Source organism: uncultured Treponema sp. (assembly GCF_934725225.1).
Lineage (GTDB): Bacteria > Spirochaetota > Spirochaetia > Treponematales > Treponemataceae > Treponema_D.
The window spans coordinates 57,672-115,342 of sequence record NZ_CAKVAM010000006.1; the positions used below are offsets into that span (position 1 = coordinate 57,672).

Annotated in this window: 55 protein-coding genes and 1 CRISPR repeat array (2 of these 56 cut by a window edge); of the genes, 28 read left to right on the forward strand and 27 right to left on the reverse strand. The window is 40.6% G+C overall.

Features of this window, described 5'->3' with window-relative positions:
* The 5 genes from Q0H92_RS09835 to aroA all read left to right on the forward strand — a co-directional run.
* Positions 1-227, forward strand: the 3' portion of a protein-coding gene (locus Q0H92_RS09835) for an ABC transporter ATP-binding protein (protein WP_296014498.1). The gene continues 964 nt to the left of window position 1, outside the view; 227 of the gene's 1,191 nt are visible here — the last part of the coding sequence; the start codon falls outside the window, past its left edge; the stop codon is at positions 225-227.
* Complete coding sequence (locus tag Q0H92_RS09840; protein WP_296014505.1) at positions 224-1,243, forward strand: ABC transporter permease; 1,020 nt, start codon at positions 224-226, stop codon at positions 1,241-1,243. The genes Q0H92_RS09835 and Q0H92_RS09840 overlap by 4 nt, the downstream gene beginning before the upstream one ends.
* A complete protein-coding gene (locus tag Q0H92_RS09845) occupies positions 1,240-2,112 on the forward strand; it encodes an ABC transporter permease (protein ID WP_296014510.1) in 873 nt (290 codons plus the stop codon). Before Q0H92_RS09840 ends, Q0H92_RS09845 begins: the two co-directional genes overlap by 4 nt.
* A gap of 55 nt (positions 2,113-2,167) precedes the next feature.
* Positions 2,168-3,211 (forward strand): extracellular solute-binding protein, encoded by a 1,044-nt coding sequence (locus Q0H92_RS09850; protein WP_296014515.1) that lies wholly within the window; start codon positions 2,168-2,170, stop codon positions 3,209-3,211.
* 135 nt (positions 3,212-3,346) lie between these two features.
* Positions 3,347-4,738, forward strand: coding sequence for a 3-phosphoshikimate 1-carboxyvinyltransferase (gene aroA, locus Q0H92_RS09855; RefSeq protein WP_296014519.1), 1,392 nt, complete (start codon positions 3,347-3,349; stop codon positions 4,736-4,738).
* A 185-nt stretch (positions 4,739-4,923) separates the two neighbouring features.
* Here the strand turns inward: aroA and Q0H92_RS09860 are convergent, their stop codons facing one another.
* Positions 4,924-6,204, reverse strand: coding sequence for an HD domain-containing phosphohydrolase (locus tag Q0H92_RS09860; protein ID WP_296014525.1), 1,281 nt, complete (start codon positions 6,202-6,204; stop codon positions 4,924-4,926).
* 191 nt (positions 6,205-6,395) lie between these two features.
* Here Q0H92_RS09860 and Q0H92_RS09865 point away from each other — a divergent pair, with 191 nt between their 5' ends.
* The 5 genes from Q0H92_RS09865 (at position 6,396) to Q0H92_RS09885 (ending at position 11,317) form a co-directional block, all read left to right on the forward strand.
* Entirely contained in the window at positions 6,396-7,466 is a 1,071-nt protein-coding gene (locus Q0H92_RS09865; RefSeq protein ID WP_288985144.1) for a phospho-N-acetylmuramoyl-pentapeptide-transferase, read from the forward strand.
* 233 nt (positions 7,467-7,699) lie between these two features.
* Positions 7,700-8,821: a DUF362 domain-containing protein gene (locus Q0H92_RS09870; RefSeq protein ID WP_296014535.1), complete on the forward strand. Its 1,122-nt coding sequence runs from the start codon at positions 7,700-7,702 to the stop codon at positions 8,819-8,821.
* 40 nt (positions 8,822-8,861) lie between these two features.
* The gene (locus Q0H92_RS09875) at positions 8,862-9,269 is read left to right on the forward strand and encodes a hypothetical protein (protein WP_296014537.1); all 408 of its coding nucleotides are present in this window, start codon (positions 8,862-8,864) and stop codon (positions 9,267-9,269) included.
* 241 nt (positions 9,270-9,510) lie between these two features.
* Positions 9,511-10,446 carry an NYN domain-containing protein gene (locus tag Q0H92_RS09880; RefSeq protein ID WP_296014541.1) on the forward strand — a complete coding sequence of 312 codons (936 nt, stop codon included), beginning with the start codon at positions 9,511-9,513 and terminating at the stop codon, positions 10,444-10,446.
* 22 nt (positions 10,447-10,468) lie between these two features.
* Complete coding sequence (locus Q0H92_RS09885; protein WP_296014543.1) at positions 10,469-11,317, forward strand: CAP domain-containing protein; 849 nt, start codon at positions 10,469-10,471, stop codon at positions 11,315-11,317.
* Between the two features lie 5 nt (positions 11,318-11,322).
* Positions 11,323-11,821: direct repeats of the CRISPR family, unit length 36 nt; unit sequence GTTGCAGGTTGACTTGGAAAATTAATCAGTTATAAT.
* 68 nt (positions 11,822-11,889) lie between these two features.
* On the opposite strand, the gene cas2 (Q0H92_RS09890) is transcribed toward Q0H92_RS09885, so the two are convergent.
* The 15 genes from cas2 (Q0H92_RS09890) to cas2 (Q0H92_RS09960) all read right to left on the reverse strand — a co-directional run bounded on the left by cas2 (Q0H92_RS09890) (position 11,890) and on the right by cas2 (Q0H92_RS09960) (position 30,628).
* On the reverse strand, positions 11,890-12,225 hold the full coding sequence (cas2, locus tag Q0H92_RS09890) for a CRISPR-associated endonuclease Cas2 (RefSeq protein ID WP_296014546.1): 336 nt from the start codon (positions 12,223-12,225) through the stop codon (positions 11,890-11,892).
* Positions 12,212-13,120: a type II CRISPR-associated endonuclease Cas1 gene (gene cas1 / locus Q0H92_RS09895; RefSeq protein ID WP_296014547.1), complete on the reverse strand. Its 909-nt coding sequence runs from the start codon at positions 13,118-13,120 to the stop codon at positions 12,212-12,214. Before cas1 ends, cas2 (Q0H92_RS09890) begins: the two co-directional genes overlap by 14 nt.
* 37 nt (positions 13,121-13,157) lie before the next feature.
* Positions 13,158-16,502, reverse strand: coding sequence for a type II CRISPR RNA-guided endonuclease Cas9 (gene cas9, locus Q0H92_RS09900; RefSeq protein WP_296014548.1), 3,345 nt, complete (start codon positions 16,500-16,502; stop codon positions 13,158-13,160).
* Between the two features lie 378 nt (positions 16,503-16,880).
* Positions 16,881-18,158, reverse strand: a complete 1,278-nt coding sequence (locus Q0H92_RS09905; protein ID WP_296014550.1) for a valine--pyruvate transaminase — start codon at positions 18,156-18,158, stop codon at positions 16,881-16,883.
* Between the two features lie 17 nt (positions 18,159-18,175).
* Positions 18,176-20,743: an ATP-dependent Clp protease ATP-binding subunit gene (locus tag Q0H92_RS09910; protein ID WP_296014551.1), complete on the reverse strand. Its 2,568-nt coding sequence runs from the start codon at positions 20,741-20,743 to the stop codon at positions 18,176-18,178.
* A 9-nt stretch (positions 20,744-20,752) separates the two neighbouring features.
* Positions 20,753-21,865, reverse strand: coding sequence for a hypothetical protein (locus tag Q0H92_RS09915; protein WP_296014553.1), 1,113 nt, complete (start codon positions 21,863-21,865; stop codon positions 20,753-20,755).
* Complete coding sequence (locus Q0H92_RS09920) at positions 21,865-22,401, reverse strand: UvrB/UvrC motif-containing protein (protein ID WP_296014555.1); 537 nt, start codon at positions 22,399-22,401, stop codon at positions 21,865-21,867. The genes Q0H92_RS09915 and Q0H92_RS09920 overlap by 1 nt, the downstream gene beginning before the upstream one ends.
* A 38-nt stretch (positions 22,402-22,439) precedes the next feature.
* Positions 22,440-23,783, reverse strand: coding sequence for an FtsX-like permease family protein (locus Q0H92_RS09925; protein WP_296014559.1), 1,344 nt, complete (start codon positions 23,781-23,783; stop codon positions 22,440-22,442).
* Entirely contained in the window at positions 23,780-24,469 is a 690-nt protein-coding gene (locus Q0H92_RS09930) for an ABC transporter ATP-binding protein (RefSeq protein ID WP_296014560.1), read from the reverse strand. Before Q0H92_RS09930 ends, Q0H92_RS09925 begins: the two co-directional genes overlap by 4 nt.
* Positions 24,462-25,742: an ABC transporter permease gene (locus tag Q0H92_RS09935; protein ID WP_296014562.1), complete on the reverse strand. Its 1,281-nt coding sequence runs from the start codon at positions 25,740-25,742 to the stop codon at positions 24,462-24,464. The genes Q0H92_RS09930 and Q0H92_RS09935 overlap by 8 nt, the downstream gene beginning before the upstream one ends.
* Positions 25,743-25,763: 21 nt before the next feature.
* Complete coding sequence (locus tag Q0H92_RS09940) at positions 25,764-26,630, reverse strand: hypothetical protein (protein ID WP_296014563.1); 867 nt, start codon at positions 26,628-26,630, stop codon at positions 25,764-25,766.
* Positions 26,630-27,505, reverse strand: a complete 876-nt coding sequence (ftsY, locus tag Q0H92_RS09945; protein WP_296014565.1) for a signal recognition particle-docking protein FtsY — start codon at positions 27,503-27,505, stop codon at positions 26,630-26,632. The genes Q0H92_RS09940 and ftsY overlap by 1 nt, the downstream gene beginning before the upstream one ends.
* Before the next feature lie 19 nt (positions 27,506-27,524).
* Positions 27,525-29,003, reverse strand: coding sequence for a hypothetical protein (locus Q0H92_RS09950; protein WP_296014566.1), 1,479 nt, complete (start codon positions 29,001-29,003; stop codon positions 27,525-27,527).
* Between the two features lie 182 nt (positions 29,004-29,185).
* Positions 29,186-30,320, reverse strand: a protein-coding gene (gene prfB, locus Q0H92_RS09955; RefSeq protein WP_296014567.1) for a peptide chain release factor 2 whose coding sequence is annotated in 2 segments (ribosomal slippage) — positions 29,186-30,250 and positions 30,252-30,320 — 1,134 coding nt in all. Because the reading frame shifts where the segments join, the coding sequence is not laid out codon by codon here.
* Between the two features lie 17 nt (positions 30,321-30,337).
* Positions 30,338-30,628 (reverse strand): CRISPR-associated endonuclease Cas2, encoded by a 291-nt coding sequence (gene cas2, locus Q0H92_RS09960; RefSeq protein WP_295797163.1) that lies wholly within the window; start codon positions 30,626-30,628, stop codon positions 30,338-30,340.
* Positions 30,629-30,724: 96 nt separating this feature from the next.
* Here cas2 (Q0H92_RS09960) and Q0H92_RS09965 point away from each other — a divergent pair, with 96 nt between their 5' ends.
* Positions 30,725-31,717, forward strand: coding sequence for a hypothetical protein (locus Q0H92_RS09965; RefSeq protein ID WP_296014568.1), 993 nt, complete (start codon positions 30,725-30,727; stop codon positions 31,715-31,717).
* Positions 31,718-32,128: 411 nt separating this feature from the next.
* Here Q0H92_RS09965 and Q0H92_RS09970 read toward each other — a convergent pair whose 3' ends face one another.
* Positions 32,129-32,809, reverse strand: a complete 681-nt coding sequence (locus tag Q0H92_RS09970) for a helix-turn-helix domain-containing protein (RefSeq protein WP_296014569.1) — start codon at positions 32,807-32,809, stop codon at positions 32,129-32,131.
* Positions 32,810-32,984: 175 nt separating this feature from the next.
* Between Q0H92_RS09970 and Q0H92_RS09975 the strand changes: the two genes are divergently transcribed.
* From Q0H92_RS09975 to Q0H92_RS09995, 5 genes are read left to right on the forward strand one after another with little or no spacing between them, the layout of a single operon-like run.
* Entirely contained in the window at positions 32,985-33,554 is a 570-nt protein-coding gene (locus tag Q0H92_RS09975) for a TetR/AcrR family transcriptional regulator (RefSeq protein ID WP_296014571.1), read from the forward strand.
* Between the two features lie 35 nt (positions 33,555-33,589).
* Entirely contained in the window at positions 33,590-33,814 is a 225-nt protein-coding gene (locus Q0H92_RS09980; protein WP_296014573.1) for a hypothetical protein, read from the forward strand.
* Between the two features lie 15 nt (positions 33,815-33,829).
* A complete protein-coding gene (locus Q0H92_RS09985) occupies positions 33,830-34,114 on the forward strand; it encodes a DUF2185 domain-containing protein (RefSeq protein WP_296014575.1) in 285 nt (94 codons plus the stop codon).
* A gap of 57 nt (positions 34,115-34,171) precedes the next feature.
* Positions 34,172-34,819 (forward strand): hypothetical protein, encoded by a 648-nt coding sequence (locus Q0H92_RS09990; RefSeq protein ID WP_296014577.1) that lies wholly within the window; start codon positions 34,172-34,174, stop codon positions 34,817-34,819.
* A gap of 29 nt (positions 34,820-34,848) precedes the next feature.
* Positions 34,849-35,709, forward strand: coding sequence for a LysR family transcriptional regulator (locus Q0H92_RS09995; protein WP_296014578.1), 861 nt, complete (start codon positions 34,849-34,851; stop codon positions 35,707-35,709).
* A gap of 178 nt (positions 35,710-35,887) precedes the next feature.
* On the opposite strand, the gene Q0H92_RS10000 is transcribed toward Q0H92_RS09995, so the two are convergent.
* The gene (locus Q0H92_RS10000; protein WP_296014581.1) at positions 35,888-37,273 is read right to left on the reverse strand and encodes a TrpB-like pyridoxal phosphate-dependent enzyme; all 1,386 of its coding nucleotides are present in this window, start codon (positions 37,271-37,273) and stop codon (positions 35,888-35,890) included.
* 372 nt (positions 37,274-37,645) lie between these two features.
* Between Q0H92_RS10000 and Q0H92_RS10005 the strand changes: the two genes are divergently transcribed.
* From Q0H92_RS10005 to Q0H92_RS10025, 5 genes are all read left to right on the forward strand, one after another.
* Positions 37,646-38,017 (forward strand): hypothetical protein, encoded by a 372-nt coding sequence (locus Q0H92_RS10005; protein WP_296014583.1) that lies wholly within the window; start codon positions 37,646-37,648, stop codon positions 38,015-38,017.
* A gap of 14 nt (positions 38,018-38,031) precedes the next feature.
* Positions 38,032-38,295 (forward strand): hypothetical protein, encoded by a 264-nt coding sequence (locus Q0H92_RS10010; protein WP_296014584.1) that lies wholly within the window; start codon positions 38,032-38,034, stop codon positions 38,293-38,295.
* Between the two features lie 235 nt (positions 38,296-38,530).
* A complete protein-coding gene (locus Q0H92_RS10015; RefSeq protein WP_296014586.1) occupies positions 38,531-39,184 on the forward strand; it encodes a TetR family transcriptional regulator in 654 nt (217 codons plus the stop codon).
* The gene (locus Q0H92_RS10020) at positions 39,184-40,128 is read left to right on the forward strand and encodes a DNA methyltransferase (RefSeq protein WP_296014588.1); all 945 of its coding nucleotides are present in this window, start codon (positions 39,184-39,186) and stop codon (positions 40,126-40,128) included. Before Q0H92_RS10015 ends, Q0H92_RS10020 begins: the two co-directional genes overlap by 1 nt.
* Before the next feature lie 472 nt (positions 40,129-40,600).
* Positions 40,601-41,473, forward strand: coding sequence for a leucine-rich repeat protein (locus tag Q0H92_RS10025; protein WP_296014772.1), 873 nt, complete (start codon positions 40,601-40,603; stop codon positions 41,471-41,473).
* 271 nt (positions 41,474-41,744) lie between these two features.
* Here the strand turns inward: Q0H92_RS10025 and Q0H92_RS10030 are convergent, their stop codons facing one another.
* Complete coding sequence (locus Q0H92_RS10030; RefSeq protein WP_296014589.1) at positions 41,745-43,106, reverse strand: DUF2130 domain-containing protein; 1,362 nt, start codon at positions 43,104-43,106, stop codon at positions 41,745-41,747.
* A gap of 109 nt (positions 43,107-43,215) precedes the next feature.
* On the opposite strand from Q0H92_RS10030, the gene Q0H92_RS10035 reads away from it, so the two are divergent.
* Together Q0H92_RS10035 and Q0H92_RS10040 are read left to right on the forward strand one after the other, a co-directional pair.
* Positions 43,216-43,803 carry a master DNA invertase Mpi family serine-type recombinase gene (locus tag Q0H92_RS10035; RefSeq protein WP_296014590.1) on the forward strand — a complete coding sequence of 196 codons (588 nt, stop codon included), beginning with the start codon at positions 43,216-43,218 and terminating at the stop codon, positions 43,801-43,803.
* Positions 43,804-43,867: 64 nt separating this feature from the next.
* Positions 43,868-44,296, forward strand: coding sequence for a hypothetical protein (locus tag Q0H92_RS10040; RefSeq protein WP_296014593.1), 429 nt, complete (start codon positions 43,868-43,870; stop codon positions 44,294-44,296).
* Positions 44,297-44,299: 3 nt separating this feature from the next.
* On the opposite strand, the gene Q0H92_RS10045 is transcribed toward Q0H92_RS10040, so the two are convergent.
* The gene (locus Q0H92_RS10045) at positions 44,300-44,500 is read right to left on the reverse strand and encodes a transposase (protein ID WP_296014597.1); all 201 of its coding nucleotides are present in this window, start codon (positions 44,498-44,500) and stop codon (positions 44,300-44,302) included.
* Between the two features lie 553 nt (positions 44,501-45,053).
* On the opposite strand from Q0H92_RS10045, the gene Q0H92_RS10050 reads away from it, so the two are divergent.
* Complete coding sequence (locus Q0H92_RS10050) at positions 45,054-46,562, forward strand: IMP dehydrogenase (RefSeq protein WP_296014602.1); 1,509 nt, start codon at positions 45,054-45,056, stop codon at positions 46,560-46,562.
* Between the two features lie 45 nt (positions 46,563-46,607).
* Complete coding sequence (gene purA / locus Q0H92_RS10055; RefSeq protein WP_296014609.1) at positions 46,608-47,834, forward strand: adenylosuccinate synthase; 1,227 nt, start codon at positions 46,608-46,610, stop codon at positions 47,832-47,834.
* Positions 47,835-47,906: 72 nt separating this feature from the next.
* On the opposite strand, the gene Q0H92_RS10060 is transcribed toward purA, so the two are convergent.
* The 5 genes from Q0H92_RS10060 to Q0H92_RS10080 all read right to left on the reverse strand — a co-directional run bounded on the left by Q0H92_RS10060 (position 47,907) and on the right by Q0H92_RS10080 (position 52,799).
* A complete protein-coding gene (locus Q0H92_RS10060; protein ID WP_296014612.1) occupies positions 47,907-49,256 on the reverse strand; it encodes an MATE family efflux transporter in 1,350 nt (449 codons plus the stop codon).
* A 41-nt stretch (positions 49,257-49,297) separates the two neighbouring features.
* Positions 49,298-49,951 (reverse strand): HAD family hydrolase, encoded by a 654-nt coding sequence (locus Q0H92_RS10065; protein ID WP_296014613.1) that lies wholly within the window; start codon positions 49,949-49,951, stop codon positions 49,298-49,300.
* A gap of 14 nt (positions 49,952-49,965) precedes the next feature.
* On the reverse strand, positions 49,966-51,204 hold the full coding sequence (locus Q0H92_RS10070) for an FGGY-family carbohydrate kinase (RefSeq protein ID WP_296014614.1): 1,239 nt from the start codon (positions 51,202-51,204) through the stop codon (positions 49,966-49,968).
* Positions 51,205-51,287: 83 nt separating this feature from the next.
* Entirely contained in the window at positions 51,288-52,541 is a 1,254-nt protein-coding gene (gene prs, locus Q0H92_RS10075; protein ID WP_296014617.1) for a ribose-phosphate diphosphokinase, read from the reverse strand.
* An 87-nt stretch (positions 52,542-52,628) separates the two neighbouring features.
* Positions 52,629-52,799 carry a hypothetical protein gene (locus Q0H92_RS10080; protein ID WP_296014620.1) on the reverse strand — a complete coding sequence of 57 codons (171 nt, stop codon included), beginning with the start codon at positions 52,797-52,799 and terminating at the stop codon, positions 52,629-52,631.
* A 144-nt stretch (positions 52,800-52,943) separates the two neighbouring features.
* Between Q0H92_RS10080 and Q0H92_RS10085 the strand changes: the two genes are divergently transcribed.
* Both Q0H92_RS10085 and Q0H92_RS10090 read left to right on the forward strand, forming a co-directional pair.
* Positions 52,944-54,050: a DNA adenine methylase gene (locus Q0H92_RS10085; RefSeq protein WP_296014621.1), complete on the forward strand. Its 1,107-nt coding sequence runs from the start codon at positions 52,944-52,946 to the stop codon at positions 54,048-54,050.
* Between the two features lies 1 nt (position 54,051).
* Entirely contained in the window at positions 54,052-55,404 is a 1,353-nt protein-coding gene (locus Q0H92_RS10090) for an MATE family efflux transporter (protein WP_296014623.1), read from the forward strand.
* 109 nt (positions 55,405-55,513) lie between these two features.
* On the opposite strand, the gene Q0H92_RS10095 is transcribed toward Q0H92_RS10090, so the two are convergent.
* On the reverse strand, positions 55,514-56,536 hold the full coding sequence (locus Q0H92_RS10095; RefSeq protein ID WP_296014625.1) for a branched-chain amino acid aminotransferase: 1,023 nt from the start codon (positions 56,534-56,536) through the stop codon (positions 55,514-55,516).
* 63 nt (positions 56,537-56,599) lie between these two features.
* Between Q0H92_RS10095 and Q0H92_RS10100 the strand changes: the two genes are divergently transcribed.
* Positions 56,600-57,019, forward strand: a complete 420-nt coding sequence (locus tag Q0H92_RS10100) for a hypothetical protein (protein ID WP_296014627.1) — start codon at positions 56,600-56,602, stop codon at positions 57,017-57,019.
* Between the two features lie 11 nt (positions 57,020-57,030).
* Here Q0H92_RS10100 and Q0H92_RS10105 read toward each other — a convergent pair whose 3' ends face one another.
* Positions 57,031-57,671, reverse strand: the end of a protein-coding gene (locus tag Q0H92_RS10105; protein WP_296014629.1) for a leucine-rich repeat domain-containing protein. Its footprint extends 682 nt past the window's final position; only the last 641 of its 1,323 coding nucleotides appear in the window; its start codon lies off the right edge, out of view; its stop codon occupies positions 57,031-57,033.

A 57,671-nucleotide genomic window follows, 5' to 3' on the forward strand; every position in this document is an offset into this window, starting at 1 on the left:
TAGGCGGAAGAAAAGACATCAATGTTTTCAAAGGAATTGTAGAAGAGCCGGTTTACACAGGATTTCAGTCTAAATTCTATGTGCGCCTTGAAAACGGAGCAATCATAAAAGTATTCAAGCAGCACACAAATTATCTTGACGACGGCCCGGAAATTGCCTGGAAAGATGAAGTTTTTGTTTCCTGGTCGGCAGATGACGGCTACATTGTTGAGGACATAAATACATGAAAAGCAAGCAGGAAAAGAAAGAGCATAAAAGCTTTCAGCTCAAGCTGGCTTCAAAAGCTTACGGCGCAAAATACAAGAAGGCGAATCCCGGTCCAGCTTATGCCTGGCCAATGGGAGCTTGGTTTTCACTTTTCTTTATTGTGCCGCTAGTCATAATTGTATGCTACTCATTTTTGAAGCGCGATGTTTACGGCGGAGTTACAAGGGAATTTTCACTTAAAGCCTACGAGCAGATGCTGAGTCCAGCTTACGGTCTTATATTTTTGCGCACGCTTTGGATTACAATAATTGCCACAGCAGTTACAATTATCATTTCACTTCCTTGCGGATATGCGATGGCAAGAAGCAAGCACCAGACGCTTCTTTTGATTCTTGTTATTGTTCCGTTTTTGACAAACAGCCTCATAAGAATTTTCGCTTGGATTACAATTCTTGGCGACAACGGACTTTTCAACCAGCTGCTTTCAAATTTGCACGGAATTATTTGCAAGATAACCGGCTCTACAAAAGAATTTGTTCCGCATAAATTTATGTTTACGCGCGAGGCAGTTATTCTTGTAAGCATTTATATGTACTTGCCTTATGCGATTCTTCCAGTTTTTACAGCGGTGGACAGATTTGATTTTACACTGCTTGAAGCTGCCCGGGATCTTGGCGCGACAAAAATGCAGTCAATGTTTAAAGTTCTGATTCCGGGAATTAAAAGCGGAATCTTGAGCGCAGTAATTTTTACATTTATTCCGATTTTTGGAACATACACAGTTCCGCAGCTTGTAGGCGGAAAAGACAGCTATATGCTTGGAAACATAATTGTTGACCAAGTTCAGAAAGTGCGCAACTGGCCGCTGGCTTCAGCATTCAGCCTTGTAATTACAGTTATAAGCATGGCGGGCGTTCTGCTCATGCTTTCAACAGGAAAAAAAGAAGCGGACTTGAACAAAAAACTGAATAAAGAAGACACAACATCAAGCATCGCCGAAAGCATTTCCAAAGTAAGCCTCGAAGGAAGCAAATGAAAAATCCGATTTTATTACTGAACAAAAAATACAAGTCGATTCCCAAAAGCGAGTCAAACAGGCACGCAAAACGCCAGTGGAAAAAGCGCAATCCAAAATTCAGCTTGTCGAACACGATATTGTGCCTTTCAATTTTATTTTTGTTTTTGCCGCTGTTTGTAATTGTGTTTTTTTCATTCAACGAATCAAAAGACACAACATTTACAAACTTTTCGTTCATTTGGTACCAGAAACTCATATTCAGCTCAAAACCTTTGTGGCACGCGCTTTTAAACAGTTTTATTGTAGCCATAACATCTGCAATTACAGCAACTGTTCTTGGAACTTTGGCAGCAATTGGAATCAGCTGGTACAAATTCTTCGGAAAATCCTACATCCAGTCAATCAGCTTTTTGCCGATGGTTCTGCCGGAAGTAATCATGGGAATTTCGCTTTTGATTTTTTTCAGCGGAATAAAACTTTCTCTCGGTCTTTTTACAATTTTTATTGCGCATACAACATTCTGCCTTCCATTTGTTTATCTTATGGTAAGCGCAAGAATTGACGAATTTGACTATTCAATTATAGAAGCAAGCCACGACCTGGGCGCAAACGAATTTCAGACGCTTACAAAAGTAATTGTTCCTGCAATCATGCCTGGAATTATTTCCGGCTTTATGATGAGCATAACAATGTCGTTTGAAGATTACGTTATAACGGCTCTTGTTTCAGGACCAGGAAGCACTACACTTCCGCTTTACGTTTATTCGCTTATAAGATTCGGCGTAAGTCCTGTAATCAATTCACTTTCTTTTGTGCTGATTTTGATAATCTGCGCAATTGCAATCCTGCTTAGAAGCCGACTTAAAACATTTGCGGCATCAAGATAATTCATTCTACAAAAAAGCAAAACTGGCTTAATACCGGTCTTGCACAGGAGTTTTTATGAAAAAAAGAGTTTGCTCAATTATTTCAGCTTTTATCGCCTGCGCTTCTGTTTCATTTTTTTCATGCAAGGAAGAAAATGAAGTCTACCTTTACAACTGGACTTACTACACGCCGGATGAAGTTTTGCGCGACTTTGAAAAAGAGTTCAACTGCACAGTAAAAGTAGACAGCTACGCTTCAAATGAAGAAATGTACGCAAAACTAAGAGCCGGAGCAAAAGGCTACGACATAGTTGTTCCGTCCCAAGATTACTGCTCGATTATGATTAAGCAGGGAATGTTCCGCGAGCTTGACCAGAGCAAAATGACAAACAAAAGCCACATAAATCCGCTTGTATTTGAAAAGGCAACTTACGATCCGCAAATGAAATACTGCGTTCCATATTATCTTGGAGCCGCCGGAATCGCCGTAAACAAAACAAAAGTTTCCGCGGATTATGAAAAAACTTGGAACATTTTTGCAGACAAGCAGTTTGCAGGACACGCCACAATGATGGATGATATGCGCGAAGTTATCGGGGACGCTCTTACAACTCTTGGCTACAGCATAAACACAGTTGACCAGAACGAACTAAAAAAAGCTTCGGACTACATAATAAAAAACTGGAAGCCAAACCTTGTAAAATTCGACGCTGAAGGATTCGGAAAGTCATTTGCATCCGGCGACTTCTGGCTTTGCCAAGGATATGCGGAAGTTGTGTTCGGCGAAGTTCCAGAAGACAAATGGGAAGAAACAATCGATTTCTTTATTCCAGCGGAAGGCGGACCTTCTTACCTTGACAGCATGTGCATTCTGAAAGACGCGCCTCACTACGACCTTGCCAATGAATTTGTAAACTATATTCATCGCCCGGAAGTCTACGCTAAATTCCTTGACGCATTCCACTTCCCTTGCTTTGTGAACAAAGATGCCGCCCAGTACATGACAACAAAAGCAATGTACGAGGCAGACCAAATGTCAAACTGTGTTCTAAAAGAAGATCTTGGAGAAGACTTGGACAAATACAATGAGCTTTGGCAGGAAATAAGATTTTCTGAATAGCAAGTTCATAAAGTATTTATGGCGCTGCGCAAATTCGTGCAGTGCCTTTTTTTATGCAAACAAGACAAACTTTCATTCCATTGCGCAAACAAAGCAAATTGCGTACAGATTCTTTTTTTGCTATAATCAGCAGTTATGAAAATCATTGCTAAAAAAACAAGCCTTAACGGGCACATTCAAGTTCCTGGCTCTAAGTCGCATACAATCAGAGCGCTTTTGCTTGCATCCCTTGCAGAAGGAACTTCATATATACGAAATCCGCTTCCAAGCGCAGACTGTCTTAGCGCAAGCCGCGCAGTTCCGCTTATGGGCGCAAAAATCGAACTGGAAGAAGGCTCTGTAAAAATCGGGCAGACTTGGACAGTTGAAGGAGCAGGAAACAAAATTCACTTGCCAAGCAACATTGTTGACGTAGGAAATTCCGGCTCGCTGCTTTATTTTATGTCGCCAATCGCAGCCACATTTGAAGGCTGGAGCGTGTTCACTGGAGACGAAAGCATAAGAAAACGCCCCGTAAGCCACGTTGTAGACGCATTAAGGCAGCTTGGTGCTCAGGCATTCACTGCGGAAGAAAAAAGCGGTACTTGCCCGATGCTCATAAAAGGCCCGATAAATTCAAGCAACACGGTAAAAACAGGCGGTGAGCTTAGCCAGTATGTTTCTGGAATGATGATGGCGGCTTGCAGACTGAACGGAACTCTCAAAATCGAACTTTCAAATCCAAAAGAAACTCCTTATCTTTACATGACCCAAAAATGGCTTGAAAGCTGCGGAGTAAAAGTCAGAATGTCAGAGGACTTTAAGCATATAGAAGTTGACGGTCCTGTAAAAATAAAGGCATTCGACAAAGTAATTCCAAGCGACTGGGAAGCTGTGGCATTTCCGCTGATTGCAGCCTTGATTACAGACAGCGAGCTTGTAATTGACAACGTGGACTTAAGCGGAACTCAAGGCGACGAAGCAATTGTTGAAGTTTTAAAATCCCTTGGAGCAGACATTGAGCTTGACAAGCAAACCTGCTCGCTCAAAGTGCGCGGCGGAACAAAAGCCAGCAACGGAACAGGAAGACTTTCCACGGAACTTTTAAAAGACAAGGAGCTTCACGTAAATCTTTCTGGATTCCCCGATGCTGTTTGCGCTCTTGCCGCAATTTCGTGCTTTGTGGAAGGAACTGTATTTATTGAAGACATTGGAGTTTGCCGCAGAAAGGAAACAGACCGCATAAAAGTTCTAAAGAGCGAACTTGAAAAACTCGGCGCGCAAGTAGAAGAAGGCGAAGATTTTCTGGTTATCCACGGACATTCGCCAGTTCTTGCTGACGGAAAGCCAAACCCGGAATTTGTCCTGCACGGCGCAGAAGTTGAAAGCTACCTTGATCACAGAGTTGCAATGAGCCTTGCATGCCTGGGACTTGGATTAAAAGAAGGTCATGAAGTAAAAGTAAAAGACGCGGAATGCTGCTCTGTAAGCTTCCCGGAATTCTTTGAAGCCATGAACAAAATAGGAGCCGGATTCACACAAGTCTAAAAAAACACGCCGAGTTTTTAAAAATTCTCGGCGTAAAATTTAAAAAGTACGGCGTGTTTTAAAGAAATTCTCGCCGAGAATTTTAGGAAAATCGCAGATACAAATCTGAAATTAAAATGCAAAAATAGATTATCGGGTTACTGCACAATAATGACAGCAAAAACAAAACTTCACAGAAATCTGTTTTACTTGCTCTTTTCACGGCCTTCAACAAGCTGAACTCTCCAGTCGTACTCTTTTTGCTCATCTTCAAGTTCCTGCTTGCGGAACGACTTTGACACTTCTTCTATAACAGGAGCAATGTTTATAACAGCATCTACAATGCAAGGCTCAAAATGGCTTCCGCTTGATTCCTTGAAAATTTCAATTGTGCGCTCAATAGAAAACGGCTGTTTATAAGGTCTCCAGCTTAAAAGAGCGTCAAGAACATCGGCAGCAGCCATTATGCGGGCGCAAAGCGGAATTTCGTTTCCTGAAAGTCCGTTCGGATAGCCGCTTCCGTCGTATTTTTCATGGTGGCAGTAAGCCATCTGTTCCGCAATCATGTTGAACCAGCCTCTGTTTATCATAGGCAAAAGCTGCACAAGCCTCTTTCCTTCAGCAGGATGAGCTTTCATCATTTGAAATTCTTCGTAAGTATATTTTCCGGGCTTGTTAAGAATGCTGTCTGGAATGTGAACTTTGCCAATGTCGTGCAAGTTTGCCGCGGCGGAATAAACTGAAATTGCCTGCTCCGTTAGAATTTCCTTGTAATGCCCTTCCTTTACAAGCTCCCTGGAAATAAGCTCCACATATTTTACAGTATGGCGGACATGGTGGCCTGTAAAAAGCTCGTGGCTTTCAAGCATTCTTGGAATAAATTCCATAATTTTCATCTGAGTATCTTTCAGCTGAAAAGCCTTTGTAAGCGCGCGGCTAAGAGTGGAATGGCTTCTTTTGGAAAGCGCAACTGCTATGATGTAGGAAAAAACAAATTCAATTGTAAATCCTGCGCTCTGTGAAAAAAAGTAAAAACTTTCAGTTGTGTTAAAGCTGACACACATAATTTTTGCGCGGAAATAAATTGAGGCAATCATAAGAACATAGCAAACAAGCGCAATGCATCTTGTAAGCACGGCATTGTAATAAAGACAGCTAAGAAAAACTACAAGCGCATAAGAAATATTTATTCCGATATGTCCGTTTGTTCCCATATATGCCAAAATCGCCGCCATAACGCAAAGTCCGAAAACCATGGGAATTCTATGCCAGCGGAAAATATAGACAAAAATGCTCTGAATAATAGAAAATAAAGCTATGACGATTCCAAGTGTAATTGAATATGAATAGGGAATTTCAAAAATGCCAATCTTGCTGATAACAATAAAAAGAGGCGCAAGAACGTTTCCAAGCAGCAAAATGCCAGTTGTAAGCCTGTTGACATTTTCAATATTTTCAGCGAAAAATTCTTCGTCTTCAACCGGCACAGAAAACTCCCTTCACTCTCCCAGCAAGAAAAAAATCCGACTTATTAAAAATACTTTGTAAATTATAAAAATATTCCGAGTAAAAATCAACATATCAAATCGGCACGTCATAAACCGAACAAAATAATACACATTGAACGCTGAATGCTTTTATGATATTATTACAAAATTACAATAAAAGGGGTCTTACTTTGATTTACTATCTTGGCGGCTTGCTGAAAAACTTTTGGGGACCGGCTAGGCTTTTTCAGTCATATACAGTTCTGATTGCACTTGCGCTTTACACAGGATTTTTTCTTTCCAAAGTATTAATTCCGAAATTCTACAAATATCTTCCAAGCGACAGAGGAAGAGAATTCACACTGACAAAAGAAGCTGCAAAAGGAAAGCCGACAGGTTCCGGAGTTGTGTTCATAACAATCTTTGTAATACTCTGCTTTATAATTGTTCCGCTGGATTATCTTCAGTCTGGAATCCTTGCGCTTACTTGGCTTATGATGCTCACAGGATTTTTGGACGACAGAAGCTTAAAAGGCTGGGGAGAATACAGAAAGGCTTTTTTGGATTTTGTAATTGCAGTGGCGGCGGCATTCCTTTTAATGCATTATCTTTCTCAGACTTCTCCAGACGGAAGGCTTAGATTCTGGTTTCCATTTTTTTCAACTACGATTCATATTCCGTGCTGGCTTTATGTTGCAATAACCGTAATCATGCTTTGGATGTCTGTAAACACAACAAACTGCACAGACGGAGTAGACGGATTAAGCTCAACTTTGGTTCTGATTGCACTTTTGACAATGGGCGCGCTTTTTTATATCGTGCTTGGACACGTTGATATTTCAACTTATCTTCTTGTTCCGCATTTAAAAGACGGAGCTTCCTGGGCAATAATAACATTCTGCCTTGCCGGAGTTCTTATGGGCTATTTGTGGCACAATGCGTTTCCAAGTTCAGTTCTTATGGGAGACGCAGGCTCACGCGCGCTGGGATTTTTTATCGGCGTTTGCGTAATGGTAAGCGGAAACCCATTTTTATTCCTTGCAACTTCTTCAATTATTTTTGTAAACGGCGGCGTAGGTCTTTTAAAAGTCGCGCTCAAAAGATTCTTCCATATTTCGATTTTTGAAACAGTAAGATTTCCGCTGCACGACCACATGAGAAAAAACAAAGGCTGGTCGCCAACACAAGTGCTTATCAAGTTTATGATAATTCAGCTTTTAATAACTGTCGCAATGCTCGGAATATTCTTTAAAATCAGATAAGGAGAATTTCAGCGCAAAAAAGATTCAATTTTGAATTTTATAATTTAATGTCATTACCGGGCTTGACCCTGCGATGTTTCTGAAAGAAACTCGGTTGATAATCTATTGTAACTTTGCAGAAGATTCCCGTGTCGTAGCACGGGAATGACACTAAAATGACTGTTTTTATAAAAAGCCGATATTCAATATAATAAATAAAACCATACAACACACAAAACAAAGCGAGGAAAATTATGGAAAAAGAATCAAAAGTTTTTTTTACAGATTTCCGTGTAACTCAGGACGGCGGAATTGAGGCAAAACTGAAAAAACTTTGCAAGAAAGCCGGAATTGAGCAGATTGATTTCCACGGAAAATTCACCGCTATAAAGCTTCACTTCGGAGAGGACGGAAACCTTTCATTCCTGCGCCCGGATTACGCAAGAGCCGTTGCAGAACTTGTAAAAGAACTTGGCGGAAAACCATTTCTTACGGACTGCAACACTTTGTATCCAGGCTACAGAAAAAATGCCCTTGACCATCTTGACTGCGCGCAAAAGCACGGATTTTCTCCAGCGACAACTGGCTGCCAGATAATAATCGGAGACGGACTGAAAGGCACAGACGAAGTGGACGTTCCTATTGTAAACGGAGAATACTGCAAAGTTGCCCACATCGGAAGAGCCGTAATGGACGCTGATGTTTTTATAAGCCTTTCGCATTTTAAAGGACACGAGGCAACTGGATTCGGTGGAGCAATAAAAAACATAGGAATGGGCTGCGGAAGCCGCGCTGGAAAAATGGATCAGCACAACACAGGAAAACCGCAAGTAAATCAGGAAGCCTGCAGAGGCTGCCGTTTGTGCTCAAAGGAATGCGGTTCTGACGCAATCACTTATGAAAACAAAAAAGCATTTATAAATCAGGAGCTTTGCAAAGGCTGCGGAAGATGTATTGGAGCCTGCAATTTTGATGCAATCTACAATCCGAACTGGAACGCAAACGAGGACCTTGACTGCAAAATGGCTGAATACACTCAGGCGGTATGCCACGGAAGACCTTGCTTCCACATAAACATAATCCGCGATGTAAGCCCTTGGTGCGACTGCCATGCCTTCAATGACGCGCCACTTATTCCAAACCTCGGAATGGCTGCAAGTTTTGACCCGGTTGCGCTGGATCAAGCCTGCTCGGACTTATGCTGCCAAGCCGCAAGATTTGAAAATTCGCAAATTGCAGACAACATAAAAAAAGGACTCAAGCCAACAAAAGACCTTTGGAAAGATTCCACGCCCGAATCAGTCTGGGATATGTCGTTAATCCACGGCGAAAAAATCGGACTAGGAAGCCGCAAGTACAAACTAGAAAAATTCTAGCATTTTAATCATTTACAAAATTCCTAACAGGAGGAAAATTATGGGAAAGAAGAACGTTGGAATTGTCCAGCATCTTTATTTGGCAGGAATGGCAATTTGCGCCATTGGATTTTTGTGTCCGCTGTTCAAGGCTCTTGGGCAGACAGCAAACGGATTCAGCCTTATTTCAAAAGATTCTTCTGTAATAAGCACAGGAATTCTTTTGATTTTTATCGGAGCTGTTGCAGGAGCAGTTCTTTGTTTTGTCAAAGTAAAAAACGTAAAGCTCTTTAAGCTGATTGCCCTCGCAGCAAGCATTTTGGGCGGAATAATTCTTGTAGTGCAAATGAACAACAGCGCGCTTTCACGTCTTGTCGGAAAAGAATTTTTAAAGCACGCGACATTTGGATTCTACATGATAATTGCCGGCTGGATTATTGCGATTGCAGGGTTTATAAAAACAAAATAAGTTAACTCTAAATTCTTCGGGGGTAACGCCCGAAGATATTTTCAGCTTATTTTTTTGAAACGCTTGCAAAGTCCGCGGAACTTTTTTATATTTTTTATATAAACCTTGCATAAAAAATATGCGAATCAGGGAAGGAAATCTTAAGTGTATAATGCCTAAAAAGCCAGCTTCAAAACTTATCTAACTTTTGAAAGTTACTCTAAGCAATATACACGGAATAAAAATATACGGAGGATATATCATGGAAGACATCGCAAGAGCCTGTTTCGTTATAGACGGAAATTATACAAGAAAAGGCTTTTCACATTTGGCGCAAGACGGAATTGACGGAAATTACTACTCAATAAATTTTGCGGCACTCACAGAATACACGGCTTCTCTTATTGAAGCGGAAACTGGAAAAAGATGCGTGTTCTCTGACAAAAAAGTGTTCATGGGAACAAACGCAGAATTCGACCGTGAAAACCAAAAATTTTACAGGGCACTGGACGAAGCCGGATTTCAGCGCAACACATTCAACTTGCGCTCTCAGGAAAGTTCAAACGGAAGACTTCCAACATTAAAAGAAGAGGCTGTGGACACAACAATCGTTTTCAATACGGCAAAAGAATTCTACACAAAAAGCCGCGATGAACGGTTCGATACGCTTGTTCTTTATGCGGGCGACGGCGACCTTTCAGTTCTTGTTTCAGGATTGAAGGCGGAAGGCGTGCGAGTTTTCGTTATCTATTACGATTTTAAAACGCCAATTTCAATTACAAGAGCTTCGCAGAATTTGCTTGAAACCGCAGACAAGGCAATCAGCATTTCAAGTCTTCTTGATGAACGCGTTTCTCAGCAGATAAAATCAATCTTTACAAAAATAGATGCGCCGGAACAAACATTTCAAGTTCACTACAAACCGGGAGTCAGAAGCACATTTGAAATGGCAACTCAGCCTTTTATTTTGCCTGAAAAACTCATCATAGAAGGAATTTCCAGCTGCCGAAAAGACGATGACGGCTGGGTTCTTGTTGCTCAGCTTGGAAAATCAATTGAATATAAAATGGGCGCAAAGCTTCCGTTTGGAACAAAACTCCGCGCGGAACTTGCAAGATACCCAAAAACTTTTGAAACAAAAGAAGTGCCAGCGTTCAGCGTAAGAGTAAAATCCGCAGCCTTGCAACATAAAAGCTGATTAAAAAACAACCGAGGTTATTATGAAGAAGCGATTTCTTTTTGCTTTATTTACAATTTTTATTTCCGCATTTTTGTTCTGTCAGTCTTCCGCTCCAAAAAAAACGAAGCCTGCAAATTCGACTTCTACCACAAGAAAAACTAACAATGCTCCGAGCAAAAAAAGAGTTCAGCAAAAAACGCAAGGCAATGCCAAAAGCAAACAAAACTCCAGCAACACTGCAAACTCCAAGGCAAAAAGCAAAAATTCTTTGTGGAACATTAAATCGCTGGACACCGCAAGAAATGTTAATTACCTGAGCGATTTTGAAAAAAATGTAATTCTGGAAATGAACAAGGCAAGAACAAATCCGAAGCAATACGCTGATTTATATATTGTTCCAAGGCTGAAAAATTTCGACGGAAACATATATATCGAAAAAGGAACAGGAAATTCACAAGGCAAAAGATTTCTAACACGTGAGGGCGCAGCAGTTGTAAAGGAGTGCATAGAATATATGTACAAGCAAACGCCGCGTTCTCCTCTACGTCCGTCTAAAGGTCTTACGAAGGCGGCAAAAGAACATGCGGAAAGCCAAGTTCTCACCAATGAGTTTGGGCACACCAGAACTGACGGCACAAATCCATTTCAGAACATGGGAAAATACGGCTCGTTTATGGGATGGGGTGAAAACATATCCTACGGCATGAGCACTGCAAGAAGCACTGTATTGCAACTCTTAATTGACGACGGAGTTTCCTCGCGCGGGCACAGAACAAACCTTATGAATAAGACTTTCAGCTCCGCTGGCGTAGGATTCGCAGAAAACAAAAAGACAGGAAAAATTGAATGTGTAATCGACTACGCGCAAAACTACGTGGAAAATCAATAAGAACAGTTGCAGGTTGACTTGGAAAATTAATCAGTTATAATAGAACCAACAGCAAGTCCAGAACCAACAGAGTTGCAGGTTGACTTGGAAAATTAATCAGTTATAATTTATATCTTTACGACCGTTACATGAACGGTGTTGCAGGTTGACTTGGAAAATTAATCAGTTATAATATCTGTCGGGTATAGTGGCGTTCGGTTATTGTTGCAGGTTGACTTGGAAAATTAATCAGTTATAATATATCCATGTTCATCAGTTTCGTAGTGTCCGTTGCAGGTTGACTTGGAAAATTAATCAGTTATAATATGAACAAATCAATATCGTAAAAAAAATTAGTTGCAGGTTGACTTGGAAAATTAATCAGTTATAATAAGACAGATTGAAGCCATTGTTAGCAAGATGTTGCAGGTTGACTTGGAAAATTAATCAGTTATAATCAAACGGAAGAGCAGAAAGGAAGTAATCCTGTTGCAGGTTGACTTGGAAAATTAATCAGTTATAATACATCCAATGTAATTCTTTTCGAGATAAAGAAATAGAGTACATTGGATGTATTTTTTTTTGAGGAAAAATTAAAATAACATGAGTTGTTCAGGTACTTTTTTTTCAATTTTATTTCCAGATGAATAACTTATTATATTGGAATATTGTCTATCTGTTATTGTAAGAATATCAACTTTTCCATCTGGAGGCAAGTTGTTTACAATCAGTTTATAATATTTTTCGCAGGCATCTTTCCCAGAAAAAAGCTTTGTATAAATCGAATACTGAACCATAGAAAATCCATTGTCTAAAAGAAAATTCCTAAAATCAGTCGCAGCCTTCCGCTCTTTCTTTTCGATTACCGGTAAATCAAATAAAACCATCATCCACATAAGCTCATACCTGTTCAATTCAAGACTCTTCATCTTTTTCACCTTGCTCCCAGACAGGAAGTTCAATGTTAGGATTTTTATCTTCCAATGCATGAACATAAGAAGCCGTCATATACTGCATGCTCTGAAACGCCGGAGCATAGCCTTCTGTAGTACGGACTTTTAGCCATAAAGAATCCGTAAGCCATTTTTTATTTTTTGGTGTAAGCTCCTGTTCATCCTCCAAGCACATTTTATAAACAACAGAATCCACCAAAGGACGGTAGATTTCAAAAAAATCATCGGCAAGGCAAAACTGATTCAAATTGTTGCTGTGGTTCACACCTAAAGCCGGAATAAGCCCAGAAGCGCAGACTGCTCTTGCCATTGCAGCTCGCATAACCGCATATCCGTAGTTCAATAATGAATTTATCCCTTCTTCATTTCGGTCACGCCGGAACTCTTTTCCAAACAAAGCGCTCCAGTACATTTTTGCAGCATAAGCTTCCCGGTTGTCGATGTCTCCAGACTTTACAAGTTTTGAAATCTTTTCAACAAGAGAATAATCTTTTTCGTATAATTTTAAGACTTTCGCCTGATTTTCAATTTTCCTGATTACAATCTGCTGCCAAATTCTTTTTCTTAACGGCTCGGAAGCATTTATCTGATTTTTTATAATTTTTGTAAAAAGACAATGATTTGCGACAGGCAGAACCATGCTCTGCGGAATAAAATTCTTTCCGCACAGAACTGTTATGCAGCCCCGTTCAGAAAGAGCGTTAAGAATATTTTTGCTGAGCGTAATTCCCTGTGCAGAAAGCAAAAGAACAGAAACATCATCCAGTGGAACTTGACCTAAAGTTTCAGTTCCATGCTGGATAACCACAAACCCACGGTTCAGAGAAACATAGCGATTGTCTTCACAAATCTCTAGTATTCTGTTCAGCATACTTTATTTATCGGTATACTGAACAAAGTTCTCTATATTATTTTTTTCGGAATACGCGACCTATAGGATTTACAGTTATTGAGCGGGCTTCAAAATCATTAAACAATACATTAATCGACTTTTCAGTATTACCAGAAAGTTCAGCCCACAAATTTTCTGTCATATTATCTTGAGTAGCTACCAACCAATCTTTACAATTCTTTTCTGAGCTTGAAAATATTGGTCTTACATCTAAAGCTTTATGCTCTTTCTGTAACTTCGCAATTCTTGCTTTATAAAAACATCCTTTATAAGTCAATTCTAAATAATCATCTTTATAAAGAAGTTCTATTTTCTTTGCAGCAGGATGAGGTCTTTTTAACAACTCCTTTTTAGGCTTATTATTAGAATCCACTTGGTCTCCTCTAAAAAACTGTCCCTCATATTTATATTTGCTACCATTAGGTACTTTCCAAATAACAACACACACATAACCATTAGGACAAAGATAGCGCATTGTGCCATCTTTATTTTTAATCTCAATCGGAGTTTGAACACGGTTGATGCAGCGGACTTTTTTGATTTTTGTCTGTTCACTGAATTTCTGCATTACATCTTCGATTTTTTCAGATTTGTACGATTCCGTAAATTCTCGAAGCTGTTTTTGAATTTTCTTGTCGATTATAGAATCAAAATCCTTTTCTTTTAGTCCCAGAATATTTTCCTTACAAACATAATACTCCTTGAAAACCCAAACAACAGGATAAAGTTCTTTAAGCTCCTTTTGAACTTTTTTAATATCCTTAAGCTCTGCAATCATTTTTTCAAACTCAGCGCGGACTTTTTCGTTTTTTATGGAAGCAATATCATCTTTCCGAATCTTTGAGATTGCAACCTGCTCTGCCCTTTTTATTTTTCCAAGAAGCGTTTCTTTTGAAAGTTTTCCCTGTGCGCCGTGGTCAGGCTTAAAACTCACGACGATATTTTTTGTCTTTTCGATAAGTTCAAGCCTTGAAACTGGCATTTGCGGAACTTCAATTTTGTTTTTCTTTCCAAAGTGATTAAGACGTGAAATTTGCTGAACCATTGAGCGGTCAATTAGCGCGATTACGCTTGCGTCAAGAGCATGATGGCGGTGGTCGTAGCGGTTCTTTTTGTAAGTTCCAATCTGCTCGTCTTTCAGCTCAAAATGCGCAATCTCTTTGTCTCCGATTTTTCTTTTCAGAATCGAATCGATTTGCCATTTGTCGCGCAAAAGTTTTGTCATTCCGCCGCTCACAGCCCAAACATTAGAGTTTTTTTCAACAACGCACTTCAAATATTTCAACGCCATTTTTGAAAGATAAGCGTTGTCAGTAAGCTGGCGCGAAATAAATCCGCTTTCTTTCTCAAAAGTTTCCATCGCGTTTTCAGAGAAAAGCCGCCGTTTCTGCGGGTCTTTTAAATGCGAAGCTCTTTCAAGGATTTCATTCCAGTTGTGGTCTTTCGGATTATTAAAGAAAGCCTCGTAAGGAGATTTTTCGCCTTTGAACGCGTTGCATTTTGTATGGGCAACAGTCTTGTTATGTTCAGAATCCCACAAAGTGCGTCCGAATGGAAGAATATGCTCAATTTGAACTGTATTGTCATTGAAAATATCTGCGCCGGAAATTTGCTTTCCGCAATAAATACATCTTCTGTTCAGTGCATTTTCCGGGTCAAGCTCTTCCCAAAGCTTGTATTTTAGACGGTCAGTTCTGTTTGGAAACTGGACATGAGAATTTGCGTCCTTTATTTTCTTATTTAGAATCTCGTTCTGTTTTTGATTTGCCGTAATTTTTTGCTGCATTTTTTCTTTTGCTTCACGGCTCGCTTTGAGCTCCCGGCTTACTTCTATTACAACTTGTGCTGGCTTTCCGTATTCTTTTATAAGCGCGTTCACAACAACGCGTGTCTGATTAAGTGCAATATGAACAGTCGGATTGCTTATTTTACCAAAGCGTTCCTCGTCATTTTTAGGATTTGACTTTGCTCCCATCGTTGAGCCGGAAAGAACTTTTCCGTAATAAGGAAGCTCCTCGCATTTTTCCACAGCCTGAGTTGCGTAACTATATCCAAGCTCCTGAATTACATTGTGAATCTGGCAGCGTTCTGTGCGTTCATCTGAATCTGCAAAAATTTCCGCATTTTCTTTGATTTTATTCACAACGTTTTCAGAGAATTCACGGCAAAAACTCGTTGTGCCGCTTGGAAGAACAAGTTTTGTGATAAAATTTTTCTGCTCAGGAGCCAAATCATATTTTTCAAGCATTTTTTGAACATCGGAATCTTCCTGTGCTGTTATCAGACACTCAACTATATTGTCTTGCTCTTCAAGTCTTAAAGAATCCCAAATTTCACCAAAACGATTTTTGCTTCGGAGCTTTACAGCGGTCAAGTTTCCCTGCAAAAAGTCGCGTGCCTCAGATTCAAGGTTGAAAGTGATATTTTCATCAAGACCAAGTTTTTTGCGAATTTCCTTAAAAGTTATTTTTTCTTTTGAGTCAAGAAGCTTTATAATTTCGTCCTGCCATTCGGGAAGAAGTTTTTTTGATTTTCCCTCTGCAATAAAAGTTAGATTAAAAACGTCCTGTAAAATGCGGATTTTCTGCGCGCAAGGCATCGCCTTAAACGTTCTTTCTTTTTCCGGCATATACTGGCACTTTCCGCGTTCTTGAACTTTTAGCGGTCGCTGAAAGAAAATCTTATCGTAGATTTCTTCCCAGTAAATATCAGGATAAAATGACTCTTGTTTTTGCCGTATTAAATTGAATTCTTCTATATAGAGTTGTCGCACAGGATAATAATCCATTCTGTTTGGGGCAAAACGAGTTCCGCCGTTGATTTCCTTGTTTTTCCAAAGAAATTCCCCAAGCGTTCTGCAGCCTGAATTTTTTATTGCATTTGAAAGATTCGAGCATTTGTCTGCCTGCGTCAGTTTTTCAGATTTTGAGTTTTCTTTTGTTTCTTCCTGAGAAGCGTCTTTGCGGTTGCTTTTAAATCCTCGACGCACAGAAAGATTGAACAAAACGCGTCCAAGCTCAAACGGCTCAAGTTTTTCATCAAGAGCTTTTATGCGAAGCTCGTAAGGATTCATAATCTTTAACGACTGCGCTTCTTCTTTTTCAGCAGGAAGAAGCCCTTGTTTTTGCAAAAGCCGGAAAGTTTCTCTTCTACGAAGTTTTCTTCTATAAATTATCCTGCGTTGCCCGCGCGCAGTTCTTCTCTCAACAGCAAGCGGCTCTTTTGATTTTGGATTTCGTCCATCTGAAAAAATTCTTACGCCGAGGTCTTCAAGTTTTTCAGGCTCATTATCTTCATCAAGAGAATAAACAGCCCAGCCAATCGAATTTGTTCCTAAATCAAGCCCTAAACGATATTTCATTATAATCTCCAGCTAAAATTATATCACGGCTTATTAAATGGGAGCAATTATTTTGTTAGAAATCATTTGACAAATCATGTTTTATTATTATAAAATAATCTCACTGATTAATTTTTCTAGTCAACCTGCTAACAAGGATCTTTAAGATTCCGCAAAATGCTTATACATTCTTAGGAATGTGTATAGACAAGATGATAAAAGGAAGCTCCGGCTTCCTTTTTGTTTTTTCAAAAATCAGATAAATAGTTCAAACTTTCTTTTCAGTCTTAAAAACCAAAAAGTTTCTCTTTAATCTTTGCAAATTTTTTGGTGATACAGCCAACAGGAATTTGCAGAAAAAATGAGAGGCGAACTATGAATTTTTTCATTTGCTTGCCTTTATGAATTTGCCTTGTAGGTTTCTGCAATGATTCTGATTCCGTCTTCAAGTTCGTCATCTGGACGCGCATAATTTATCCTTATGCACTTTGAATAATGCGGATGATTTTTAAATGCGCCTCCATTTCCAAAGAAAAAATATTCGCCCGGAACAACGACAACGCCCTGCTCTTTAAGTTTTTTGTAAAGCTCCTTCGTTGTGATTTTTAGATTTCGCATTAAAATCCAAAGGAAAATCGAGCCTTCGCCTTTATGAATGGCGTAATCAGTTCCCGCAAAATATTTATGCACAAGGCTCTGGGCAAATTTATTTTTCTTTTCGTAATACGGACGCACAAAGTTTGAAGCGGCTCCAATCAGTTTTCCGCTTTCGATTAGATTAGAAGCAATCGCCTGGCCAAGACTTCCCGAAGAAAGTGCAATTATAGAATTCAAATTTGAAAGAGCTGTAACAATTTCTTTTCTTGCAATTATAATTCCAGTGCGCAAACTCGGAAGACCGATTTTTGAAAGGCTCATGCTAAGAATTACATTTTCATTCCAGAAAGGTTTTGCGTCATTGAAAATTATGTGCGGCCACGGAAGTCCATAGGCGTTGTCAATAATCAGCGGAATAGAATGTTCTTTTGCAAGCTCAGACATCCGCGTAACTTCTTCATCAGTAAGAACGTTGCCGGTTGGATTTGTGGGACGGCTTACGCAAAGAGCGGCAATGCTATTGTCCTTGTTAAGACGTTCTTCAAGTTTTTCAAAATCTACAAAATATTTAAAAGTGTTGTCGCTGTATTCTTCAAAGCGTGAAGGAATGCTTTCAAAAGTTTCGCTTTCAATTCCCTGATCCGCATAGCCCACATATTCCGGCACAAGCGGAAAAAGAATTTTCTTTTTGGATTTTTTTCCATCTGGCGAAGTGAATGTTCCGGAAAGAAGATTGAAAAGATAAAAGCACGCGCTCTGGCTTCCGTTGCACACTGCGATATTTTCTGGCTTTACATCCCATCCGAAATTTTTTGAAAAAAAAGTTGCGACAGAATTTATAAACGCATTTCTTCCCTGCGGACCGTCATACCTTCCAATCAAATCTTCAAACGCACGGCCGTCTTTCATTATGCGTTCCATTTCGGCGCGGTACATTTTTTCAAGTTCTGGAATCTGCGCAGGATTTCCTCCTCCAAGCGCGCAAAGTTTTTTTCCTTCAGGAAGAGGCGCGCCCAAGTCTTCCATCAATTGCAAAATTCCAGACTCTCCCGTAAGTTTTTTTCCAAAATCTGAAAACATTTTTTATCCTCGTTTTTTTATGAAAGTTGATTTGCTTCTTTTGCTGAAAACTCCTGCTTTTTATTTGTAACTGCTGCTCTCTTTTTTTTCTTGCTGAGTTTTAATGAAACAGTTCCGTCAATGCAATCCACGGAAACTGTTTCGCCTTCCGCACTTTCATTTTGCAAAAGAAGATTTGCAAGCGGATCTTCAATTTCTTTTTGAAGCAAACGGCGCATCGGGCGCGCTCCCATTGAAGGTTCGTAGCCGTGTTCCACAAGATATTCTTTGGCTTTAGGTTTAAGCGCAAGTGAAATTGATTTTTCAGCAAGACGCTCTTCAAGTTCTTTAATTTGAATTTCGAGTATGGAGGCAATTTGTTTTTTTGAAAGCGCATCAAAAACTATCACATCGTCAATTCGGTTAAGAAGTTCAGGCGACATAATTTTTTTGAGCTCTTCCATTGCGCTGGATTTTATTTCGCTGTACGGAACAATTCCTTCTTTTGCTGTGGAAAATCCCATTTTGCTTTCCGCAGTAATTTCTCTTGCACCCGCATTGCTGGTCATAATGATAACTGTATTTTTGAAGCTCACGGTATGACCAAGGTTATCTTTTAATTCGCCCTCTTCAAGAAGCTGAAGCAAAAGATTGTAAATGTCATGGTGAGCTTTTTCAATTTCATCAAGAAGCACAACTGAATATGGATGCTGCCGAACTTGTTCCGTAAGCAATCCGCCTTCTTCATAGCCGATGTATCCCGGAGGCGCGCCCACAAGACGAGATGCGTTTTGCTTTTCCATGTAGTCGCTCATGTCCACACGAATCAAAGCTTCTTCCGTTCCAAAAAGAAATTTTGCAAGCGACTTTGCAAGCTGAGTTTTTCCAACGCCAGTAGGACCAAGAAAAATAAAAGAGCCTACAGGACGCTTATGTGAAGAAATGCCGGCCTTGCTTCTGCGGACTGCGCTGCAAATTGAAGCAACAGCTTTATCTTGTCCCACAACTTCTTCATGCAGAATTTTTTCCATATTCAAAAGCCTGCCAGATTTTCCTTCATCCAGTTTTGAAACATCGATTCCAGAAATTTCACTTATAATCCTGCAGACATCTTCCGCGCAGACACGGCGTTTTTTTGCAGCGTCAGAAGATTTCCATTTGCGGTTTAAATCGTCGATTCTTGAGCGCAGCAAATTTATGTGGTCTCTGATATACGCGGCTTTTTCATATTCCTGTGAAGCAACAAGTTCACGCTTCTGCTCGTTGTATCTTGCGTATTCCGATTCAAGTTTGTCCAGTTCTTCCGGGCGAACATCTTCCTGCAATTTTTTTGCAGCTCCGGCTTCGTCAAGAATATCAATCGCTTTATCCGGCAAAAACCGCTCAGAAATATATCGCTTGCTGTATTTTACAATAAGCGGAATCACATCATCTTCATAAACAACATGATGAAATTCTTCATAATATTTTTTTAGTCCCAAAAGTATTTTTTGCGTTTCGTCTTCGGAAGGCTCTTCAACTTTTACAGTCTGAAATCTTCTTACAAGCGCGGAATCTTTTTCAAAATATTTTCGGTATTCCTTCGTCGTAGTCGCTCCAATCATCTGAAGCTCACCGCGGCTTAGAGCAGGCTTTATCATGTTGCTTGCATCCATTGAGCCTTCTGGTCCGCCAGCTCCAATTATAGTGTGAAGCTCATCAACAAAAAGAATAATATTTTTTGATTCCTTGATTTCCTTCATCACACGTTTGAGCCGCTCTTCAAATTCACCGCGGTATTTTGTTCCTGCAATCATTGCAGCCAAATCAAGCTGAAGAAGTTTTTTTCCAAGAAGGTCAGCAGGAACTTTTCCATTTGCAATGCGCTGCGCAAGAGATTCTGCTATCGCAGTTTTTCCAACGCCCGGCTCTCCAACAAGAACCGGATTATTTTTTGTGCGGCGGCTTAAAATCTGAATTGTTCGCAAAACTTCTTTTTCACGGCCAACAACAGGATCTAAGTTTCCGTCCTTTGCATCTTGCGTCAAGTCTCTTGAAAACTGCGCAAGAATTCCCGACTGCTTTTGTTTTCTTTGCGCGCTTCCGTCTGCCATAAAAGGAACTGGAGTTTCCTGCGCAAAATTTCCGCCTGAAAAATTTTTTGAATCTTTTACAGCAGAAGAAGGAATTTTCCGCTGAATATCGGCAATCGCTTTTTTTACTTGCTCGATGGAAATTCCCGCGCGCTTCAAATATGCCCACAAAAGGGAACGCTCCTCTGTAGCCGCGGCAAACAAAAGATGTTCTGTTCCAACATAATTGCATTGCATTGTCTTCGCATCAAACGCTGCCTGATTCAAAAATCTTTCTGTACGTTCAGAATTCGGAATTGTCTTTAGTTCAGCATCTGGAAAACGAGAAGGCAAACTTTGTTCAATCGCAAGCTGAAGAGTAAGGACATTTATTCTAAGCTGCTGAAGCACAACGTATCCAAGTCCTTCCGCGGATTTTAAAAGCGCAAGTATAATATGTTCCGGCTCAATCTGCCGGCTTCCTAAAAAATAAGCTTCGTCTTGAGCAAGCGCAACCAAAATACGCTGTGCCCTAGGAGAAAAATTTTCATACATATAGGAACCTCACTTTTCAATATTTTCAAAAGCTTCCTGCAAAATCAAAGCTCTAAGACGCTCAATTTTACGCGGACGGTTGTCCTGAATATCTTTTTCAAATTTAAATTTTCCGTTGTCAAGAACATATTCAAGATGTCCTTCCTGAACTCTGTAAAGCAAAGCGTGCAACTCCGACTCTTCGACTCCAGAAAAAACTCCCATATCCTTGCCAAACTTTACTCCGCTTATAATGTCGATAGCTTCTCTAAGCGAAATAAAAAAACTGCTCTTTGCCAAAGCCAGCGACCGAAGCGCATAGTTTGAAATTTCAGTTATATGCTGAACCTTGCAAGTTTTTCGTGCCGCTCTTTCTTCCTTTAAAATATTCTGAACAGCGCATTGAATCGAAGCAATCTGATCGAACTCACTTCCGCCCGCTGAACTTTTAGGAACAACAATGTAATAGCTGCCCAAAGAAGTTCCTTTTGTTCCAAAGCCGCTCAAAGCATTTCCGCCGCCAGAACCATAGCAAGCCAGCAAATTAAATCCGTCGCCTGAAATATTTTTTACAATCGAATCAATTGAGCCAAGCAATGAGCAGGCAGGCAGATGAAGTTTTACAACAACAGAAAGTCCGCTTCCAGAATTTAAAACTGAATAAGTCAAATATCCAAACTCGTAGCTTGCTGCAAACTGAATTCTTTTTTGAAGCTCTCTGTCAATTTCATAAACTGAATTCGACGCGGCTTCAATTCCAAGTCCTGGAATAAATGAAGAAATTTTCAAATGATCGTCAGTGTTTACAGTGCAAGAAATTTTTCCATCATTGCGAAGAACAAGTCCAGTTTTTTTTCCTTTTGAATCGAAAAGAATTCCGCGCTCATGCATTATTTTGTTTCCAATGCCATCAAGCTTGCAAACAGAAACCGCCTGAAAATCCTCCGCATTCTTTAAAAAATTAAACGCATCAAAAACAATAGACTGAATGCGCTCACTTTCAGAATCATTCAGTTTGTCTGGAAAAGGAAAATTTGCAAGATTTCTTGAAAGAGTCGCTCTGGTTGCAACAACAATATCTTGCTCAGGTCCCGCACAAGCATACCAAGCTCCAGAAACATCTTCTTTTGATTTTTTCATCATCAGCCGATTTCTCCACTAGAAATTTCCGCCGAACCTGAAACTGCATTTTTTTCAAGAGCCTTTAAATAATCCCTGTACATTGCAGCTTTTTCATAATCTTCTTTTTGAATCGCAATATTCAGTTTATTCTGAAGAATAACTCTGTCATTTAAAACAGAACGCACAGAAGAAAGACGAGTCGGCATTGAGCCTTTGAATATTTCTTTTATTCCGTTAGTTTCAAGAAAATGCCTTACATCATTTTTAAAAATCGCATAGCATTCCGGGCAGCCAGCTTTTCCATTCCGAGTTATTTCTTTTAATGAAGTTCCGCAGACAGGACAAAGTTTATTTTCACGCTCTGAAATTTTTTTTGAAACATTTGCAAGTTCTCTAAAAAGATTTCCGATTGAAGATTCTATGCTTTTTGGGTCTGGAGAAATTCCGCGCTCCATTGCGCATTCGAGGCATATATTTATTTTCCGGCGAGAACCATCAGTTGATGTTTGTTCCATAAAAATTACAGCTTCACGTTCATGGCAAAAATCGCAAATCATACTTTTCCTCGTTTTTCAAATAGTGAGTGTACCATAAATTACATTTTACGCAAAGTATCAATCGGTTTCTCTTTTCCGGCTTTAACTGAAGGAATCAAAGAAACCAAGGCGGAAAGAAGAAGCGTGCATAAAATAACCGCAGCAATTTCTTTTACAGGAATTTCTATCGGAATGTCCTGAAGATAATATGCCGGGTCAAGCAAATGAAACTTTGCAATTTCATGAGAATCGCCAAAAGAAAATGCAAGCGAAAGTTTTTCAAAAAAATTCACACAAGATTCAATCACGCCGATTATTCCGTTTATGTTCACGGAAATTAAAAGTCCAATCGGAACACCAATCAAGATTCCTGCAAGACCAATTGAAGCTCCCGTTAAAACAAACGAAAGCGCAATTCCGTTCGGAGACGCGCCAACACATTTTAAAAGCGCAATTTCTTTTTTGCGTTCCATTACAATTATCAAAACAGAAGAACTTACACTTATGCTTGCGACAACCACAATCATAACCATGATTACAACTAGCAAGGCTTTTGTTGAAGCAAAGTTTTCAAGTTCGGATGCATTGACTTCTTTCCAAGTTTCAATTCTGGAATCAGCAAATCCTTCATCTTGAAATGCAAAGGTTTGGACTCGCTCTGCAATGGAAGAAAGTTCTTCGGAAAAAGAATTTTCAGTTTCAATTCCAACAACAAATTCGCAAGATGATTTTGCAAGTGAAGTAAAAGCCGCTTCAATTGGAATGAAAACCCATAGCGCATCAAGTTCCTGATAGCCACTTGAAATTATTCCGCCGACTTTAAACTGTGCGACTTTTGGAACAAATCTTTTTCCTGCTGTGTTCATGCTTATGATTTTTATATTGTCGCCAACATGAACTCCAAGCTGCTCTGAAATTTTTTCTCCAATAACGGCAGTTTTAAAATCAGGCAAGTCAGTGCTTCCTTCAACAACTTTAAAAAGCGAAGAAAAATTTTTATCAGTCAAAAAAGTGTCTTGCGGAACGCCTCTTACAAATGCGCCGGATCTATAATTTTTTCCAGCAGCAAGAGCCATTCCTCTAACTTCTGGAAAAACTTTTTCAACGCCTTGAATGTCCGCAAGTTTTTTCGATGCCGAAATAAAATTTTCGTATGAAGTCAGATACATAGAATTTTTATAAACTGAAACAGAAATATCCCGCGAAAAAAGATTTATCATCCGGCTTGTCATTCCCTGAACCATTCCATTTGTAACAACAAGCAGAACAACCATCGGAACAAGACTTATTCCTATGCAAGCAATAGCTCCACTAAGACTTCGTTTTCCAATTCCAGAATCAGAGCCTTGCGATTTTGAAAAAAATATTTTTTTTGCATACATCAAGCATGAACTAAAAGTCATATTTCAAGCTCCTGAAGCTGTCCGTTTTCTATGGAAAATTTTCTCTGACCTTTTGAAGCAAGGTTCATGTCATGCGTAACAAGAATTAAAGTTTTTCCATATTTTTCTGAAAGTGAAAAAAGAAGATTTCCAACAGCTTCAGCATTTGCAGGATCAAGATTTCCTGTAGGTTCATCAGCCAAAATCAGTTCAGGATTATTTACAAGACTTCTTGCAACAGAAACTCTTTGCCGCTCGCCGCCAGAAAGTTCAGAAGGCAAATGCGACATTCTTTCTTTTAAACCGACAGCGCACAAAAGTTCTTCTGCTTTTTCCATTGCATCTTTTTTAGAAACGCCAGCCATAAATGCCGGAAGAAAAACATTTTCCAATGCAGTAAAATCTTTTAAAAGATAATGAAACTGAAATATCATTCCAAGAAATTCACGCCTGAATTTTACAAGCTGTTTTTCTGTCATCGAACTTACAATCATTCCGCCAACGCAAACAGTTCCGCCAGTAGCTTTGTCCAAGCCGCCGATTATATTCAGCAAAGTTGATTTTCCGCTTCCGCTTTTTCCGACAATCACACAAGTCTGCCCTTGCTTTAATTCCATGTTCAGTTTTTTTAAAATTGCAAGTTCTTCACTTGAAGTCTTGTAAGTTTTTTCCAAATCTTTTATTGATAAAATATTCTGATTACTCATCGCGCAAAACCTCCGTTACAGTCATTCGCAAAACATTCCGGCTAGCAAGCCACGTTGCCGCAACCGCTGAAAAAATTCCGAACAGAAAAATAAAAATAACTTCATGCAAAAAAATTCTCGTAGGAATTCTTGCATAAATTGCAAACATTGGATTTTCTGAAATAAATTTTTCAGCTCCAGAATTAAAAATCATCGTAAAAAAATATTCGATTCCAAACTGAATTTTAGAAAGCAAATTGAAAACTGTTTTCATATTCAGCGAAATAAAAACGCCAAGAAGAAGTCCTGTTACGCCGCCCAAAGTTCCCGTGAAAATTCCCTGAACAACAAAAATGCTCTGCACATTTTTTTCAGAAGCTCCAAGCGCAGAAAGAACCGCAATTTCATTTTTACGTTCCAAAACAAGTTTCTTCATTGAATTAAAAATATTTATCGCAGCAACAACAAAAATCAAAAGCACAATAACAAACAGCGTGTTTTTTTCCATGCGAAGAACTCCAAAGTAGCTTCGGTTGTATTCGCGCCAGCCAACTGCCTTAGACTGCGGAAAAGCATTTTTGAATTCTTTTATAAATGAAGAATCTTTTGAAGCTGAAATTAATTTTATTCCATATTTTTCTTCCGCGGAATTTCCGAGAATCTTTTTTCCAGAATCAAAATTTATAAATGCAAACGAAGAATTTATTTCCGCATAGCCACAATAAAAAATTCCTTTTACAACAAACTGACGATTTGTAGAAAGCAAACTTGTATCGCTTGAACCGCTAAGAGCCGCAATGTTTACTCTGCTTCCAATCCTAAGATTCAAGTTGTACGCCAAAGTGCTGCCCACAACAATTGAATTCGCGCTAGACAAATTAAATTTTCCTGCAACGATTTTAAGTTTATCTTTAAATCCAAAATCAGTTTCCATAATATTTTCTGGAACGGCCCGAACAATTGAAGCACATTGCTTTTCTGAATTTCCAACCATAAGACCTTGCGCTTCATAAAATGGAACAGCGCAAACAACTTTTTTATTTTTGCTACACCAGTTTTCAAACAAATCACTTTGAATTTTAGATACCTGAACATGGTATGATGAAATTTCCATTATAGAATCTATAAATCCCATTTGAAATCCATTCATCACGCTCATTATAACAATCAAAGCCATTACCCCAAGCGCAATTCCCAATGCAGCCAAATACGAAGCTGCCGCAGTGCGACCTTTGCTATTTATTCTGCTTATGCGGCGGGCAACAAAACATATCCACTTAAAATCTGATTTCAATTTAATCCTCATTATTTTTTTTTAATTTACTTTTTCGCCATTTATAAATTTTGTTTCCATAAATTTTCCATCTGGGAAATATACAGTTTCAACAAAATCATCATCATTTTCATAGTTTATAGAAAATCTTAAATTTCCATTTTCATAAAATTCAAAATCTGCATTTTCACTTTTATCTGTATAACTATAAATATTTTTTTTTCTGTAAATTTCTTTGCCTTCTTTTTTTTCATCATAAGAAATTTCTTCATCAGACAAAATTCGGTTTTGTTTGTCATAGGAAAATAAATTTTTTTTCACCAAAGTTTTTATTTCTGGCAAAGGATTTTCCTCTGTTGACTCTGGATTTTGAATATAACAATATTCCACAACATAAAGCGGAAGAAAATCTTTGTTGTATCGAATCTCATAGTTTTTTTTATTTTTAAAATCTTCTTTATTTGAAAAAATATATTTGTCTGAATATTTCCAGTTTTCCTTTAAAATAATTTTTGAATCTGCAACAGTATTTTTATTTTCCCAGACAATTTTTTCAACAGGCTTATAATCAGAATCATATTTTACTCTTGAAAACTGCTCTTCATTTACCGAAGTGCAGGAAAAATTTTCAAGTTCTTTTGAAACACTTAAAAGCTCTTTGTCGAATTTAAAAAACACAAGTTTGCCAAGAGAATTTTTTAAATAAAATTCAGAATGATTTTTTTTCGGCTCTTCATAAAAATCAAAATCAATTTCATCTGAATTTAAAAATTCTTTTAGTTCAGTTTTCAATTCTTCAGTTTTTTCAAAAGAAATATTTCCCTTCATTGAACGCGAAATCAAAAACTGATTTTCATTTATAACGGGAAACAAAAGATACAAAAAAAACAAAGCCTCAAAAAAAGACATCACTCTGTTCCAACAAATTCATCCACGTATTTTTTAGAATCAAAAGATTCTATATTTTCGTATTTTTCTCCAGTGCAAACAAACAAAACCGGAATATTTAAATCTTTTCCAATTGAAACAAGCGCACCGCCTTTTGCAGTTGAATCATATTTTGTAAGAACAACAGCGTCAATTCCAACAGCTTCATTAAAAACTTCTGCCTGTCTCACAGCATTCTGTCCTGTTGTCGCATCGATTACAAGAATTTTTTTATAGCAACCTTCATCAGATTTTGAAGCGCAGATTCTATCAATTTTTTTAAGTTCATTCACAAGATTTTCTTTGTTATGAAGACGACCAGCGGTGTCCGCAATTACAAGTCCGCCATTGTTCGCCTTGCAAGCATCCGCTGCGTCAAAAACAACTGCGCTTGGATCGCTTCCCATCTGATGCTTTACAACTCGAAGTTTCAGTTTTTCTCCGTGCATGGAAAGCTGGTCAACCGCCGCCGCACGAAAAGTGTCCGCAGCAGCCATAATCACATTGACATTTTTTTCGGAATAAAGTTTTGCCATTTTTGCAACTGTCGTAGTTTTTCCAACGCCATTCACGCCAAGAACCATAAAAATATTTACTTTTCCATTTGAAGGTTCAATCGAAACTGGCTTTAAAAATTTCAGCAAAATATTTTTCAATTCGGCAGTAATTTCTTCTGGAGAAAATTTCTTTTCTTTTTTGCAAAACGATTCAAGGTTGTCAACAATTTCAACTGCGTTTTTTGCGCCCAAATCTCCTTCAATCAAAGCGTCAGTCAAATCTTCAAAAAAATCCTCAGAGAAATTTTTCTTTCCGCCAAAAAGATTTTTTAATTTTTCTGAAAATGAAATCTTCGCCATATTTTTAACTCCTAAAAATTTACTCTTCTTGAATTTCAGTCCAAGCCGAATTTGAAATTTCAGATGAAGGAATTTCTTTTGCATTCGAAGGAAGCAAAGAATTTGCAGCGATAAGATAACGTGCAAGTTCAATGCCAAAAAATCCAAGGCACGCAAAAGTTATTCCGCTGGAAATAGTTCCATAGCGTCTCCATTTTAAAACTTCATCATAATCTTTTAAAGAACCACGATTGTATGCATTTGTAACTGAATTATTTTTTCCAACTGAATACAAAGTGAACGGCACAGAAAGAACCAAAGCCGTATAAGCTCTGTACGCGGCAATTCTCCGTTTGTCGATATATTCCGAATGATTTACAGTTTTTCCTTTTACAGAAAGACGCGCCTGATTTTTCTGCAAAATTTCAGGCACATAAAAAAAGAACAAAGCATTTTCATCTTGCGCAGATTTAAATTGTCCGATGACAGGAGTGCCATCAAAAAAAATCTCCGCAGAAGAATTTTCATCTGAAATTTCAGAAAGTAAATCACTTCCAGAATATAAAAATCCATTTTCCAAATTTTTTTTCAATTCAATCGAGCCGGAAACTTCCGACTTGAGTTTCATGTTTCCCTGAAGCTTAAAAATTTTAGAGCCTTCAAAATCATAGTTTATCGAACGCGGAATATATCCTTGCGCCTCAATTGTTATGGAATGATTTCCAGATGTAACAGAAATTTTTTCCGGCGGATTTTTATAAATATTTCCATCAACGGAAACAATCGCATTTTCAAAAACTTCCGGCGGCTGAATTTCAAAACGGATTTCAACAGGAAAACTGTTTACGATAATCGGAACAAAATAATTCGCGGCGTTTTCTGCAACGGAAATATAGTTCTTTAACGAACCAATTTCTGTAACCTGCCCAAGAATTTTTTTCCCCGGAAAATTATAAAGCGCACACGAAATTGAAAAATATTCGCCATAGACAATAATGCGCCCAGTTATGAGTCCGTTTATTTTTGCAGCGACAACTTCATTTTCAAACTTGCGGCTTTCAATTCCAAAACCAAGAGCTTCCTTGGAAGGAGAAAAAAGTTCGTAAGCGTTTTCTTTATAGAAAGAAACATTTTCATTTTGAGGCTCCGGAAGAAGCGGAGAATTTTTTTTCACAAAAAGATTTTTAAACGGATTGAACGGAAGCGGACTAAAACTAGATTCTGTTTTTTCTTCCTGAGAAGAATTTTCATTTTTAAATTCTTCATAAAGCTGATGAGTTTTTTCCAAGTTCTCGTCAATCTGATTTTTTATCTCATCAATTTTTTTTTCTTGAGCTGAGATTTTTTTTTGAATTTTTTTCTTGCTTCCAGACAAAAGGAAAATTGCATCGCGCGTTTTTATTTCCTTTGAAAGCTGAAGAAACAAAGACTGACGCTCAACAAGCAAATTGTTCAAAGACCTGTCCAGCATTTCCTGCGGCGTTGTATTGCGCGAAAGCCCTTCAGAAATTTTTTCCATTATAAGTTGAGGAATTATAGAAGACAAATCTTGCTCTGCGGGATTCAAATTCTTCCCGCTGTCAAAATCAAATTTTTGGGCAGCAAGAATCCAAGACTCGCAAAAAAATTTCTCTGTCAAAAATAACAAAAGAGAAAAAATAAAAAAAAATCTTTTATATTTCCGAAAGAGAAAATTCATCTCTACAAATCATCTCCATCGTCATCTGATGAAGAAGGAAGATCTTTCCATTTTGCTGAAAGGAATTCGTCCAAGAATCCGTCGATGTCGCCATCCATTACGCCCTGAATGTTTCCAACTGAATATTTTGTGCGGTGGTCTTTTACCATTGTGTAAGGCTGAAAAACATAAGAGCGAATCTGGCTTCCAAAAGAAATGTCCTTTTTTTCACCTGCGAATTTTGAATTTTCCTTTTCGCGTTCTTCCTTATAATATTCGTAAAGCCTTGACTTTAAAATGCTCATTGCAGATGCGCGGTTCATAAGCTGGCTGCGTTCACTGTCGCAGGCAACAACGATTCCGGTTGGAATATGAGTAAAGCGGACTGCGGATTCAGTTTTGTTTACGTGCTGACCGCCTTTTCCGCCGGAACGATAAGTGTCTACGCGCAAATCTTTCGGGTCGATATTAACTTCTATGCTGTCATCAAGAACTGGAAAAACATAAACAGAAGCAAACGAAGTGTGCCGCCTTGCATTTGCATCAAACGGACTTATGCGAACCAAGCGGTGAACTCCAGCTTCGCCCTTTGTATATCCATAAACATAAGGCCCTGAAATTTTCATGTTGATTGACTTGAGTCCGCCTTCCACTTCTTCCTGCGAAAGAACTTCAACTTTATATCCATGACGTTCCGCCCATCTTTGGTACATACGGCTAAGCATAAATGTCCAGTCGCAAGCTTCAGTTCCGCCAGCACCAGCATGAACAGAAAGATAGCAGTCGTTCTTGTCAACTTCATCGCTAAGAAGATTCAAAATGCTCTGATGGTCATAATCGGCTTTTGCTTTTTCGTACTGCTCTTTTAATTCTGACTCAATGCTCTTGTCATTTTCTTCAAGCCCAAGCTCATACAAAGCCTCAAGGTCATCAACACGCTGAACCAAATCCTGCCACGGCTCAATTCTGCCCTTTAAAAGCTTAATGTCATTCATTATTTTTGTAGCCTTGGCATTGTCGTCCCAAAATCCGGGAGCAGTTGTAAGAGCTTCTTTTTCAGCTATTTTTTTATTGATGTCATCAACGTCAAAGACGCCCCCAAACAGCCGAAACATCTGCCTTCAGCTGTGCAATAGGCTCCTGAAAATCTTCAATCATAATTGTCCTCAAATTTTTTAATTCTTAGGGCGCGCAGTTCCGTTAAAGCAGCATTTGCGCCATTTTTTCTGTTTCATTTCTGTAATAACAAAAAGTCCGTTCAAAGGAAACTGATAAATTCTGATTTTGTCGTAGTAGTCAGTAACTCTGTCCAAGTCTTTTTTCAAGGCGGAAAGCTCGGTTTCATTCAGCTTTAAACTTTCCCAGCAAGAACGCTGAATTTTCTGAAATCCATATCTGGAAAGAATATCCACCATCATCTTGCCGCTATCAAGTCCGCCCGGCTCTATAATCACAGAAATAAACATACATATAATAGAATAAATCAAACGCAAGACATTGTCAAACCGCGCCAAACGCAAGATATACTTGAAAATCAGCGGAATTTAGTCCAAAATACAAACATGGAAATTTCAAATTCATTTAGAAAATTTTTTTCATCGGCAATTTTAATTTTTTCATTCTCGATTTTATTTGCGCAAACAAAACGCCCGGTTGTTACAGGAATCAATGCAATTCAGGCTGAAAACGGAAAAATTTCAATAAGCTGGATTCTGCCAAAAAACGACACAGACTCAATTTCTTCATTTATAATCTACAGAAACAAAAAGCCTTTCACAAGCTACGGTCAAATTGAATTCAGCCAGCCTTTGGCAACCGTGGAAAAAATTACAGATTCCTACACGGATTCTCCAAGAGACACAAGCGAATATTTTTACGCCGTAATCACAATGATTTCAGAAAACGCAAAAACTCAAAGCAACAGCGAAATTTATTATGACGAGCAGCTCGATGGAAAAAAATCGCTTAAAACTGAAACTCAAGTGCGGCTTGTGCTTCCTGGAGTAAATGCAACAACTGAAGGAATCAAAGCTTCCGCCGCAATTTATCTTGGTCAGCCTTCAATCAAAAAAACTCCTCAGGCAAAAAAAGAATACGAAGACAAAATGCGCGAACTTCCTTTGCCGCTTGTAGACGTTCTTGGCGAAAACTCAAAGCCTGAGGAAACTAAAATCAGCGAAAGCTCACGCAAAAGAATTCAGCCGCTTTTAAAATCAAAAAAAGAGCAGACAAAAGTTTTGCCGGTTTATATTTTCGACGAAGATTTAATCAGTCCTGCTGGCGGAGACGAATATCTTTTATTTGAAATTTTGCGCACTTCATTTATAAAGAAAAAATATTCAGATTCAATTGACGCACTGAAAAAATTCCTTGCGCAAAACAGAAACAAGCAAGTTACAGACAGAGCGAATTTTTATCTTGGCGAATCTTATTATTACACAGGAAATTTTCCATCCGCGCTCACATATTTTCTTTCACTTGAAGAAACATATCCAGAGCTAAGCCGCAAATGGACAGAAAGCACGCTAGACAATTTTTCCGCTGAAATTGAATAAAACGTTTTAGGAAATTACATGCAGACGATGAAAGTTACAGTAACGTTTTGCAAAATTACACTCGGACAGCAAACGTTACGGTAACGCAAGCAGAAATTGCTTGCTGGCAAAGAACGTTATTTTAATATTTTATGAAAGTACGTGTGGTCGGCAAACGTTAAAATAACGCTAAGCGAAATTGCTTGCGGTCAAGGAAAATCAAAATAACGTTTGAAGAAATTACGTAAGGTCGGGAAACGTTATTTTAACGCAGGCAGAAGTCATCTGCGGTCAGCAAAAAAAGATTCCAAACCGAGTTTGCTATGCAAACATCGCAACATCAAGTGTGGGAATGACAGAGAAATCCCGCAAGACAAAATAACATAAAATCGCCCTGCGGAATTTCTTTCACTGCAAAACTTCTTTTTTCTGTCAAAAATTCACTTCAAAAAGTCCGTGCTTTATGCAGTGGGCGTAGATTCTGCATTTTCCGGCGTTTCGGAATCTTGCTTCGGCGTTCTGCTCCGGGTACATTTTTGCAAACTCCACGGAATCCAAGCGAACGCAGGCGAACCAGGAAATATAATGTGTTTTTGTCATCTCGTGGTTCATGCGGACGAAAATCTCGCCGCCGTCTTTCTGCACATCGATTTTGTGATTTTCTGCCGGATTAAATTCATTTTCAAAGTTTTCAGAAATCTGACTTCCAGAATTTTCCGCCGGATTTTCCGCTGACAAACCGGGCTTTTCAGTTTCCGCCTGTTCATTTTCAACTTCAAGCGGAGGAAGCTGAATTCCGCAGCAGCTTACGCAAGCCTTTCCAACGCTGAAAACCGAATTTCCGCAGACCGGGCAGACGTAAAAATTCGACTTTGAAAGATTCGCCGACCTGTTTCCGTTTTCAATTTCCGTCCCGGAAAAAAGCTCCGCAACCGAAACTTTCAGAATTTTCGCAAGCGGCTCAAGAAAAGTTATGTCGGGAAATCCGCGCCCCGTCTCCCATTTTGAAACCGTCCTGTCGCTCACGCCCAAAAAGTCCGCAAGCTGGCTTTGGGTCAGCTTCTGTTTTTCACGGAGCCGCTTTACCGCAGCCCCTGTAACATACTGGTTCATATTCACCTCGAAAAATAATTTAAGACGTCTTGAATGCAGTCTACATCATTTTCCGCCGGCAACCTACATACTTATCGTAGAGATTTTTGAACAGTTTTTCCCTTGACAAAACAATTCTCTGCCGTTATAAAATTACTAATCAAATTAGTCATTTTGCCTTTTTTGGGAGGAAATTATGCCGCGTGCGGGTCTTACGAGGGAAAAAGTTATTGAGGCGGCGGCCAAGCTTGCGAATGAGCGCGGCTTGAGTTACGTTACAATCACGACACTTGCCGAGCATTTTGGAATAAAAAAGCCGTCGCTTTACAACCACATTGAAAGCCAGGAGGACATCCAGAAGTCGCTGATGATTTACGGCTGGACGCACGGAATCGAGCCGCTTTCCGAGGAAATAAAAACTGACGATGCGCACGAGGCTTTGCGCCAGTATGCAAGTCTCTTCTATAAATATGCGCTTGAAAATCCCGGCGTTTTTGAGGCGATGCTCTGGTACAACAAGTACGAAAGCCCAGAGCTTGTTCAGGCGACCGAAAAACTTTACGGCTTCTTTTTTGCCCAGACCGACAAGCTTAAAATCAGCCGCGAAGCCGCCAATCATCTTTTGCGAACTTACCGCGCTTTTCTGGAAGGATTTTCGCTTCTTGTGATTCACAACTCGTTCGGAAACCCGATTTCAATAGAAGAAAGTTTTGAGCTTTCGCTCGATGTGATGATTAAGGGCATGGAACAGTTTGAAGGAAAGTAGCTGAAAAAAAATTTCTGAAATCCGGGAGCAAAGCAATGAGCAAATATCAACATTTATGGATTTACATAGATTTAATTTTTAAGCAAACGAATAAAGAAAAACTGGAACTGTCTTTCAGCCAGATAAAGGACGCGGCAGGTTTTGAGATTGACCATTCATTTTTAACCTGCAAAAAAGAACTCTTGGATTACGGCTATAAAGTTGAGAAAATAAAACTGAAAGATAAGAAAATTGTGTTTTCAAAAATAAAAGAAACTTGAATATTAGGTACAAAAATGAGTTTATTTAAAAAATTTCCATTTAAAGACAAGCCTAGCACAGTGGCTATTACTTGTGCTCACATTCTTGATGAAAAAAATCCTATATTATATGTTTTCCACGATGCAGATGATGGATGTTGGCAGTTTCTTTGCGGTAAAGAACATAATATTGAAGATTCAAGAGTTATTTCACTACAGCAAATATATGAAATTGACAAATCAGTCAAGAAGATAGCAAATTTGGAATACGGAAAATGCGCTTATAGAAAAGACAAAAACAGCGAATGGAATATTCAATAAATTAAAACTTAGCAGTTTGCTGGAAAAATATTAGTTCATTAAAGATATTATTGACTTATGGAAGATAAAAATATTCATTTAAAAATTATAAAACAAGTTTGCAAGGAAATTTTAATCCCGCTTGGCATTTTTCAAAAAGGGACTTCAAGGTTATATTTAGATGACAATGACTATTTTTTTACAGTAATAGAATTCCAGCCCTCAAATTGGGATAGAGGAACTTATCTGAACATAGGTTTAACTTTTTTGTGGGATTATAATCAATCTGACGTTTTATATTTTGATTTTTCAAGACAGCCTGCCGCTAGATATGGTAAGTTTGTGGAATATAAAAACGAAACCCAATTTAGAAAAGAAATAATAAATTTGGCAAATATAGCAAAAGAAGAAATATTATTTTATAGAAAATTAAGAGATATAAAATTTGCAAAAGATTGGATGATTTCATATACAAAAAAATTCAACTGTAACAAATACTTAAGATTCGGGCTTGCGATTGCCAATATTTGTACTTTAAACAATGATATGAAATCAGCAAGATTTTATTATGAAAATTACCATAGAGAACAAAATACAGCGGAACAAATGGACTGTAAAAATTTAAGTAAAGAATATTTGAATTCTAATATTAAAACAACGAGAAAAATGTGGCATAGCAAACCGTCAATGAAAAAAATGCCTTTTTCAACAATATATGATAGTTAATTGCAGTTCAGCAGTTTTCAGGAGGAAAAATGGAACTTAGAATCTTGCGGTATTTTTTGGCGGTTGCGAGGGAGGAAAATTTCACGAAGGCGGCGATGTCGCTGAATGTGAGCCAGCCTGCTCTTTCGCGCCAGATTGCGCAGCTTGAGGCCGAGCTTGGGCAGACGCTTTTTGTGCGGTCGAGCCACTGCATTGTGCTTACGGACGCAGGGCTTCTTTTAAAGCGGCGGGCGGAGGAGATTCTCTCTCTTGAGGACAAAATCCGGCGGGAATTTTCCGAGGGCGGCAACGAGATTTCGGGCGAGCTTGCGTTCGGTTGCGGCGAAAATATGGGAATGAGGGAACTTGCCGAAAAACTTGCAGAATTCAAAAAACTGAACCCCAAAGTTACTTTCAGAATCTACAGCGCAATTGCCGACGACATAAAATTCCGCCTTGACCAGGGGATTTTGGACTTTGGGCTGATGAGCGAGCCGGTCGAGATTCTCCACTACGATTTTGTGCGCATAAAAACGGTTGAGCATTGGGGAATTCTTGTGAAAAGCGATAATCCTCTTGCCGCAAAAAGCTCCGTAACGCCGCAAGACTTGACCACGATTCCGCTTTATCTTCCGTGGCGCACGACAATGCGAAGCGAAGTTTCCGCATGGCTTTCAGACTGCGCCGAAAAAATCACAGTCGCCGGAACTTACAACCTGCCGGGAAACATAACGCACCTTGTAAAACTCCAGAACGCCGCCGCAATCACCATTGAAAAAATCTACAATTACGACGGGCTGACATTCGTTCCATTTGAAAAAGCCAACCCGATGACATCAGTATTAGCATGGAAAAAATCCGCAAATCTAAGCCCGAGCGCAAAGGCGTTCGTGGATTTTTTTAAGGGATGAGGGGAAAATTTTCCATAAAACGTACCGCAGAAAGAAATAGAACCGAAAGAAAATGCAAACCGCCTGGCTCAGACAAAAGCACGTGAACCAGGCAAAAGTGAAATACTAAATCACCGCCGGGCAGAACAATTCAAGTTCCGTTTCTGGCAGTGATAGACTTCAAGTCAGTTTCAGTTCCCTAGAATTCGTTTCCCGGGAAGCGCGGAATCAAATCAATTGACTTTTTGATTTCCTCGTCGGTCGGAATATAGTCGCTCATCGTGCCGTTGTTGAACGCTTCGTAGGCTTTCATGTCGAAGTAGCCGGTTCCAGTAAGTCCGAAAAGGATTGTCTTTTCTTCTCCGGTTTCCTTGCATTTGAGGGCCTCGTCGATTGCAACTTTGATTGCGTGGCTTGATTCTGGAGCTGGCAAAGTTCCTTCCGAACGGCAGAAAAGTTCAGCCGCCTTGAAAACTTCCGTCTGTTCAACGCTTCTTGCCTCGATGTAGCCGTCGTGGTAGAGCTGGCTTACGATTGCGCTCATTCCGTGGTAGCGAAGTCCTCCGGCATGGTTCGCGCTTGGCATGAACTGTGAGCCGAGCGTGTACATTTTCTGCATTGGGCAAACCTCGCCTGTGTCGCAGAAGTCGTAGGCGAACACTCCGCGTGTAAGGCTTGGGCAGGATGCAGGCTCAACCGCGATGAACTGGTAGTCCTTTTCGCCGCGAAGCTTTTCTCCCATGAACGGGCTTATAAGTCCGCCTAAGTTGGAGCCGCCGCCTGCGCATCCGATTATAACATCCGGCTTGATTCCGAACTTGTCCATGGCAGCCTTTGCTTCCATTCCGATTATCGACTGGTGAAGAAGAACCTGGCTCAAGACCGAACCCAAAACGTATCTGTATCCGTCGTGCTTTGTGGCGTATTCAACCGCTTCCGAAATCGCGCAGCCCAAAGAGCCTGTGCAGCCCGGATATTCAGCGTTCAATTTTTTTCCGATTTCAGTTTCCATGCTTGGGGAAGGAATTGCATGGCCTCCGTAAGTTCTGATTACCTCGCGGCGCTGAGGCTTCTGTTCGTAGGAGCAACGAACCTGATAAACACGGCAGTCCAAGCCAAGATATGCGCACGCCATCGACATCGCGGTTCCCCACTGGCCCGCGCCTGTTTCCGTAGTAACACCTTTGAGTCCCTGCTCCTTTGCGTAGAATGCCTGGGCGATTGCCGAATTTAGCTTGTGGCTTCCTGAAGTGTTGTTTCCCTCAAACTTGTAGTATATTTTTGCCGGCGTTCCGAGCTTCTTTTCAAGGCAGTAAGCCCTTGTTAAAGGCGAAGGGCGGTACATCTTGTAGAAGTCCAGAATTTCCTGTGGAATCGGAATGTAGCGGTCGGTTTCGTTCAGCTCCTGCTTTACAAGCTCCTTGCAGAAAACGTGCTCCAGTTCTTCCGCCGTGCAAGGCTTGAGCGTTCCCGGATTCAAAAGCGGCGCGGGCTTGTTCTTCATGTCGGCACGCATATTGTACCACTGCTGCGGCATCTCATCTTCGTTCAAGTAGATTTTGTAAGGGATTTTCTTTGTTTCCATAAATGTTTCTCCTGTAAAAGACATTAATAAAGTTTGCAACGCAGCAGTTCTGCGCTTGTTTCTATGAATAGTAATATACATCTTCTTTATGCTTCTGTCAATAGTAACAGCGAAAAAGTGATTAGCATTTGGATTTTATTTTGATAAGATTTTATTGTAAGAAAAGCATAGAAAAATACGTCTTTATTGCGATTATCAGTTTTTTATAAACTTGGAAATAAATGTGTAGAAAATGTTAGAATTTTGTTTTAGACTTGTAATATAAAAATATGTTAGTTTGATGCATTTTTCGCACTTTCGTTGAAAGTAAAATCTTCAGCATATTTTTAAGCCATTCGTTGAATGGCTATTGTTGAACACTAGGAGGATTTTATGAAAAAGAAAATTAGATTTTTTCTTTTTACATGCTTATTTGCACTTTTTCTTACAAGTTGTGATGAAGTTTTATCTGTTGTAACAGTTGGTGATGATGGTAAAAAAATTGTAAACAATTACGTTTCTATGATTGGAGACACAGTTTATGATGAAAGCGTTTCCCTTAAATCGTGGGAAGAACTCGAACTTCTAAAAGAAGAGAATATTGATTTAGATGATTTACTTTTTAAAATCGTGAATAAAAAAGACAAAATCATAGTTTTAGGCGATGAGGAAGCTGCCATTGAAATTACTTTCTTTGAAGGCGGATATAAGTTCAAACTTTTTGGCTCAATGGATTCCTTAAACGAAGCATTTAAAGATTTATAATGTTAGGAGGAAAAATGAAAAACTGTATAAAATTTTTAATTTCGGCTTTTGTTATTTCTGCAATTTTTACTTCATGCACAAAAAAGCCTCTTACTCTTGACGATTCAACTTCAATGAAAACGCTTCTTAAGGCAAGTGATAAAGAAATTACAGAACTTGTTATTCAGGAAGCATCTCAAAAAGCAGGTGTGAGTGCAGAAAAGATAAATGTTGAATACATTTATCGCGATAAAGAAAATCAAGCTATAGTCGTAAAAAGCAAGATAGACGAAAAATAAAATCAGCGTAGCAATAAGGTGTTTGTTACTGCGCTAACTGTTTGCTTATTAGTGCAGTAAACGCCTGCTGATTAGTACGCTAATTGGATGCAAAAATTTATAGTTCAAACAAAACGGTAAAGCAAATTTTAGCTTATGCTCATTTTTGCTTAGAATTCATTAGACATCTCCACATTTCTTAGCAACATCGCGTCATTTATTGCACAAATTCTTGTCGTGTGGTATTCTTAATGCTATGCAGAATTACATACGCGCGCGGAGCGATGACCAGAAAGAAGAAAGGCTAAACCAGATAAAGGAAGCAGCGGACTCGCTTTTTGCGCAGATGCCGTACACCGAAATCACGCTCACGACGATTGCCGACAGGCTAACCTGGTCGCGCGCGAATCTTTACAAATACGTTACGACAAAGGAAGAGATTTTCCTTGAGATTTCCGCGCAGAAAATGTCGGCATATTTCAACGCACTAAATTCAGCATTTCCGGAAGGCAACAAGTTTTCCCCGGAAGTGGCTGCGGAAGTCTGGGCCGGAATCCTAAACGCGAATCAGGACTACCTGCGCTATGTTTCCTACCTGAACCCGATTATCGAAACGAACGTGACGGTTGACCGCCTCGCCTCATTCAAGAAAAAATACTATGAATTTGCCTACGTTTTCCGCGACAAGCTTTCCGCAATGCTCGCGCTTTCCGCCGACGAAGCATACAAGCTCCAGCTGGACACTCTGATGTTCGCCGCCTCAACCGCCGTAAGCTGCTACAAAAACCCGCTGATAAAAGAGGCTCTCAAAAAAATCGGCATAACTCCGCCCAAAATGGACTTCTACGAGGATATGCGCGACTTTGTCCTGATGAGAATCAAGTGGAGCGTTGAAAAACGGACAGTCTGATGAAAGAAAAAGAACGCGCGGCGAACAACAGGACACTGACGCTTGAGCCGCAGGAGATTGCGGAACTAAAAAAACGCCTGCTTACCGAATCGAATATTTCTGCGGAAACGGACATTGTGAACTGCACATTGAACGGCGATATTCTGAAGATGCTTGAATTCGTGCCGGACGATTTTGCTGATTTGATTATAATTGATCCGCCGTACAATCTTTCCAAGAATTTCAACGGAATGAAATTCTCATCGCGCTCTCAAGAAAATTACGACGAATATCTTGCGACTTGGTTTCCGCAAGTTTGCAAAAAACTGAAACCCAATGGATCTCTTTATATGTGCGGCGACTGGAAATGCACTTCCTCTCTTCAGCGTGCGCTTGAAAAGGAACTTACAGTTCTGAACCGGATTACCTGGCAGCGCGAGAAAGGACGCGGCGCAAAATCAAACTGGAAGAACGGAATGGAAGACATCTGGTTTGCCGTAAAAAATCCGGACGGCTATTATTTTGATGTTGAAGCCGTAAAGATGAAGCGGAAAGTTCTTGCGCCGTACAAGGCTGACGGAAAGCCGAAGGACTGGAACGAGGAGACGGACGGAAAATTCCGCATTACATATCCTTCAAACTTTTGGGATGACATTTCCGTTCCGTTTTGGTCAATGCCCGAAAACACCGACCATCCGACGCAAAAGCCTGAAAAACTTTACGCAAAGCTGATTCTTGCAAGCTCCCGTCCCGGCGACATTGTTTTTGACCCTTTCTTGGGAAGCGGAACCGCAAGCGTCGTGGCAAAAAAACTCGGCCGGCGTTTCTGCGGAATCGAGCAGAACGAGGAATACTGCCTTTGGGCGGAAAAACGCCTTGCCCTAGCGGAAACCGACAAGTCAATCCAAGGCTACAGAGGCGGTGTCTTCTGGGAACGAAATTCCGGACTGTGGCAGGGAAAGTAGGATTCTCAACTAGACATATTGAAACTTCCTGTCCCGCCCTGTCATCCTCGGTTCGATCAGCAATGTTTCTGAAAGAAACTCTGTTGAGAATCTCTTGTGTCATTATTGGGGCGTGTCCGTTGCGTTAGTTTCGGCAAGCTCAACTACCGCAACGGTCGGGCTGTTCAGGGTTTCGCTATCGCTCCAGCCTCCTCACTGCGCTACGCTCCGTTGCGGTGGCCGCTTTGCGCCCTTACCATCCCTCACGCAAACTCGGTCAGCAATCTTTTTTTACAAAAATCCGCAAATTTCTCTACTTTTTTCTTCATTTGCCGTGATATTTCTCTTTTCATGCTATATAATAGTAGAAACACCAAATAATTTAATATAAAAAAACTGCCATGAAACCTAAGTTTTCAGCAGTCTTTTTTTCAGGAGATACGATGAAAATTAACTTCCGCTTCGCTACCCCCCCCATTGGATTTTAGCCTGCATTCTTGCTCTTAGCCTCGCGCTTCCGTTCACTTCATGTTCCGACGGTTCAAGCGGCGGCTCGGATGATGAAAAAGCAACCTACACCGTAACCTTTGACGCGAACGGCGGAACTGGCACAATGAATCCGCAGATTTTTACTTACGGTGAGCCTCAAAAACTTTCACCAAATAAATTCACAACGGACGGAAAGGACTTTCTTGGCTGGGCAAAAACTTCCGGCGGAAACATAGCCTACGATGACAATTCCGAGTATACAATCGGCGCGGCGGACGTTACGCTCTATGCCGTGTGGGGAAAATTCGTAACTGCAGATAATGCAGCAACTGTAATTGCCGGACTGGAGGCTGGAACTAGGACAAATCTGAATATTTACACAGTAAAAATTACAGACAAAACATTGACTGCGGAACAACAGAAAGAAATAGGAACAGCGATAAAAACAGTAGCAAATAAAAGTAACTATTATGTATTCTTCAGCCTTGACCTTTCCGCAACTGAACTTACAGAAATTCCAGAAGGAGCTTTTTCTTACTGTAGGCTAAGAGGTTTAATTCTGCCGGATTCTTTGGAAACAATCGGGATAGGTGCTTTTGGGTACAATAACTTTGAAGAAATTGTAATTCCTGGCAATGTAAAAAGTATTGAAGATGGTGGTTTTGAGTATTGTTCAAATCTTAAAACAATAACGCTTCCTGCAAGCCTGACTTCCATCGGTGCTTCCGCATTTGCAGACACCGTGCTAAAAACCGTAAACTACAAAGGCACACAAGCTCAGTGGGCAAAAATAAAAATTGATGATTATAATGATAAACTCACCGGACTCAACAATGTTACTAGGGCAACAATCAAGTGTTCCGACGGCACGTTATAAACGGCGAGTAAACTTGTCATTGTCGGGTTTACCCCGACAGTCTCTCGTATTGTTAGTGATTCCTGTGTCGTAGCACAGGAATGACATAAAGCAACTTGTCATTGTCATGGTTCGCTTTCTCTGTCATAGTCGTACTTGATACGACAATCACCTGCAAAAGATCTTCGGGTCAAGTCCGAAGATGACATAGAAATCAAGTTCAGCAATGGCATCTTTTCAGCCTAAATAATGGCAAACTGCCAGCCCATATCAGACTGACATCCGTCACTCATCATTCCCCTTTCAGTTCGTCGAACTTCTGCTTCATCGTGGGATTATTTTTCACAAGTTTTTTCACGGTCAAATCTTCGAGTTTGTTGTTCGCAAGGCGGTAGTTGTTCTCGGAGCTAAGCAAATCCTCCTTCATCTTCTGCAGGTTTGAAATCGCCTTGTCAATCTGATCGACCGCGCTCATGAATTTTCGGCTCGCCAAATCGTAGTTCCGGCTGAATCCGTCCTTAAAGCGGTTCAAGTCCTCCTCAAAATGCGTGATGTCCATGTTCTGCTCTTGAATCCGCCTAAGCTCGCGCTTTGACTCAAGAGTGTTCATGGCGGCGTTCCGCAGAAAGGTAATCACCGGAATAAAAAACTGCGGGCGAATCACGTACATCTTCGGATACTTGTACGAAACGTCCACGATTCCCATGTTATAGTAGTCGTTATCGCTTTCAAGCATGGAAACCAGAACCGCATACTCGCAGCCCTTCTCGTTCCTGTCCTTGTCCAGCTCCTTCAGAAAATCCTCGTTCTTGTGCTTGGTCGCCGTTTCGTCAGCCTGATTTTTCATCTCAAACATAATTGAAATGAATTCCACGCCGTCGCTGCTCGATTCCCTAAAAATAAAGTCGCCCTTGCTGCCCGAAGCACGCGAAACCTTGTTGTCCTTTTCAAAATACGAATTCTGAAAACCAAGCGCGCGGTTCTTGTTGAACTCCGTAAGGCAGAACTGCTCCAAGTCCTCGCCGATTCTCTTGGTCGATTCCTTCGCCTTGAAGTCCTTGTAGAACGCAATTTCCTCGTCCTTTGCCTTGAGCTGCGCCGAAAACTGCTCTTTTATAGAAGAAACTTCGCTTTTCGACTTGTTTTCCATAACCGCAAGGTCGCTTTTAAGCTGAATGATTTCCTTTTCCTTGTCCTGAACTGCGGATTTCACTGCAATTTCGGAATCACGTTTGCCGGAACTAATCTTTTCATTCAAAAGCGCGATTTCCTGTTCCTTTGAGGCAAGCGCAATTTTCAGCTCCGACTGCGACTTTTCCTTTGCCGCTCCAAGCTCCGCTGAAATTTTCGTAATCTGCTGATTTTTTTCCGCCAGCGCAGCCTGAAATTCCGACCTTGACTTCTGCTTTTCCGCCTCGAATTCCGCCGACAGTTTTGAAAGTTTTGCCTCCAAAGACGCAATTTCCTTTTCCTTCTCATTCTGCGCCTTTGAGACCGCAAGCTGAACCGCCGATTCCTTTTCCTTGCTCAAGGACGCCGCGCGCTTTTCAAGCTCAATTTCAAACTGCTCGTTCCGCACATCGTTCGCAATCGAATCATAAACATTCTGCTCCAGCGCAATCAGCTGCCCGCAGTTAGGACACTTTATATTCATTTTTCACCTCATTTCTTGCCACGCATCTATAATATATACCATTTTTTGCAAAAACTGCACAGATTAACAAGAAATTCCCTTTCCGCCTTAAATTTATTATCTTTTCATTATGGTTTACGGTTACATTCGGGTCAGCACGGACAAACAGACGGTCGAGAATCAGCGGTTCGAGATTCTGCGGTTCTGCAAAAAGAATTCGCTTGAAGTCGGAGCCTGGATTGAAGAGACAATCAGCGGAACACTCACGCCGGACAAACGCGAGCTGGGCAGGCTTCTTTCTCACATCCAAAAAGGCGACCTGATTATATGCAGCGAGCTTTCGCGCCTTGGCAGAAGCCTTTTTATGATTATGTCGATTCTGAACCTGATTATGGAAAAAGGCGCGCGGATCTGGACGATAAAGGACGGCTACCGACTCGGAGACGACATCCAGTCCAAAGTACTTGCATTCGCGTTCGGACTAAGCGCGGAAATCGAGCGCAACCTGATTTCACAGCGCACAAAGGAAGCCCTCGCGCTCAAAAAGGCGCAGAACGTGCATATCGGCCGCCCCAAGGGAAGACAAAACAACGAGCATCTTCTGGACGGCGCGGAATTCCAGATAAAGGCAATGCACCGCTGGGGCATGAGCATAAACCGGATTGCGCATTTCGTCGGAGTCTCCCGCAACACGATAAGAAGATGCCTGAGGGCATGACTCCGCCCGGAAATCCTCTTTTCCTGAGTTTGCAAGTTTCTACTATTTATTTTATAGTTACACTATGGACGAAATTGAAAAAAACAGGCTCGAGCGGGCATTGGCACTTATACGGCAAACACTTCCACTTGTAGAAGCGGCGGAAAAAAAATTCAAGAGCGCACGCAACTGGGGATTTATCGATATGTTCGGCGGAGGAACTTTCGTTGACCTTATAAAGCATTACAAACTGAACACAGCGGCAGACATAATGAACCAGATAAGTTTTCTTTTGCAACAGCTTCAGGCGGAACTCAGGCAGGTTGTAATTCCTGTGGATTTTAGAATGAACACAATGACATTTGCAACGTTCGCGGATTTTCTTTTCGACGGAATCCTTGCGGACACCTATATGCAGTCCAAGATAATGAAAAGCCTTGACCAAGTGCGAGAACTAAAAAATCGCCTTGTTCTGCTGGAAAAAAATCTTTCCGCGCTAAAACAAAGAGGATAAAAATTATTGCGCAGTTTCTTCTTCTGAATTTTTGTTAGGATTTAACTTTGGATTCAAGACCCAGCTGCGCACAGTGTCCCTGGAAAGTCCGTACATTTTTGCAAGCCTTTTGTAGCCGAATGTTCCCGGCTCGTACTTTCCAACAACTTCAAGTTTAAACTCTATAGAAAATTTCTGCTTTCCCATGCCTTTGCCTGTCTGCATTCTAGTTTAAAATCGTTTTTTAATAAAGACATATTAAAAAAACTAAAGCCACATTTAAACTTTTCCGCAAAAAATTTTAAACAAGCCTACCCCCCCCCAGTCAATATTGTCAAGGGATTTGTTTGTATAGAACTGCCTCTATACATAAAATTCAGCCGCACTTTTTCTTACTGCAACAAACATCCTTCTTCACAAAATGCCAAACATCTGAATATGCTATAAGAAAAAGCACGTCAATTCGCCAAGTTGAGCGTAAATGGAATCGGACTGCGCGATTTTACAATCGCTTGCCATCGCTCAAAACGGCTCTGTTGCCGCTTTCTTTTTCTTACCGCATATTCAGAGAAATAAAAATTCAAGCAGGTTCTTAGGGCGCAGCCCTAAGCGTTGCAAGGAAAGGAGGGTGGCATGGAGGGAGGAAAAACTACGCTTACGAATTAGTTGGTTTTCCTCCCTCCATAACTAAAGAATAGACAGAACAGGCCGTTTTTTATATAATATGCTGAAATTTTAAAGGCACTTTAGCTGCCTAATTTCATTTCAAGAGGGCAAAATGGCATACTTTTACGAAGAACCGTCTCACACATTCGGTGAGTATCTGTTAATTCCCGGCTACACATCCGCAGAATGCATTCCAGAAAATGTTTCACTGAAAACACCAGTTGTAAGATTCAACAAAAAATCAGGCGAAAAACCTTCGCTTTCAATGAACATTCCTTTGGTAAGCGCGGTCATGCAGTCGGTTTCTGATGACAAAATGGCAATTGCCCTTGCAAAAGAAGGCGGAATCAGTTTTATATTCGGCTCGCAGACAATCGAAAATCAGGCGGCAATGGTTGCGCGCGTAAAATCATACAAAGCAGGATTTGTAACTTCCGACTCAAATATCCGCCCGGATCAGACTCTTGAAGAAGTTGTATCTTTAATAGAACAAACTGGACACAGCACAATCGCCGTAACAGACGACGGAACTGCGCACGGAAAGCTTGAAGGAATCATCACAGAACGCGACTTTAGAATTGACCATGTTCCTGCAAACTCAAAAGTAAGCGAATATATGACGCCATTTGCAAAACTCGTTACTGGCAAAGACGGAATCACTTTAAGCGCGGCAAACGACTTAATCTGGGCGCACAAAGTAAATCAACTTCCTATAATTGATGACAAAAATCATCTTGTTTCAATTGTATTCAGAAAAGACTTTGACAACCACGAAAGCCATCCAAACGAGCTTATGGACAGCGACCACAGATACATTGTTGGTGCAGGAATCAATACACGCGACTACATGGAAAGAGTTCCGGCACTTTTAAAGGCTGGCGTTGATATTTTGTGCCTTGATTCAAGCGAAGGATATTCAGAATGGCAATCAAGAGCTCTTCACGACATCCACGAAAAATTCGGCAAAGATGTAAAAGTTGGAGCTGGAAACGTTGTTGACCGCGAAGGCTTTATGTTCCTTGCTGAAAACGGCGCGGACTTTGTAAAAATCGGAATCGGCGGCGGCTCAATCTGCATTACACGCGAGCAAAAAGGAATCGGACGCGGACAGGCAACAGCTACAATCGAAGTTGCAAAAGCGCGCGATGAATACTACGCAAAGACAGGAATCTACGTTCCAATCTGCTCGGACGGCGGAATCGTTCACGACTACCACATAACACTTGCACTTGCAATGGGCGCGGATTTTGTAATGCTCGGACGCTACTTTGCAAGATTCGACGAGTCTCCTACAAACAAGCTTATCATCAACGGAAACTACGTAAAGGAATACTGGGGCGAAGGAAGCAACAGGGCGCGCAACTGGCAGCGTTACGACCTCGGCGGAAAAAAGGGAATGGCATTTGAAGAAGGCGTTGACTCTTACGTTCCTTATGCCGGACGCTTGCACGACAATGTTTCGCTTTCAATGAGCAAGGTAATTCACACAATGTGCAACTGCGGCGCACTTTCAATTCCAGAGCTTCAGCAGAAAGCAAAACTTACACTTGTTTCATCCACAACAATCAGCGAAGGAAGCGCGCACGACGTTACAGTACGCAACACTTCTATTCACAGCTGAAACTAAATTAAAAATTCTAGGCGGAAAGCCTTGGAGGAATTATAAATGAATGTTGTTATCATTGGCGCTCAGTGGGGCGATGAAGGAAAAGGCAAAATTGTAGACTACCTTGCAAAGGACGCAAAATATGTTGTCCGCTATTCAGGAGGTCCGAACGCAGGACATACAATTGTTGTAGATGGAAAACAATTTGCGCTTCATCAAGTTCCAAGCGGAATCCTTTATTCAGACAAAAAGGTTTTTCTTGGAGCAGGAATGGTAATTGATCCGGAAGCCTTGTTTGAAGAGCTTAAGATGATAAAAGACAACGGCGTGGACTGGGAAGGCAGAGTATTTATTTCTGACCGCGCGCACCTTATTCTTCCAAGATACCGCCAGATGGACAAAGACAGAGACGCTTCCCGCAAACGCCCAATCGGAACAACTGGACGCGGAATCGGAATTGCCTACAGTGAAAAAGCTCACCGCGACGGACTCCGCCTTGCAGACTTGGACTGGACAGAAAAACTTGCTGACCTTGAAAAAGAAGACATTGAATATCTTGATAAATACAAAGAGCAGCTTTTGCAGATGCGTGTAGACCTTACACAAAAGATGTGGGAATTCCGCAAAGAAAACATTCTCTTTGAAGGCGCGCAGGGCGCAATGCTCGATATTGATTCTGGAACATATCCTTATGTAAGCTCTGGAGCTTCTTGCGCGGCTGGAGCTGCTACAGGCTGCGGAATCGGTCCTCATAACCTTGACCACATTCTTGGAGTTTTCAAGGCTTACGAAACACGCGTAGGAAACGGTCCGATGCCAACAGAGTTCAACGCCACAAGCGAAGGCGAGCTTTGTCAGTATGTGCGCGACACAGGACGTGAATACGGAGTTACAACAGGAAGAGCCAGAAGATGCGGCTACCTTGATTTGGTTGCGTTGCGCTACGCCTGCCGTGTAAACAGCTTGGACAGCCTTGTTCTTACACATCTTGATATTTACGATGCAATGGATCAGATTGAAGCTTGTGTTGGGTACGAAATAAACGGAAAAATTGTAACAGACTTCCCTGCGAACATCGACCAGCTTAACAGCGCAAAGCCGATTCTTCAGAAATTTTCCGGCTGGAAAACTTCGCTCAAGGAATGCAGAAACTACAAGAAAATGCCAAAAAATGCGCGTGCTTATGTGGAATTCATAGAAGCATTCACAGGCACACCAGTAAGCATTATTTCCGTAGGCTACGAACGTGATGAAACTTTCATCCGCAAAAACCCTTGGAAAAAGTAAATCTATATTGTTGTTAAAAGGAAAGCCCGTGCAATTTTTTGCACGGGCTTTGTCATTCATCATCTAAAACTTTCACACTGCCTTTTTATACATCCAGACTTTTGACTTCCATCTAAAAATCATCAGCATTCCGCGGAAAAGCTCGTCGCACGCCATCGCAATTATAACTCCAATAAATCCCCAGCCAAAAACAATCGCAAAGACATAAGAAAGCAAAGTTGAAATCATCCAGTTTGAAAAAATTCCGGCTCCAACAGGAAAGTGAATGTCGCCAGAAGCCATGAGGCACGGAATAATAATGACATTTATGGAACGCCCAAGCTCCAGGAAAAATGTTACTGGCATTACAGAAAGTATTATAGAAGTAATCGCAGCGTCCGTAGTAAAAAACGCAATCATCTGGTGGCGGAAAATAAAAATCACAGTCGCAATAAAAAGGCTCACCGCGCTTCCAGAAATTTGATAGCAAAAAACATTTTTGTACGCAGTCTGCTGAAGTCCCGCGCCACAATAATGTCCGGTTTTAATTTGAGAAGCCGTTCCTATGGAAATCGCAATCATGTAGATAAAGCGCAAAATCGTCATAAGATAAGTGAACGCGGCAATTGCTTCTGTTCCGAACGTTGTGATTATAATCATTATAACAAGCTGCGACAAATTCCAGGAAACACTTTCGCCTGCGGTAGGAACTCCAATTTTTAGAATCTGCCTCCATTCGCTTTTTACAATTTTAAACGGATTTTTTATTGAATACTTTGAATCTTTTAAGCAAGCGATTCTAACAGAAAGAATGACAGCTCCTGCAAACTGGCTTGCAACCGTGGAAATTGCAACGCCTTTTACGCCCAGAACTGGCAGACCGAACCAGCCGTACAAAGCAAGAGCGTTTCCCACAATATTTAAAGAATTTGCAATTGCATTTACAACCATCGCGTCTTTTGTGTGTCCGTAGCTTCTCAAAATAGAAGACTGAACGATAGAGATTCCGCTGAAAACAGAAAACGCTGAATAAATAAAAGCGTACTGGCTTGCAAACAAACGCACTTCATCGTCAATGTTGTATTTTTTTAGAATCTGCGGAATTAAAAACGCAAACGCAAGTCCAAAAAACAAGCCGAACACAATCACCATCTGCAATGCCGTCCGGGAAATTTTCTTGGCTTTTTCAGTCTGCCCTGCTCCCAAAAAATTTGTAAGGGAAATTGTCGCGCCGTTTGGAATCACTTGCAGCAAAACAAGAAGAAACCAAGTGTACTGCGTTATAAGACCAACGGCCGCAACCGCCTTGTCTGAATAGCCAGACAGCATAAAAACATCAATGCTGGAAAATGCAAGAAAAAGAAGATTTTCAATTACAAGCGGATAAGCGATTTTTCTAAGCGGAGTATCGTTTACTTTGTCAATAAGTTTTTCTTGAGCCATAAAACACCTCGGAGTTCAAACTTATACAGCAAAGATTTTTTTTAGTCAATAGATTTTATTTCATCAAGAATTTTTACAACATCCTGCGCGCCGTCTACAAGGATTCCGCCCATGCCAAGCTCAAGCGGAAGCGCAATGTCTATGTCAAATCTGTCGCCCACGGAAACGCACTCGCAAAATTCACTTGAAGTTTTTTTCGCGGCAAGTTCAAGCATTTCTTTTGCGGGCTTAGACTTCATGCAAGTATCAAGTCCAATCACATCAGGAATAAGCTCTGAAATTCCAACTGCCGCCAAAGTTCTTCTTGCGGCTTTTACAGGATTGTTGGTAACGCAAATCAGGTTGAAGGATTTTTTTAATTCCCCAAGAAACTCTTTCAACTTCAAATCTGGCGAAAGAAATTTTTCAGGCTGCAAAAGCTCATTGCGCCACTTTATGCTAGTTTCAATATCCACGCCGAACGCAGGAAAAGTGTTTCCCAAGCTGATTTTTTTTCCGCCGTGTTCCGCGCTCCATTTTTTTCTGTAGCCTTCAATCATGCTTCTTGCGGAATCTTCGGAAATGCCGTTTATATGCGCGTAATGCCGAATCTGAACATCGACTTGCTCCGCAACAAATTCCGGGCTTGTGTAAAGAGTTCCGTCAATATCAAAAATAAAAGTTTTTATTTTCTTAGGAATTGAATAAAGCTTCACGTGCGCCCAAACCTTTAATAGTTCTGCGGATAAAAAGTTTCCGTCTTGGAAAACAAAGATTCAGATGCGCAAACCAAATTAGGAAAAACTTTCAACGCTGTAAATGCAAATGCCGCATCTCCCAAAAGTTCCGCATCAGGGCAAGAAGGAACTGAAATTTTCATTCCAGTTATATCGGCTTTCATCTGATTCCAAAGCGCGCTTTTTGCCTGACCGCCTGCAACTCGCATTTCATCGGGAAACGGAATTTCTTTTTTTGCAGCGGCAGCTTTTAAAATTCCAATCGCATCTTTTAAATTCAGTGCGGTCTGAATCATAAGATATTTGCCTTGGTCTAAAGAAGCATTTGTTCCGTCGCTTCCTATTATTTCCTGAACAAGAGCCGAATATTCAATCTGCTTTCCAAGCTCGCGTTCAATTTTCAATTTAAAAGAATCAAACTTTGAGCCTGAATCAGGAAGCAAAACAGAAGCGTTCCAAAGTTCCGGCACAACAGAAGGAAGCGTACGGATTTTTTCACCTTCAAGAGGAACAGCCGTGCAGAAGTTAAGACCTTCGCTAGAGCCAGCCCTGTCGCACAAAATGCATGGCTTTACAGTCGCAGTGCCAACAAGCGCAGAAATAAAATCAGGAGCTCCGCAAAAAACAGGAAGACCTTCTTTTATTCCGAATTCTTCCGCGCCCAAAAACGAAGACGCTTTTCTTGAAAGTCCTGCAAGTTTATGCGAAGGTTCTGCAAATGAAGGAAGCTTGTTTATTTCGTCAGCTGAAAATCCGCTTTCCAAAAGAAGCTGCTTGTTCCAATATGCGGACTCAAATCTTTTTTCAGGGAGAATTGTGCAAGGCTCTCCAGTAAGAAGCCACAAAAAATATTCAGGGCCGCTGAAAACCAGCTCGCTCTTTTTCCATACATCGGGAAACTTGTCTTTAAACGCAAGCAAGCGCGGAATAAAAAGTGAACTGGATTTTAACTGAACAACTTTTTCGTTCCATAAAAGAGTTTCGCCTGACTGGGCAACAAGAGTAGGACCGTTTCCGCTTACGCAAATTCCGCTTGGACGAATTTCCGGCGACTGGGAAACCAAATCCTGCAAAGCATTCTGAAAGGCAGGAAGCCATTCCTTTGAAGCATGTTCCGTGTTGCAAAGCAAAAATGGACGGCGGCTGAATGCGCAAACCTTTCCTTTTTCAGAAACAAAGGCAGCCTTTAAAGAAGATGTTCCAATATCAACGGCAAGAACAGTTTGTTCCATACAAAACAATTTTCCAAAAACAATAACGGCATACCGCTTTTTTAGAAATCATTCATCAAAAAGAAATATGCCGTTTAAAAATATTACTCAGCTTTTTCAGCAGGAGTTGAAACTTTTATAAGTTTGTCTATGATTGTGCGGTTGTCAAGCAAGTCGCTCAAAGACTGGTCGTGGTGAAGCCTTGTGATTACGTTTGCAAAAAGACCAGAAACATTTGTGCTGATATACCATTCACGCTTTAAAAGCTCCTCATGGTAAACCGCATTAGTTCCAATTATTCTATAGAACAAGCCTTTGCTGTACGCTTCATCAAACTGCTCAATCGCATTTCCTGTAAAGAACGGAAGGCTGATTGCAGCAATAACTTTTGTCGCACCCTGCTCATGCAAAAATCCCATCGCCTTGAGCAAAGTTCCGCCTGTGCCAAGCATATCGTCTGCAAGGAAAGCAACTTTTCCTTTTACATCGCCCAAAAGCTTAATGCTCTTGATGTTTGTATTTTTTGCATCCTGAGTAACGATTGAATAGTCGCGCTCTTTGTAAATCATGGCAAGCGGCTTTTTAAGTCCAGTCGCATAGAATTTATTGCGGTCAATTGCTCCAGTGTCCGGGCTTACAACAACAAGATCTTCTTTTGTAAGATCAACTACACGTGCAAGCTCGCGGATAATCTGGTATGAAGCATGAAGATTTTCGCAGTGAGTGTGGGCAAACGCATTTACAATTTCGCGTGAATGAAGGTCAAGTGTGATAATGCGCTTAACTTCCATCATTTCATAAATGTGTCCCAAAAGAGCGGCTGTAAGACCTTCGCGGCTCTTCTTTTTATGCTGGCGGCTGTAAGGATAAGCCGGCAAAACCAAAGTAATCTGGCGCGCTCCAGCCTGTCGCACAGCATCAATTGTAACAAGAAGGCTCATAACGTGGTCGTTTACGCTTAGGCTAAGAATATTTTTTCCATCGTTAAGAGCAAGCTTTTCGTGGTTTTCAACATCCTGAAAAATATAAACATCTTTTCCGCGGATGCAATCCAAAAGTTCTGTCTTGAATTCTCCGTTTGCAAAATATGTGAACCTTGCGTTGACCTTAAAAAACGGCGCGCGGTATTTGTCTGTTACACCGCGAATGCACAGGTCGCTAGTTTCAATATCATTCTTCAAGTTAATCTGCTGAACGATATTTTCCTTTTCAAGTCCGTAGCGTTTTGAAATAACATCGCTCTTCAAAGAAAAACGGTGCTTGTACATGTGGCGCAAATGTGTGATGACTTCATTGGCGAAAGACTCTCCGCCCGGACACGCTACAACAGCAAGATCAGTTGGCTCAGAATACGGCATTATTCTTACCCCTTATTTAGATTTTTTTGAAAGCAGAAGATTTAAGTAGAACTTTTACGCATATAATACCGTTTTATGGAACATAGGTCAATTAAGATGAATTTTGTAACCAATGTTGATTGCCATATCAAGTGCGAGCAATGACAAAACAAGCCGCCATCCGGTTGTCATTATCCAGCTTGCCTGGATAATCTTCCCTGCAACAATTCTCCGGGTCAAGTCCGAAGATGACAAGCTATGCCGGGCAATAACAATCATTCACCTTGCAGCAATTTTTCAGTGTAAAAATCCCTTGAAGTTCCTTGGTTTCTGGAGTATCTTAGAACACAGAAATTTCCTTTTTAAATCCTTGAGCAAAACAGAAACTGTAAAACATTCCGCTGAATTTGCGAGGAACAGAAAATGGCAGAAAACACAGACTACCTGACAACGCAAATTATAACTTACATCGGAAACAAACGGATTCTGATTGGAAACATCCGCCCCGAAATCGAACAGATAAAATCAAAGCTCAAAAAGCAAAAGCTTGTCTGCGCGGATTTATTTTCAGGCTCGGGAATTGTAGCGCGGATGCTCAAGCAATATTCTTCAACAGTAATCGTGAACGACTTGGAAGACTACTCTTCAATTCTGAACAGCTGCTATCTTTTCAACAAGAAAGACTTTGACAGCGAAAAATATTTCAGCTACAGAAAATCAATTGAAAAAGAATTCTTCGAGCAGAAAATCCCCGGAATAATCTGCGAAAACTACGCGCCAAAAAACACAGAGGACATTCAGGCAGGCGAGCGGGCTTTTTACACGAGAGAAAACGCAGAACGAATCGACTCTTACCGCACGCTCATAGACGAGCTTGTTGACTGCGAAGAATACAAAAAATTTTTTATCGCGCCGCTTTTAACGGAAGCTTCTGTGCACGTCAACACTTCTGGAATTTTCAAGGGATTCTACAAAAACAAAAACACCGGGCTTGGCTGCTTTGGCGGAACAGGAAAAAACGCGCTTTCAAGAATCATGGGGCAAGTGGAGCTTCCAGTTCCAGTGTTCAGCAACTTCAAGTCAAAAACTGAAATCTACAAAGAGGACACAGTCGAGCTTTCCTCCAAGCTGAAAAAAATTGACATTGCATATTTAGATCCGCCGTACAACCAGCATCCTTACGGCTCAAATTATTTCATGCTGAACATAATCGCGCAAAACAAAATGCCGGACGCAAAGCTCAGCAAAGTTTCCGGGATTCCCGCGAACTGGAACCGTTCAATGTTCAACAAAAAAAACAGCGCGTTAAATTCCATGGAAAAAATAATCAGCGCGCTTGATGCAAAATTCGTAATCATTTCATATAATTCAGAAGGATTTATAAAATTCGGCGAAATGAAATCCATGCTTGAAAAATACGGAAAACTTAAAACCGTTGAAATCGCATACAATACATTCAGAGGCTCGCGAAACCTCAACGCAAGAAACATTCACGTTTCCGAATATCTTTTTGTTCTGGAGAAGTCGTAAAATGAGCGCAGGAAAAAATTCAATTGACATGCTCAACGGTCCGCTTCTTGGAAAGATTCTAGTGTTCTCTCTTCCGTTCGCGGCAAGCAGCATTCTTCAGCAAGTTTTTAATTCCGCAGATGTGGCAGTCGTGGGAAGATTTTCCGGAAGCACATCTTTGGCGGCGGTAGGAAACAACGCTCCGATAATCAACTTAATCATAAATATTTTTGTGGGAATGTCGATTGGCGCAAATGTTCTGATTGCAACTTTAATCGGCCAGAACAGAAAAGACGAAATCAAGTCGGCGGTACACACAGTAATTTCCGTGGCAGTCATAAGCGGAATTTTTCTTGCGGTAATAGGACCGCTTCTTTCAAAGCCAATTCTTGAAGCAATCGGAACGCCTGATGAAGTTCTTGTGCTTGCGGCTCTTTACCTGCGGATTTACTTTCTTGGAATGCCGGCAATCATGGTGTACAACTTCGGCTCGGCAGTTCTAAGAAGCAAGGGAGATTCAAACCGTCCTTTGTACTGTCTGATTGCGGCGGGAATTCTCAACGTTATCCTGAACCTTGTTTTTGTAATTGTATTCAGAATGGGCGTTGCTGGAGTTGCAATTTCAACTGTAATTTCAAATTACGTAAGCGCAACCATGATAATTTTATTTCTGCTGAATGAAGAAGAATCGCTCAGACTGGATTTAAGAAAACTTCATATAAACAAAAGCCAGCTTGCAAAAATCGCGCGCATAGGAGTTCCGGCTGGCTTGCAGGGAATGGTTTTCTGCTTTTCAAACATCTGCATTCAAGGCGGAATAAATTCATTCGGAAGCAACGCAATGGCAGGCTCGGCGGCGGCGCTCAACTTTGAATACTTTTCATACTTTGTTGTAAGCGCGTTCACTCAGGCGGCGACAACTTTTACAAGCCAGAACTACGGCGCAAAGAAATTCAGCAGATGCAAAAAAATCTACAGGCTTTCAATGCTGTGCAGCGTAATTATTTCCGGGGCAATGTGCTTTGTCTTTGTATTCTTTAGAAGAGCTGTTATCAGAGTTTACACCGTGGACGAAGCGGTAATCGCATTTGCGCTCATAAGATTAGTCCATGTGGAATCGCTTGACTTCCTTACAAGCAGCTACGAAATTACGGCAGGCGCTTTGCGCGGAATGGGATACTCAATGCTTCCGGCAGTTCTTACGCTGGCAGGCTCATGCCTCTTTAGGCTTACTTGGCTTGCAACCGTATTCAAAAAATATCCTTCATTTGAAACAATAATGAACGTTTATCCAATCAGCTGGATAATAACCGGAACAGCAGTAATTGCTTCGTACCTGATTATCAGAAAGAAGAAATTCGGCGTAGAACAATGAGACATTTAACTATGTCATTATCGGGCTAGACCCGATAATCTCCATTCACATTTATAAAAAAATCCCTGACCGTAGCCAGGGATTCACAGCAATAAGCTGAAATTTCCGATTATTTAATTTCGTAAATCCAGCCTTCTGGAGCCTTTATTTCGCCCATCTGGATTCCTGTCAAAGTTTCACGGAGCTTTTTAAGAACCGGTCCGATTTCTTCCATTCCGCTTGGAACATTGATTTCTGTTCCGTGGTCAACAATTTTTCCGATTGGAGAAATTACAGCGGCAGTTCCGCAAAGTCCGCATTCAGCAAAGTCCGCAAGCTCGTTCTTGTTAATCTTGCGCTCCTCAACTTCAATTCCAAGATAATCTTTTGCAACCTGAATCAAAGAACGGCGTGTGATTGAAGGAAGAATGCTGTTTGACTTTGGAGTAACAAGTTTTCCGTCTTTTGTAACAAAGAGAATGTTTGCTCCACCAGTTTCTTCAATATAAGTGTGTGTCGCAGGATCAAGATACATATTTTCAGCAAAGCCGTTTCTGTGCGCGTCCATGATATTGTGAAGGCTCATCGCATAGTTAAGTCCGGCTTTTATGTCGCCAGTTCCATGAGGAGCGGCTCTGTCCAAGTCTGAAATGCGGACAACAATCGGCTTAACTCCGCCCTTGAAATATGGACCAACCGGAGTAACAAGAATTCTAAACTGATATTCGTCAGCAGGCTTTACACCGATTACAGCATTTGAACCAAACATATACGGACGGATATACAAAGTCGCGCCGCTTCCAAAAGGAGGAACCCAGTCAATGTTCGCCTTTACAGTATCAAGCACAGCCTGAACAAAACGCTCTTTTGGGAACACCGGCATTTCAAGACGCTCGCAGGAAGAAGCCATGCGGTCAGCGTTCAAGTCCGGGCGGAAAGTAACAATTCTGCCGTCTTTTGTTGTGTAAGCCTTGAGACCTTCAAAGCAAGTCTGGGCATACTGAAGAACTCCAGCGCACTCAGAAATATGCACAGTAGCATCGGAAGCAAGCTCGCCTGCGTCCCATGCGCCGTTCTTGTAGTTAGCAACAAATCTCTTATCTGTTACCTGATAACCAAAAGGAAGATTCGCCCAATCAATATTCTTTGCCATACTTCACCTCGAAAAAACCGGTATTTCCATGCCGGCAAGAATTTTACAAACATATTAACACAAATGAAAAAATCAAACAATCAGCACAGGAAAGACATTCCGCTTAGAGCCGGAAGCAAACAGTATGAGAAAAACCAGGAATACAAGTACACGGTGAGCGGAACAACACTCATATTAACAGAAGAAGGCGAGCGGGATGGTTCATACGTGAAGATTATATGTAAATATGAGATCAGCAGCGAATCAGTAATAACACCGAAAGAAGCCATACTTTATATTGACGGCAATCTGAGCGAGAAGGATTCCAAAAACGAGACTGAAAATATGAAGAGAGCGACTTACCTAAAAGTGGAAAAAGCTCCGACTAAACGATATGACGAGTACTACAAAGACGGAAAGCAAATCACCAGCCAGGACCTCATGGCCAACAACAAAACCGCGCCTAAACAGACGCGGTCTTGTTATTCACATTGCATGGTGTAGAAAAAGATTGGCTATAGAGTTATTTCCTTATCAGAACATATTATTTTGATACCACTACTGCCGCTTTCAAAAGGATTGTTACTGCCTATTGCAATTCCACTCCAATCATCCGACAAGCCTTTATATTTTACACTTTTCAGTTTATTGCATGAAACGAATGCACCTGTTTCAATTGAAGTTACACTAACCGGAATTGTTATAGATTCAAGAACCTCACAGCTCATAAATGCACTACTTTTTATTTCACTTACGCCATCTGGAATCTCTATGCTTGTTAGAGCCGTGCAGTTCCTGAATACTTGCTCAGCTATTGAAGTTATTCTCGTCGAAAGAACTATGCTTTTTAGATTGGAACAGTTAGTAAATGTTTGATTTCCAATTTCAGTAACGCTGTCCGGAATATATACATCTGTTAGAGACGAGCATCCATGAAATGCAGCCCTTTCTATTGTTGTTACACTGTCTGGAATCTCTATACTTTCAAGAGCCGTGCAACCATTAAATGAGTCTGAACCAATCGTAATTACTCCCCTTGGAATCTCTATGCTTGTTAGAGCCGTGCAGTCCCTGAACGCGCCAATAGCAATCGTTGTTACACTGTTTGGAATCTCTATGCTCTTAAGAGCAGAACAATTACGGAACGCAAATTGTC

Bases quoted from the DNA above. Each gene is read 5' to 3' on its own strand.
- Q0H92_RS09875 (WP_296014537.1), top strand. From the start codon at position 8,862: ATGGGAAAGAAGAACGTTGGAATTGTCCAGCATCTTTATTTGGCAGGA.
- Q0H92_RS10060 (WP_296014612.1), bottom strand. From the start codon at position 49,256: ATGGCTCAAGAAAAACTTATTGACAAAGTAAACGATACTCCGCTTAGA.
- Q0H92_RS09925 (WP_296014559.1), bottom strand. From the start codon at position 23,783: ATGACTTTTAGTTCATGCTTGATGTATGCAAAAAAAATATTTTTTTCA.
- Q0H92_RS09905 (WP_296014550.1), bottom strand. From the start codon at position 18,158: ATGTTTTCAGATTTTGGAAAAAAACTTACGGGAGAGTCTGGAATTTTG.
- Q0H92_RS09840 (WP_296014505.1), top strand. From the start codon at position 224: ATGAAAAGCAAGCAGGAAAAGAAAGAGCATAAAAGCTTTCAGCTCAAG.
- Q0H92_RS10085 (WP_296014621.1), top strand. From the start codon at position 52,944: ATGGCAGAAAACACAGACTACCTGACAACGCAAATTATAACTTACATC.
- Q0H92_RS10045 (WP_296014597.1), bottom strand. From the start codon at position 44,500: ATGCAGACAGGCAAAGGCATGGGAAAGCAGAAATTTTCTATAGAGTTT.
- Q0H92_RS09985 (WP_296014575.1), top strand. From the start codon at position 33,830: ATGAGTTTATTTAAAAAATTTCCATTTAAAGACAAGCCTAGCACAGTG.
- Q0H92_RS10080 (WP_296014620.1), bottom strand. From the start codon at position 52,799: ATGATTGTTATTGCCCGGCATAGCTTGTCATCTTCGGACTTGACCCGG.
- Q0H92_RS10005 (WP_296014583.1), top strand. From the start codon at position 37,646: ATGAAAAAGAAAATTAGATTTTTTCTTTTTACATGCTTATTTGCACTT.
- Q0H92_RS09920 (WP_296014555.1), bottom strand. From the start codon at position 22,401: ATGATTTGCGATTTTTGCCATGAACGTGAAGCTGTAATTTTTATGGAA.
- prs (WP_296014617.1), bottom strand. From the start codon at position 52,541: ATGCCGTATTCTGAGCCAACTGATCTTGCTGTTGTAGCGTGTCCGGGC.
- Q0H92_RS09975 (WP_296014571.1), top strand. From the start codon at position 32,985: ATGCCGCGTGCGGGTCTTACGAGGGAAAAAGTTATTGAGGCGGCGGCC.
- Q0H92_RS09980 (WP_296014573.1), top strand. From the start codon at position 33,590: ATGAGCAAATATCAACATTTATGGATTTACATAGATTTAATTTTTAAG.
- Q0H92_RS10090 (WP_296014623.1), top strand. From the start codon at position 54,052: ATGAGCGCAGGAAAAAATTCAATTGACATGCTCAACGGTCCGCTTCTT.
- Q0H92_RS10000 (WP_296014581.1), bottom strand. From the start codon at position 37,273: ATGGAAACAAAGAAAATCCCTTACAAAATCTACTTGAACGAAGATGAG.
- cas9 (WP_296014548.1), bottom strand. From the start codon at position 16,502: ATGAAATATCGTTTAGGGCTTGATTTAGGAACAAATTCGATTGGCTGG.
- ftsY (WP_296014565.1), bottom strand. From the start codon at position 27,505: ATGGCGAAGATTTCATTTTCAGAAAAATTAAAAAATCTTTTTGGCGGA.
- Q0H92_RS09870 (WP_296014535.1), top strand. From the start codon at position 7,700: ATGGAAAAAGAATCAAAAGTTTTTTTTACAGATTTCCGTGTAACTCAG.
- purA (WP_296014609.1), top strand. From the start codon at position 46,608: ATGAATGTTGTTATCATTGGCGCTCAGTGGGGCGATGAAGGAAAAGGC.
- Q0H92_RS09950 (WP_296014566.1), bottom strand. From the start codon at position 29,003: ATGGAAAAAATTTCTGAAGGGCTTTCGCGCAATACAACGCCGCAGGAA.
- cas2 (WP_296014546.1), bottom strand. From the start codon at position 12,225: ATGAAGAGTCTTGAATTGAACAGGTATGAGCTTATGTGGATGATGGTT.
- Q0H92_RS10040 (WP_296014593.1), top strand. From the start codon at position 43,868: ATGGACGAAATTGAAAAAAACAGGCTCGAGCGGGCATTGGCACTTATA.
- Q0H92_RS10035 (WP_296014590.1), top strand. From the start codon at position 43,216: ATGGTTTACGGTTACATTCGGGTCAGCACGGACAAACAGACGGTCGAG.
- Q0H92_RS09940 (WP_296014563.1), bottom strand. From the start codon at position 26,630: ATGTCTTTTTTTGAGGCTTTGTTTTTTTTGTATCTTTTGTTTCCCGTT.
- Q0H92_RS09995 (WP_296014578.1), top strand. From the start codon at position 34,849: ATGGAACTTAGAATCTTGCGGTATTTTTTGGCGGTTGCGAGGGAGGAA.
- cas2 (WP_295797163.1), bottom strand. From the start codon at position 30,628: ATGTTTATTTCTGTGATTATAGAGCCGGGCGGACTTGATAGCGGCAAG.
- aroA (WP_296014519.1), top strand. From the start codon at position 3,347: ATGAAAATCATTGCTAAAAAAACAAGCCTTAACGGGCACATTCAAGTT.
- Q0H92_RS09845 (WP_296014510.1), top strand. From the start codon at position 1,240: ATGAAAAATCCGATTTTATTACTGAACAAAAAATACAAGTCGATTCCC.
- Q0H92_RS09885 (WP_296014543.1), top strand. From the start codon at position 10,469: ATGAAGAAGCGATTTCTTTTTGCTTTATTTACAATTTTTATTTCCGCA.
- Q0H92_RS10100 (WP_296014627.1), top strand. From the start codon at position 56,600: ATGAAAAAATCAAACAATCAGCACAGGAAAGACATTCCGCTTAGAGCC.
- Q0H92_RS10095 (WP_296014625.1), bottom strand. From the start codon at position 56,536: ATGGCAAAGAATATTGATTGGGCGAATCTTCCTTTTGGTTATCAGGTA.
- Q0H92_RS10050 (WP_296014602.1), top strand. From the start codon at position 45,054: ATGGCATACTTTTACGAAGAACCGTCTCACACATTCGGTGAGTATCTG.
- Q0H92_RS09930 (WP_296014560.1), bottom strand. From the start codon at position 24,469: ATGAGTAATCAGAATATTTTATCAATAAAAGATTTGGAAAAAACTTAC.
- Q0H92_RS10015 (WP_296014586.1), top strand. From the start codon at position 38,531: ATGCAGAATTACATACGCGCGCGGAGCGATGACCAGAAAGAAGAAAGG.
- Q0H92_RS09965 (WP_296014568.1), top strand. From the start codon at position 30,725: ATGGAAATTTCAAATTCATTTAGAAAATTTTTTTCATCGGCAATTTTA.
- Q0H92_RS10020 (WP_296014588.1), top strand. From the start codon at position 39,184: ATGAAAGAAAAAGAACGCGCGGCGAACAACAGGACACTGACGCTTGAG.
- Q0H92_RS09970 (WP_296014569.1), bottom strand. From the start codon at position 32,809: ATGAACCAGTATGTTACAGGGGCTGCGGTAAAGCGGCTCCGTGAAAAA.
- Q0H92_RS09850 (WP_296014515.1), top strand. From the start codon at position 2,168: ATGAAAAAAAGAGTTTGCTCAATTATTTCAGCTTTTATCGCCTGCGCT.
- cas1 (WP_296014547.1), bottom strand. From the start codon at position 13,120: ATGCTGAACAGAATACTAGAGATTTGTGAAGACAATCGCTATGTTTCT.
- Q0H92_RS10070 (WP_296014614.1), bottom strand. From the start codon at position 51,204: ATGGAACAAACTGTTCTTGCCGTTGATATTGGAACATCTTCTTTAAAG.
- Q0H92_RS10030 (WP_296014589.1), bottom strand. From the start codon at position 43,106: ATGAATATAAAGTGTCCTAACTGCGGGCAGCTGATTGCGCTGGAGCAG.
- Q0H92_RS09880 (WP_296014541.1), top strand. From the start codon at position 9,511: ATGGAAGACATCGCAAGAGCCTGTTTCGTTATAGACGGAAATTATACA.
- Q0H92_RS10010 (WP_296014584.1), top strand. From the start codon at position 38,032: ATGAAAAACTGTATAAAATTTTTAATTTCGGCTTTTGTTATTTCTGCA.
- Q0H92_RS09990 (WP_296014577.1), top strand. From the start codon at position 34,172: ATGGAAGATAAAAATATTCATTTAAAAATTATAAAACAAGTTTGCAAG.
- Q0H92_RS09910 (WP_296014551.1), bottom strand. From the start codon at position 20,743: ATGTATGAAAATTTTTCTCCTAGGGCACAGCGTATTTTGGTTGCGCTT.
- Q0H92_RS09915 (WP_296014553.1), bottom strand. From the start codon at position 21,865: ATGATGAAAAAATCAAAAGAAGATGTTTCTGGAGCTTGGTATGCTTGT.